Here is a 49929-nt window from a genome sequence, read left to right as displayed (position 1 = left end):
GGCGGCTGAGGCCGCGGCGGCTGAGGCCGCGCCGCGGGCTCGTGCCCCGGCGCGTTCTGGTGCGGGACCGACGCCCGTGCTACACGCCCCCGCCCCGGGCCCCGCGCGCCCGCCGGCGCGGACGCGGCCGTCCGCGATCCCGCGACCGCGAGGGGCCGGGCCCATGGGGGAACCGGATGTCCGCCGCCACCAATCGTCTGCCCGGCATGCCCGCGTTCGAGTCGCCGTTCTTCGGGCGCCCGGGCTTCGCGCCGCCGATCAGGCCCGAGAACCTCCCGGTCGCGCAGGCGCTGCGCGAGAACGGCTACGCGGTCGTCGACTTTCCCGACCCCGATTTCGCCGCCCGGGCCGCGGCGATCCGCGCGGACCTCGACCCGCGCTACGACTGGGCGGAGTGGCGCGCCTCCGGCTTCGCGCGCGGCGACGGCCTGCGCATCCAGGACGCCTGGACGTTCAACGACGACGTGAAGGCGATCGCCTGCAACCCGGCGCTCCTCGCCCTGCTCTCGGACCTGTTCGGGCGCCAGGCCCAGCCGTTCCAGACGCTGAACTTCCCGGTCGGCACGCAGCAGCACTTCCACTCCGATGCCGCGCACTTCAACTCGCGGCCGGAGCGCTTCATGTGCGGCGTCTGGGTCGCGCTCGAGGACATCGAGGCCGATGCGGGGCCGCTCGTCTACTACCCGGGCACGCATACCTGGCCGGTCTTCGACAACGAGCACCTCGGCACGACGGCGCTCGGCCGCCGCAACGTCGGGCTCTACGGCCAGCTCTGGAGCGACCTCGTGACGGCGCACGGCCTTTCGCCCGAGCGCTTCCTCGCCCGCAAGGGCCAGGCGCTGATCTGGGCCGCCAACATCCTGCACGGCGGCGACCGCCAGACCAACCCGGACAGGACCCGCTGGTCGCAGGTGACGCACTACTTCTTCGAGGACTGCGCCTACTACACGCCGTTCTACTCCGACCCGTTCTCCGGCAGCATCGCCTGGCGCGAGCCGGTCGACATCCGCACGCGCGCGCCGATGGTCAACCGCGTCGGCGGCCAGCCCGTCGACGCGGCCTTCATCGAGGAATCCTCGGAGCGCTCGGGGCGGCTGCTGGCGGGGGAGAGCGCCGCGATCGCCTCCCGGGTCGCCGCCCTGCGCCAGGAGGTCGCCTACCACAGCGGCCGCGTCGACCGGCTCAAATCCTCCCTGTCCTGGCGCATCACCGCCCCGATCCGGGGCGTGGGCCGCCTGCTGAAGACGAAGCGCGCCTGACGGCCGCGCGCCCGCCCGGCGGAGAGGCCATGACCGATGCGATCCCGGCCGGCGTCTGGGGCCACCCGCCGGCCGACCTCGTCGCGCTGCCGGACGGCGCGCGCCAGCTCTCGCCGCTGATCCCCGGCAGCGCCGCCCTGGAGGAGCTCGCCCCCGGACACCTCGGGAGCCTCACGATCCTGGCGCCGCCCGGCACGCTGGAGCGGCGGCACGCGCTCGCGCACGCCCTGCGGGCGCTCGCGCCCGGCGGGGCCCTGACGGCGCTGGCACCGAAGGACAAGGGCGGCGCGCGCCTGCGCCGCGAGCTCGCGGGCTTCGGCTGCGCCGTCGACGAGACGGCGCGGCGCCACCACCGCATCTGCCGGGTCCGGCGGCCGGCGGAGCCCGCCGGGCTCGAGGCCGCCATCGACGAGGGGGCGCCGCGCCTCCTCGCGGAGACCGGCCTGTGGTCGCAGCCCGGCCTCTTCGCCTGGAACCGGATCGATCCCGGCACTGCGCTCCTGCTCGGCGCGCTTCCGGCGCTCGCGGGGCGCGGGGCGGATCTCGGCTGCGGCCTCGGCGTCATCGCCCGGGCGGTCCTGGCCTCGCCCGGGGTCGAGGCCCTGGCGCTCGTCGACATCGACCGCCGGGCCGTGGCGGCGGCCCGGCGCAACGTCGCGGATGCCCGGGCGGCCTTCGCCTGGGCCGACGCGCGGGACGCCGACGCGGTGCCGGACCGGCTCGACTTCGTGGTGATGAACCCGCCCTTCCACGACGGCGGCGCCGAGGACCAGGCCCTCGGCCAGGCCTTCATTCGCCGGGCCGCCGGGGCGCTCAGGCCCGGCGGCACCCTGTGGCTCACCGCCAACGCGCACCTGCCCTACGAGGCGGTCCTCTCCGAGGCGTTCCGGCAGGTGACCCCGCGGGCGGCCTCCGGCGGGTTCAAGGTCTTCGAGGCGCGCCGATGAGCGGCGGGTCCGTGCGCCTCGACCGCCTGCTCGCCAACCTCGGCTACGGCTCGCGCCGGGAGATCCAGGCGCTCGCCCGGGCCGGCGCCATCGTGCTCGACGGGGCCCCGCTGCGGGCCGCCGACCAGCGCATCGCGGTCACCCCCGACCTCGCCGCGCGCCTGCGGGTCGACGGCGAGGCCCTCGACCCGCCCCCCGGCCTCGTCGTGATGCTGCACAAGCCCCTCGGGGTCACGTGCTCGCACAAGGAGGCGGGGCCCCTGGTCTACGGCCTGCTGCCGCCGCGCTGGCGCCGGCGCGACCCGGCGCTCTCGACCGTCGGCCGCCTCGACAAGGACACCTCCGGCCTCCTGCTCCTCACCGACGACGGGGCCCTGCTGCACCGGATCATCTCGCCGAAGGCCAGGGTGGCGAAGCGTTACCGGGTCACCCTCGACCGGCCGCTCCGGGGCGACGAGGGCGCGGCGCTCGCCTCCGGCACCCTGATGCTCGAGGGCGAGGACGCGCCCCTGCTCCCGGTCGCCCTCGAGGCCCACGGGCCCGACCGCGCCGCCGTGACGCTGACCGAGGGCCGCTACCACCAAGTCCGCCGAATGTTCGCGGCCCTCGGCAACCACGTGGTGGCGCTCCACCGCGACCGGGTCGGCGGCCTCGACCTGCCGGAGGACCTCGCACCCGGCGCCTACCGGGTGCTGGGCGAGGCCGAGGTGGCGCGGGTATTCGCCGGGGGCTGAGGGCGCGCCGGGTCAGCCGAGGGTCGTCAGGTCCTGGAACCAGTGCTGGGCCTGGGTGTAGCCCTTCACCCGCGCCGACAGCGCGTGCGGGTTGGTGTCGTGCACGACCCAGACCTGCACGGCGTCGTCCACCACGATCTCGTGGACGCGCGCCAGCATGCGGTCCTGCTCGGCGGGATCGAAGCTCGCCCGGATCGCGTCGCAGAGCCGGTCGACCTCCGGGTTGCGGTAGTGGCTCCAGTTCACGCCGGTCGGCGCCACCTGCTTCGAATCGTAGAAGCGCAGGATGGCGTAGAGCGGGTCGGAGGTGACGTACGCGATGTTGCTGCCGCTCACGCCCTTGAGCGAGGGGTCGGCGGCGCCCTGACGCCAGGCGGTGTAGGCCACTTCGAGCTCGACCGCCTGGAACTCCAGCGCGATGCCGATCTCGGCCCAGCTCTGCTGCACGAACTCGTTGATGGGCAGCGACAGCATCTGGCCGGAGCCGCCCGTCGGGATGATGAACTTCGTGCGCAGCGGGTTCTGGGGCGAGTACCCGGCCTCGCGCACGAGCTTGCGGGCCGCGTCGACGTCGGTGCCGACCTGGAAGCTCGGCTTGCCGAACCACGGGCTCGACGGCTGCACCTGGCCCGCCGCCGGGGTGGCGAGCCCGCCCATGAGGGCGACGACGCTCTCCCGGTCGATGGCGAGGTTCGCGGCCTTGCGCAGGCGCAGGTCGCGCCAGGGGCTGCCCTCCAGCAGGGACAGGTGGTAGTTCCAGACGTGGGGCGTGTCGTTGCCGGTGACCCGCATCCCCGCCCCCTTGAGGCGCGGCACGGCGTCGGGCGCCGGCAGCTCGATCAGGTCGACGGTGCCCGACAGCAGGGCGTTCGCCCGGGCGAGGTCCTCCGGGATGCACGCCAGGGTGAGCTTGGCGAGGCGCGGCATGCGCCTGGGATTCCAGTAGGCCTCGTTCGGCGCGAGCTCGAGGCGCACCCGCGGCACTAGGCTGCTCAGCCGGTAGGGACCGGTGCCGGAGGGCTGGAACGCGAACTTGGTCCAGTCGCGCCCGACCGCCTCGAACTGGGCCGGGGAGGAGACCAGGAACCACAGCATCTGGTAGGGAAACAGCGCGTCGACCGCCTTGGTGGTGACCTGCACGGTCATCGCGTCGAGCCGGCGGTAGGCGGCGACCGAGGGCAGGCGCGGGCGCACCTGCGAGGCCTGGCGCTGGTCGAACTGCGCGGCCTGCGGGTTGAGCACCTTGTCGAGGTTCCAGATCACCGCGTCGGCGTCGAAGGCCGAGCCGTCGTGGAACCTGACCCCCTCGCGCAGGCGGAACACCCAGTTCCTGCGATCGGCCGGGTCGCTCTCCCAGGAGGTGGCGAGCCCCGGCACCAGCTTGCCGGGCCGGTCGGCGACGTCGAGCTCCCAGGCGACGAGCGGATCGTACAGGGTCAGGCCGGTGAACTGGTAGCCGCCCGCGCCCCGGTCGGGCTGGCCCGTGGTCAGCGGCAGGTCGAACATCGAGATGCCGTAGGTCAGGCTGCCGGAGGGCGTCCCCTCCGCCAGGACCGTCCCGGTCGGCCCGAGCGCGGCCAGGGCGGAGGCGCCGGCGAGGAAGTGCCGGCGCGAGAGGGAGGCGTGACTCATGGATGGACCCCGGCTGGAGGCGGCCTCGACCGGCCGCCTCGCTGACGCGTGACGCCGCCGGAGCGGCGTCGCCGCCCCGACGTCTGCAAGATGCGTGCAAGGGCCACCGCCGGACCGCGCCGGCAAACGCATAAAGACATCTTTATGTCTTGATTGCCTCCTAGCCGGGGCGCTGCTATACGCCCGGCACGCACGGGCGACACGGGAGCCACCGCATGCCGAGCACGCAGGACTACATCGTCAAGGACATCGGCCTCGCCGATTTCGGGCGCAAGGAAATCGCCATCGCCGAGACCGAGATGCCCGGCCTGATGGCCGTGCGCGAGGAGTACGCCGCGCGCCAGCCCCTCAAGGGCGCGAAGATCGCCGGCTCGCTGCACATGACGATCCAGACCGCGGTGCTGATCGAGACGCTGAAGAGCCTCGGCGCCGACATCCGCTGGGTCTCGTGCAACATCTACTCGACCCAGGACCACGCCGCCGCCGCGGTCGCGGCCGCCGGGATCCCGGTCTTCGCCGTCAAGGGCGAGACCCTCGAGGAGTACTGGGACTACACCGCCAAGCTGTTCGAGTGGCACGACGGCGGCATGCCGAACATGATCCTCGACGACGGCGGCGACGCCACCATGTTCGTGCATCTCGGCCTGCGCGCCGAGCGCGGCGACACCGCCTTCCTCGACAAGCCGGGCTCGGAGGAGGAGGAGATCTTCTTCGCGCTGCTCAAGCGCACGCTGGCCGGCACGCCGAAGGGCTGGTTCGCGGGCCTCGCCGAGTCGATCAAGGGCGTGTCGGAGGAGACCACCACCGGCGTCCACCGCCTCTACCTGCTCGCCAAGGAGGGCAAGCTCCTCTTCCCGGCGATCAACGTCAACGACTCGGTGACGAAGTCGAAGTTCGACAACCTCTACGGCTGCCGCGAGTCCCTGGTCGACGGCATCCGCCGCGGCACCGACGTCATGATGGCCGGCAAGGTCGCGATGGTGGCGGGCTTCGGCGACGTCGGCAAGGGCTCGGCCGCGTCCCTGCGCAACGCCGGCTGCCGCGTGCTGGTCTCGGAGGTCGACCCGATCTGCGCGCTCCAGGCCGCCATGGAGGGCTACGAGGTCACCACCATGGAGGATGCCGCGCCCCGCGCCGACATCTTCGTGACGGCGACCGGCAACAAGGACGTCATCACCCTCGACCACATGCGGTCGATGAAGGACCGGGCCATCGTCTGCAACATCGGCCACTTCGACAACGAGATCCAGGTCGCCGGCCTCAAGAACCTGAAGTGGCAGAACATCAAGCCGCAGGTCGACGAGATCGAGTTCGCCGACGGCCACCGCATCATCCTGCTGTCGGAAGGGCGCCTGGTGAACCTCGGCAACGCGATGGGGCATCCCTCCTTCGTCATGTCGGCCTCGTTCACCAACCAGACGCTGGCCCAGATCGAGCTCTGGACCAACCCCGGCAAGTACGAGCACAAGGTCTACACCCTGCCCAAGGCCCTCGACGAGAAGGTCGCGGCGCTGCACCTCGAGAAGATCGGGGTCAAGCTGACGAAGCTGCGCGACGACCAGGCCGCCTATATCGGCGTGAGCCAGACGGGGCCGTTCAAGCCCGACCACTACCGCTACTGAGCGGCCCGGAGAGCCGGCCGGCGGCTTCGCCCGGCCGGCTCCCACCCCCCTCGCCGAAACGCCGTGGCGCCGGGCCCTTGCGGGCTCCTACATCTCGCAGCGGCCTCATCTCTACGGCGCGCTCGATCCTCTCCTCAGGACCACGACCCTCACGAGCCTCACCGACGTGATGCTGGGGCATTCCTTCTGGATGCAGCGCCGGGTCGTCTGAGAAATGTCGTCGGGTGCGATCGCGCGTGCCTGGCAACGGGCGGGCGCTGCGGATCACCGCGCTCGTGCGCGAGCCCGTCCGCGCAGCCCGGTCCGCTGCTCTCGATCCACCCTCCGGCCCCATTTGCCAAGCGGCAGTTCGCTCGTCACGGGCTCGTGCGCCGCGCTCGCTCCCACGCACCAGCATTCTCGAGGACCCGCCCCGGCGCCGCGATTAAATTTCTGAGCAGGAGTGCTGGTGCCGCAAGAGGGATTCGAACCCCCGACCCTCTCATTACGAATGAGATGCTCTACCAGCTGAGCTATTGCGGCGGCGACCGCCGCGCGAGTGGGGCTCGGCAGTCCGGCGCCGTCTTACCCGCAGGCTCGCGCCTTGGCAAGGCTCGTGCGCGGGCAAGGGCCGTGCGCTTAAGCCCGCGGGGCGAGGGACGAGGGACGAGGCGCGGTCCGGGGTGTCGCGCTCAGGCCTCCGCGGCGCGGAGCGACCGTGCGCAGGCGGACAGGATCGCGGCGGCCGCGGCCGGGTAGCCCGCCTCGACCACGGCCTCGACGTCCCGGGCGGCCTCCGCGAGCAGGGCCTGCCCGTCCGCGACGCCCTGCCGGTGCAGGGCCGCCGCGAGGGCGGTGGCCAGGGTGGCGAACGCCACGCCGACATCCTGCTCGGTCATCGGGAAATCCTTCCGGTGGTCGGTCACGGGAGCGGCAGCCTCGCGGACGGGTCGCGGCGGGAGCGCGCGGACGCCCGCTGCCGCCGGTGAGGGGCGAGCGGTCGGACAACCGCGCGCCTACGGCGCCCGGGCCGGGCCGTCAACACTTCGCTCCTGTCGGCCCCAGTCCCGGGCGGGGACCGGCGCGGGGGTCGGGCCCTCGGGCGGGCGCCGAGCCCGGCGTCGGGCGGCGCGACGTGAGCCGTTGCGGAACCGGGCCGGCCGGCGGGTCCGGAGCCCGGCCTGGGCGCGCGGCCCTCATCCGCTACCTATGGAGCGGGCACGACGAGAGCCCTCCGGCGCGGGGACCCCGGCACGCAACCCGGGGGCCTGCGCCGCGGCACGATCGGACCGGCTCGGCGGGCCGCCGCGGGGCCGGGGCTCGAGGACGCGAACGACAGCCCCGGGGAGGGACAACCATCATGCGCCGCCCGCTCATCACCATTGCCTGTATCGCCGCCGCGCTCGCCGTCACGCCGCCCGCCGTCGGCCAGACGGCCCGGCCGGAGCCCGGCCCGCTCACGATCGCGAAGCAGGGCAGCTTCTTCGTCGGCGGGCGCGACGTGACCTCGGACACGCTGTCGACGCTGCCGAACTACGCGCCGTCGGGCACCATCACGGTCGACCAGATGTACGTGCGCTACCAGGTCCCGGCCGGGCCGCTCGGAATCCCCGTCACCCTCGTCCACGGCTGCTGCCTCACCGGCAAGACCTGGGAGACCACGCCGGACGGCCGCATGGGCTGGGACGAGTACTTCGTGCGGCGCGGCCACCCGACCTACGTCATCGACCAGGTCTGGCGCGGGCGCTCGGCCGCGAACCCCTCGTCCATCAACGCCGTGCGCGCCGGCAAGGCGCCCGTGGAGCAGTTGCCGACGGTGTTCTCCGCCGGGCACGAGGGCGCCTGGGCGATCTTCCGCTTCGGCAAGACCTACCCGGAGGTGATGCCGGGCCTGCGCTTCCCCCTCGCCGCGCAGGCCGAGTTCTGGAAGCAGATGGTCCCCGACAGCCTGGCGAGCCTGCCGACGCCGAACCCGACCGTGCCCGCCCTCTCGGACCTCGCCGGACGGATCGGCGGGACGGTGCTCATGAGCCACTCGCAATCCGGCATCTACCCGTTCCAGGCCGCGACCTTGAGCCGACGCGGCATCGCCGGCATCGTGTCGATCGAGCCGGGCGCGTGCCCGGAGCCGACCGACGACATGGCGCCCTACCGGGACCTGCCGATCCTGGTGGTGTTCGGCGACTACGTCGACGCGTTCCCGCGCTGGGCGCCGCGGCTCAGGACCTGCCGCGCCTTCGTGGCGGCGGCGAACGCCGCCGGCGGCAGGGCCGAGCTCCTGCTCCTGCCCGACATCGGCATCAAGGGGAACTCCCACATGCTGATGCAGGACGACAACAGCCTCGAGATCGCCGACCTCCTCCTCGACTGGATCGACCGGCACGCCGGCGCGGCCCGCTGAGGCGCGGGGCGCGGGGCCGGCACCGTCAGAGGAAGCCGAGGGAGATCCACGGGATGAAGGTGATCGCCAGGAGGCCGACGAGCAGCCAGCCGAGGTAGATCCAGATCCGCCGCATCCCGGCCTCGGGCGGCACCTGGCCGATGATGCAGGCGGCGTAGTAGCAGAGCCCGAAGGGCGGCGCGAACAGGCCGAGCCCCATCGCGAGGATCACCACCATGCTGTAGTGGACCTCGTGGATGCCGAACTGCTTGGCGATCGGAAACAGCAGCGGCCCGAACAGCACGATGGCCGGGATGCCCTCGAGCAGGCTGCCGAGCACGATGAAGGCCACGACCGAGACCAGCAGGAAGCCGGTGGCGCCGCCCGGGACCCGGGCCATCAGGGCCGCGAGGTCGTGCGAGAAGCCGGACTGCGTCAGCGCCCACGCCATCGCGCTCGCCGCCCCGACGATGAACAGGATCGCGCCCGAGAGCGACGCGGTCTTGACCAGCATCGGGCGCGTGGCCCGCCAGCTCAGGCCCCCGCGGTAGACGAGCAGGCCGAGCACCAGGGCGTAGACGATGCCGATGGTCGAGACCTCGGTCGCCGTCGCGACGCCCTCGACCACCGCGGTGCGGATGATGAAGGGCAGGAGCAGGGCCGGGACCGCCACGACGAGGGTCCGGCCGACCACGGAGGCCGGCGCGCGGGCCACCGGGGCGGCGTCCTCCTCGGTGCCGGCCCGGTAGCGGGCCACCAGCGCGAGCACCAGGGCGAGGACGAGGGCCGGCAGGATGCCGGCGGTGAACAGGGCCGCGATGGAGACCCCGGTCACCGACGCGATGGCGATCAGCACGATGGAGGGCGGGATGGTCTCGCTCATCGCGCCGGAGGCGGCGAGCAGCGAGAGCAACTCGCCCTCCCGCATGCCGCGCCGGCGCATCTCGGGAAACAGCACCGGGGCGACCGCCGCCATGTCGGCGGTCTTCGAGCCCGAGATGCCGGAGACGAGCAGCATGGCGCCGAGGAGCACGTAGGACATCCCGGCCTTCACGTGGCCGAGGAGCGCGGCGAGGAACGCCACCATGGCGCGGGCCATGCCGGTGGCCTCGACGAGCTGCCCGAGGAGGACGAAGAGCGGCACCGCCAGCAGGATCAGCCCGCTCATGCCCTCGTCCATGCGGCCGACCACGATGGTGAGCGGCGTCGACGTGGTGGCGAGGAGGTAGGCGGCGGTGGCGAGGCCGAACGAGAAGGCGATCGGCACCCCGGCGATCACCCCGGCCCCGAGCAGGCCGACGAAGAAGATCACCAGCGCCCCGTTGCCTATGCCCGCGAGCCAGGGCGCCCCGAGGTGGAGGAGGCCCGCGAGGCCGCCGAGCAGCACGGCGACGCTCGCGACGTCGCGGGGGGCGTGCCGGGCGAGCCGCACGAGGCAGGACAGGACGGCGACCGCGCAGCCGAACGGCATCGCGGCGGCCCGCACCATGCCCGACCAGCCGAGCGCCGGCGTCTCCACGAAGGACTGGTCGTCGAGGTACTCGACGGCCGGGTGCAGCAGGAGGGCGAGGAACACCGCCACCGCCCCCACCGCCAGCGTCTCGAAGAAGGCCTGGGCGCGGGGCGACAGGGTGCCGACCACGAAGGTCAGCCGCATGTGCTCGCCGCGCTGCACCGCCACCACGCTGCCCAGAATGGCGAGCCAGAGGAACAGGATCGCGGCGAGCTCGTCCGACCAGATGATCGGGGCGTGGAAGGTGCGCGCGACGATGCCCACGAACAGGATCGCCACCTCGGCGACGACGAGGAGCGCCGCCGGCACCTCGATCAGGTGGCGCAGCCAGCGCTCGGCGAGGTCGAGCCCGTGCGCCAGCGGGACGGCGGCGGGCGCGACCGCCACCCCGGGGGCTCCGGGGGCGGCGCTCACGCCAGCCCCCCGACGACGGATTCGAGGGATTTCCAGGCCTCGGGACCGAACTTCTCGCGCCAGTCCCGGTAGTAGCCGCTCTGGGCCAGCGCCTTGCGGAAGGCCGCCTTGTCGGGCGCCTCGAAGGCGAGGCCCCTGGCGGCGAGGTCGGTCTTGAGGGAGGCGTTGAGCCGGACCACGTCCCCGCGCTGCTCCAGTGCGGCCCGGTCGAGCTCGCGCCGCACGATCTCCTGGAGGTCGGCCGGCAGGCGCCCGAAGGCCCGGCGGTTGGCCAGGATCCAGAAGGGGTCCCAGATGTGGTTGGTCTCCGAGACGTACTTCTGGACCTCGTAGAGCTTGCCGGACTCGATCGCCACGAGGCCGTTCTCCTGGCCGTCGACCAGCCGGGTCTGCAGCGCGGTGTAGAGCTCGTTGAAGTTGATCGAGGTCGGGTTGGCGCCGAGCGCGCTGAACAGGGAGGTGAAGATCGGCGAGACCGGCACCCGGATCCGGTATCCCTTGAGGTCCTCGGGCGTGCGGATCGGCTTGGCCGACGAGGTGATCTGCCGGAAACTGTTGTCGGCCGCCTTGGCGGCGACGAGGACGCCCGCCTTCTCGATCTGCGCGCGCACGTAGGCGCCGACCTCGCCGTCCACGCCCTGCCAGACCTGGTCGTAGGTCGAGAACGCGAAGCCCACGTTGGTGACGGCGGCGCCCGGCGCCACCGTCGAGATCACCGAGCCGGCGATGTTGAGGAACTCGATGCCGCCCGAGCGCACCTGCGTGATCAGGTCGGTGTCGGAGCCGAGCTGGCTCGCCGGGAAGAACTTGAGCTCGATGCGCCCGCCCGAGGCCTCGCGGATGCGCTGCGTCGCCTGCTCCAAGCGCGCGTTGATCGGCTGGGTCAGGGACTGGCCGGTGGCGAGCTTGTAGGTGAACTCCGCCGCGGCGGCCGGCCGCGTCCGGACGGCGACGAGGGGCAGGGCGGCGGCGCCCGCGATCAGGGCGCGGCGCGACAGGCCCGGCGCGACGGGGGCAGCGGCGGTCTCGTCCGGCATGGGGGTTCCTCCTGGCGTGGTGCCGGCGCCTGCGTGGGAGCCGGGCTCGTGATTGGTGTCGGTCGTTTCGGTGTCGGCGGCCCGGGCCATCGGCCGTCCGGGTCCGCCGGTGGCGGCCGGCTCCGCGGGCCCCTCGCGCATCTTCCTTGGTGCGGCCGCGACGGCCGGCCGCTCGGTGTTCCTCCGCGGCTCCACTTGAGGGGAACTCGCCCGCGCCCCGGGACGGGCCGGCGCGCCCAATCGAGGTTAGGAAGGCTGTTCATGAAGCGCAATTCAGTTTAACTGTCCCTCCGTGTAGCCAGGCTAAATGGTTCGCCATGCAGATCCCGCTGCGGTCGATCGGTGTCTTCCACGCGGTCGCCCGCATGGGCAGCGTCTCGCGGGCCGCCGACGAGCTCTGCGTGACGCCCTCGGCGGTGAGCCAGCAGATCCAGGCGCTCGAGGTCCACCTCGGCACCGCCCTGATCGTCAAGGCCGGCCGGAGCATCGCGCTGACCGAGGCGGGCGAGCGCTACTTCGAGATGATCGGCGGCGAGGTCGAGCGCATCGCCGAGGCGACCCTGCGCATCCGGGGCTTCCGGTCGGTGATGTCGCTCAACCTGAGGGCGACCCCGACCCTGTCGAGCAAGTGGCTGCTGCCGCGGCTCTCCGCCTTCCTCGACGCCCACCCGGACATCGAGGTGCGCCTCGACGGGACCAGCGGGCCGACGAATTTCGGCACCGAGAACGTCGACCTCGAGATCCGGCACGGCGACGGGCGCTGGCCCGGCCTCTACGTCGAGGGGCTGGCCGAGGAGCGCTTCCTGCCCGTCTGCGCCCCCGCCCTGGCTCCCCCGGAGAGCCTCGAGCCGGCGGAGCTCGGCGCCTTCCGGCTCATCCACTCGGTGCGCTCGCAGGTGCCCTGGGGCCGCTGGTTCGCGCAGGTCGGCGCCGAGCCGGCGGAGCGCTGGCGCCGGGTGCTGTTCGACCGCTCCCACATGGCGGTGGACGCCGCCGCCGGGGGCCTCGGCATCGCGCTCGAGAGCACCCTGATGATGACGGACGAACTGCGCGCCGGCCTCCTCGCCTGCCCGGTGCGCGCGCCGCCGGCCATCGGCCTCGTGACCCAGTGGATCGTCTGTCCCCACGACCACCTGCGCCACCGCAAGGTGCAGACCTTCCTCGCCTGGCTCCGGACCGAGCGCGACCGCTGGCAGGCCGGGGAGGGCGGCGCGACCCTTTAGCCGGGCTACATCGTCCGCTCGGAATTCTCGCTAGTCCTTCATGGAGGCCTCCCCGTAGCGTGACGGCCGTCGCGGCGCTCCATCGATCGCCGGCGGCCGCGGCGGGGTGGTGCCGCGGGCCGCCCGAGGCCCGGCGCCGGATCCGGCGCCGGACCGGGCGCCGCGTGCCGGACGCGGCCTCGCGGGCCTCAAGCCCACCACGCGGGCCGAGCCCCGCCAAACATGCGGGCCGAGGCCCGCCCAACACGCGGGCATGACCTGCCCGACGACAGGGAAGGAAGCCACATGAACCTCTCGAGCCTCCTCACGCAGCGCGCCGCCGCCGGGCGCCCGGTGCGCGTGGGCCTGATCGGAGCCGGCAAGTTCGGCTCGATGGTGCTGGCCCAGGCGCAGCGCATCGAGGGCCTGCACGTCGTCGGCGTCGCCGACCTCGACGTCGCCAAGGCCCGCGCATCGCTCGACCGGGTCGGCTGGCCGGCGGAGCGCTACGCCGCCGCGACGCTCGCGGACGCGCTCACGGGCGGCGGAACCTGCGTGCTGCCCGACGCGGCGGCCCTGTGCGCCTTCGAGGGGATCGAGTGCGTGATCGAGGCGACCGGCCACCCGATCGCCGGGATCCGGCACGCCCTCGCGGCGATCGACGGAGCCAAGCACGTCGTGATGGTCAACGTCGAGGCCGACGTGCTGTGCGGACCGCTGCTCGCCGAGCGGGCGCGCCGCAAGGGCGTGGTCTACAGCATGGCCTACGGCGACCAGCCGGCGCTGATCTGCGAGCTGGTGGACTGGGCCCGGGCCTGCGGCTTCGAGGTCACGGCCGCCGGCAAGGGCATGAACTTCGAGCCCCGCTACCGCTACTCGACGCCCGACACGGTCTGGGGCTTCTTCGGCTGGACCGAGGAGGAGGTGGCGAAGGGCGACTTCAACCCGAAAATGTACAACTCGTTCACCGACGGCACCAAGGCGGCCATCGAGATGGCGGCGGTCGCCAACGGCACCGGACTCGACTGCCCGGAGGACGGGCTCGCCTTCCCGCCGGCCGGCCTGCAGGACCTCGCCCGGGTGTTCCGTCCCGCCGCCGACGGCGGCCGGCTCGCCCGCAGCGGTCTCGTCGACATCGCGGCGAGCCAGGAGCCCGACGGCCGCGAGGTGTTCAACAACATCCGCTACGGCGTGTTCGTCACCATGAAGGCGCCCAACGAGTACACCCGCGCCTGCTTCCGCCAGTACGGCCTCCAGACCGATCCTTCCGGCTGGTACGGCTCGCTCTGGCGCCCCTTCCACCTGATCGGGCTCGAGACCAGCATCAGCGTGCTGTCGGCGGTCCTGCGCAACGAGCCGACGGGGTCCTCGAAGGAGTTCCGGGGCGACGCCGTGGCGACGGCCAAGCGCGACCTCCAGCCCGGCGAGATGCTGGACGGGGAGGGCGGCTACGCGGTGTGGGCGAACGCCATCCCGGCCGCGCGGAGCCTCGCCCTCGGCGCCCTGCCGATCGGGCTCGCCCACAACGTCCGCCTCACCCGCCCGGTCCGCAAGGACACGATCGTGCGCTTCGAGGACGTCGTGATCGAGCAGGACCTCGACGTGGTGGCGCTCCGGCGCCAGATGGAGGATGCGGCCCGGCCGACCGGCGCCCGGGCGGCCTGAGCCGGACGGGCCGCCCTGGCGGCGCAGGGCCGCCTCCGCACCCGCGCGGCACCCGGGCCTCGGGACGAGGCGCGGGTGCCGCGTCCCATCCCGCCGCACCGGACGCCCCCATGCCCCCAGCCTTCGTGGTCATCGCCGAGTTCAAGCTGAAGGAGGGCGCCCGCGCGGCCTTCCTGGAGCTCGCGCGCGACGACGCCGCGCACTCGGTCGCCGACGAGCCGGGCTGCCGGCAGTTCGACGTGACCGTGGCGGAGGACGATCCCGACCGGATCGTGCTCTACGAGGTCTACGACGACCGCGCCGCGTTCGAGGCGCACCTCGAGACGCCCCACCTCGCGCGCTTCCGCGCCGGCTTCCCGGCGCTGGCCGAGCCGCTCCCGGTGCGCTTCCTGAGCCGCCACCATCCCTGAGGCGCGGGCGCCGCTCCGGCGGCGCGGCCGGGCCCGCCCGGCCTCCCGGCGACCGGCTCAGTCCGCCACGTCGGTCTCGGGCCGGTCGCCGCCCCGGGCGGCCTCGTCGTGCCAGACGTACTTGTCGTCCTCGTAGCTGATCACCCCGTCCTCGCCGGGGGCGCGCTGCTCGGCCGCCGCACGCTCGGCCGCGGTGTGGGCCGCCTGCCGGTTCGGGAACGTCTCGGAGAAGACGTCGCCGACCTTGTAGGCCCAGCCGCCGTCGTGCTCCACGATCCGATACGTCACTCGCGCCATCTGAGAAACCCCCGAACCCGTGTTGAGGCGGAACGGCGGGCCCGCGCCTCCGTTCCCAGCCGGCCGCGCCGGCCCGGGTGCCGCCGGGCCGCGCGAGCGGGGCAGCTCCCCCGACATCCCCCCGACGAAAACATCTCGCTACCGGCGCGACGCCACTGTACTGTCGCGGCAGACTGATCCGTCGATCCGCACGATTTTATCAAACATACTTCGTTCGAATTCAAACAGAAAAGCAATCTGCCCTGGGGTGCCGGTCCTCTTCTGACGCGATGGGGGGAATTTGACATGGCAGAGTCGATGCTTCAGCAATATTACGATGTGTCGCACTGGATGTACGGGCGGCCGGACAGCGATCTCCCGCTGCCGATTCCGGACAACCTGAGCCTGTACAGCTACCAGGGCATCACGTTAGATTCCGGTCTGCTGTCGAGCGGGTTTCACGGCACGGCCTTCGTGACGAACGATGCCGACCCGCGGATCATCATCGGGTTCGAGGGGACGGACACGGCGGGCGCGCGGGAGCGGCCCCTGTTCCTGCTCGCGCAGATCGAGGCCGACCTGGCGCTCTACCGCGGCCTCGTCCCGCAGGCCCTGCGGGACGCCGGGACCTTCACCGCGCAGGTGCTGGCCGCGACCGATGCGCAGCACATCGCCCGGGACCACGTCACGGTCACCGGGCACTCCCTCGGCGCCGGGGAGGCCGCCTACGTGGCGGCCCGGGAGAATCTCGGCGGCACCACCTTCGCGGCGCCGGGCCTGCCCCCGGGCGCCGTCCCCGCCGCGGCATCGCCCGAGGACCTGACGAACTACGTCGAGTTCGGCGATCCCGTCGCCAATTACAGCGCGACCCCGGTGAACTACGAGGGGGCCTTCCTGTTCGAGGACGGCATCGCCCGCTACGGGGATCCGACCTACGTCGGGGTCGATTCCGAGAAGGACCTGCTCAGGGGCGCCCTGGGAGCGGCGGGCGCCCAGTTCGAGCCCGGCACGACCGTGGCGCAGCGGGCCGCCGGCCTCGCGGCGTTCGGCGCGCTGGCCGCCGAGTACCACCCGCTCACGACCTACGGGGGGGACCTCGACCTCGCGTCCTCGGTGCCGGAGGCGGACGCCTCGCGGATCATCGGCGGCGACGATTACCGGCTCCTCCTGGGCGACCTCGCCGACGGGAGCTTCCTCGTGAAGGACGCCTACTACGCGATCACGAACCCGGACGTCCGCGCCGCCGGAATCGACGCCGAGACCCATTACGACGCGTTCGGCTGGCGCGAGGGCCGCGACCCGAACGCCGTGTTCTCGACGACGGGCTACCTCGCGGCCAACCCGCACGTGGCGGCCTCAGGCATCAACCCGCTGACCCAGTTCGACCAGGGAGGCTGGCGGGAGGGACGCGACCCGGGTGCCGGCTTCGACGCCGAACTGTACCTCGCGCGCAATCCGGACGTGCAGGCCGCGGGCGTCGACCCGCTCGCGCACTACCTCGCGTTCGGGCAGGCCGAGGGCCGGGAGGCCTACGCGGCGGTCGGCCGGGCGGGCGACCTCACCGCCCATCCGGGCTTCGACGCCGAGTACTACCTGCTCGCGAACCCGGACGTCGCCCGGGCGGCGCGCGAGGCCGGCGCCGGCGCCTTCGAGCTCGCCTACCGGCACTACGCGACCCTCGGCTGGCGCGAGGGCCGCGACCCGAACGCCGCATTCGACACCCGCGGCTACCTCGCCGCCTACGCCGACGTGGCGGCGGCGGGAATCGACCCCCTCCTGCACTACGACCAGTTCGGCTGGCGGGAGAACCGCGACCCCTCGCGGCAGCTCGACACCTCCGCGTACCTCGCGGCGAACCCGGACGTGGCGGGCGCCGGGATCGATCCGATGCTGCACTACCTGCAGTTCGGCGCGCGCGAGGGGCGCGCCTCCCTGGATGACGGCGCCTTCGATCCGCCCGGCCGCGCCTGAGCGGCGCAGGTGAGGCGGCGCGAACCTGCGCGGCGCGAAACCGCGCGCGCGCGGCACCGTCCCGGATGCCCGCCTCGTCTGCAACGTATCCGCGGAGCCATGGCTTCCTCTGGTATCGGAATGGTACTTCAAGCCAACGTGCAGCCAGGTCAATTGCTCGCAACTGATCTGGCTGTGTTGACATCTGAAGATCGGCTGTGCTTCTAGCTTCGTGTCTCGAAGAGGAATGCCTGAATGGCCGACGAATACGCTGGTGCACCTGCCGATCTGACTGCGCTCACGGCCGACATCGTCTCGGCCTACGTGGCCAGGAACCACATCCAGCCCGCCGAGCTGCCGGCCCTGCTCCAGACCGTGCACGGCGCGCTCGGGGGACTCGGCCGACCCGCCGCGGCGCAGCCCGAGACGCTGACGCCGCCCGTCCCGATCCGCCGGACGGTGACGCCGGACGCGATCATCAGCCTCGAGGACGGCCGGCCCTACAAGACGCTGAAGCGCCACCTCGCCGGGCGCGGCCTCACCCCCGAGGAGTACCGGCGCAAGTGGGGCCTGCCCCACGACTACCCCATGACCGCCGCCAACTACGCGGCGCAGCGCTCCGAGCTCGCCAAGAGCATCGGCCTCGGCCGCAGCCGCGAGGCCGCGGCGGCCGCCAAGGCCACGGCCGCGGACGAGGTGGTCTCCGCGCCGGCCGAGGGGGCGAAGCCGGGCCGCCGCGGCCGCAAGGCCGCCTGAGCGCGGCTCTCAGGCCGCCGGGCCGCCGATCCGGGCGCCCGCGCGGGCAGCCGGCGCGCCCGTCGCGCGTTTCCCCGTCGGGAACCGGAGGGACACCGCCATGGCGCACGCGACGAGCAGGGGCGGCTCCCTGCTGCTCGGCATCCTGATCGGGATCCTGCCTCAGGCCGGGGCGGGCGCGGCCGAGGCGGAGCGCGTTCGGCCGCGCATCATGGAGGCGGCGGCCCCGAACCGGGTCGAGTTCCTGTGCCCGGGCGAGACCACGATGGTGGTCGAGTTCTCGGGCACGGACCAGTCCCGCGCCGCGCGCGTGGTGCCGGCCGGCGGCGAGGCCGTCACGCTGCCCGAGCAGCCGAGCGGCTCGGGCTTCCGCTACGGCGACGGCACCCGCGAGCTGCGCGGCAAGGGCCGCGAGGTGACCTGGACGGACCAGAGCGGCCGGCCGGTCGTCTGCACGGAGAAGGCCGACACCGCGCCGCCCGGGGCGCGCTGACGGTCGCCGCGGCCCCCGGGCAGGCTCCCCCGGCATCAGCGACCGGGCCTCACTCCGGCAGGCCGGCGGCGCGCATGCCCTGCACGAACAGGTCCCGGCCGGGCGAGGGGCGGTAGAGGCGCAGGGCCCAGCCGACGCGGTAGCTCGGCTCGAGCGCGAGCAGCGCCCTTGCCGCCGCCGCGGCCTCGTCCCGGCGCCCGAGCCCCGCGAGGCTCGCGGCGAGGATGCGGTAGCTGCTCGTCCAGCTCGGCTTGTCGCGCACCGCGCGGCGCGCCCAGGCGACCGCTTCCTCGTGCGCGCCCTGCATGCACAGGGCGAGGGCGAGGCCGGAATCGAACAGGAAGGTCTCGCGGTCGAGGGGGCTCTGGCGCTTGGCGGCGCGGAAGAGCTCGGCCGCGCGCGCCGGCTCGCCGACGTAGCACCGCACCCAGCCGCTGCGCTCGTAGGCCGCCGCCGAGTTCGGGTTGAGGGCGAGCGAGCGCCCGAGCAGGCGGAGCGCCTCGTCGTATTCCTGGCCCAGGAACGCGAGCGTGTTGCCGGCGAGCATCAGGATGGCGGGGCTGTCCTGGGCAGAGGCCATCGCCAGGGCGGCGCGGGCGCAGCGCAGGCCCTCCGCCCCGTCCCGGGCCGGGTCCGTGCTCCAGCCCTGGGCGATCAGGAAGGTGTGGCACTGCGCCATCAGGGCGCGCGGCAGCGGCTCGTCGGGGAGGGCCTGCGCGGCCGCCGCGAGCGAGCGCAGCAGCGGCCGGATGCTCTCCTGGCTGGTCGACGAGAAGCTCGCGTAGGCCGAGAGGAACGGCGCGTAGATGCCGATTCCGGCGCGGCCCGGCGCGGCCGCCGGGCGAGCGGGGGGCCGGCCCGGGGCGATCGTCGCGAGGGTGCGCGCCACGATCTCCGCCTGGAGCGCGGGGAGCGCCCCCTCGTCGCCCTCGAAGCGCTCGCTCCAGACCGCCCCGGTCCCGTCAGTGGCGCTGAGGCACGCGGTGAGGCGCACGCGCCCGCTGGTGCTCTCGACGCGGCCCTCCAGCACGGAGGCGACGCCCAGCACCCGGCCGACCTCCTCGAGCCCGACCGCCCCGCGCCGGACCGTGAAGGCCGAGTTGCGGCCGCTGACGAACAGGCCCGGCGTGCACGCCAGGGTCTCGGTGAGGTGCTCGGTCACGCCGTCCGCGACGCTGCGCGCGCCGGCGGCGTCGGCGACGTCGCGGAACGGCAGCACCGCGATCGACGGCCGGTCCGGCAGGGCAAGAGGCATGTCCGACAATCGCATGGCGGTCACCCGTGATCACCTGTGCTGGCCGCCCTATCGCCCAAAGGAGCGCCGCAGTCGAGCGGCCTCCCCCGACCTGTGGCGAGACTTGCCGCGAGGCCCGTCGAGCGCCGTGCGCGCACCACGCAACACGGCCGGGCGGTCGTCCCGGCGACGCAACACGCGGCGCAATCTTCCGGTTATGGCGCAGCTTTAGAAGCAAGCCATCGAATGAGCAATGCCCATCGCATTCGGGAGGTTGGCGTGCGCCAGTGCTTCGACGACATCGCGTTCCTGATCACCATCGCGCTGGTCGCCCTCTGCGGTCTCTGCGTCAGCCCCGCCAGGGCGGCCGCGGATCGCGCCGACCCGCGCCTGTCCGTCGCCCGCAAGGCGCCGCCTCCCTGCCCGGCGCGGACGTGGCCCTACATCACGACGACCTGCGTGGCCTGAGACGATCCCCCGGGTGAGCGGCCGTCCGGCTCTCGGCGCGCCGCCCCTGCGTGCGCGAGCCCCGGCTCCGCCCGAGCCCCCACCGCATCCCGTTCCCCGCGGCCGCGTCCGGCCGCCCTGCCGCGAGCGCCCCATGATCACGGTTTCGGTTCTCCTCGTCTCGGTCACGCTCCTGATCGCCGGCGCCTTCTCGGCGCTCGCGATCCTGTGCGACTGACCCGCACGCCGGCGGGCACCCGCCGGGTCGGCGCCCCTCAGCCGAGCCATCCGAGCAGCCGGAACCAGAGGTAGTCGAGCGGCACCAGCACCAGGAACGTGACGGCGGCCACGGCGAGGCAGAGCGTCGCCCCGTCCCGCCCCGGAACCTTGCCCATCCCCATGGCGACCACGATGGGCGCCGCCTGGTAGGGCAGCAGGGGCGTGGCGTAGCCGATCACCTGCACCATCAGCACGGTCACGAGGGGCAGCCCCGAGGCGTCCGCGAGAGCCCGCGCCAGGGGCGTGAGCAGCGCCGGCACGCCGTTCGCCGTCACCACGAAGTTGAACAGCACCGTGAGGCCGACGAGGGCGCCGAAATCCCGGGCCGGCCGGGCGGGGTCGAGGGGCAGCGTCGCCAGGATCGCCCGTCCGAGCACGTCCCCGAGCCCGGAGCGCGTGACGAGCGCGGCGAGCCCCAGGATCGCCGCGAGGTAGAGGCAGGTGCGGAAGTTGACGCCGGCGGCGAACTCCTCCCCGGTGAGGAAGCCGACGCGCGGCAGCAGGCAGAGGCAGGCCGCGACGAGGCCGACCCAGGCGGGCGGGACGCCGTGGAGCGTGTCGGTCGCCCAGAGGGCCAGCGTCCCGAGGAGCAGGACGCCGAGGCGCCGCTCCGCCGGACTCAGCGGCGCCGGCGCCGGCGCGGGCGGCGCGGGCCGCGGGCGGGCGGGGAAGAGCGCGCACAGGCAGGCGGCGAGCACCGCGCCCTTGAGCAGGCCGAGCACCGGCCCGTGCAGCAGGAGGTAGGGCAGGTAGGCGAAGTGCACCCCGAGGGCGCTCTCCGCCGCGCCCGCCATGACGAGGTTGGGCACGTTGGCCGGCAGGATGCTGGCGGAGAGCTGGAAGGTCCCGAAGCCCACGGCGAGCGCGAGCGCGCGCCGCCCGCCGCTGCCCTCGGACAGCCCGGCCTGGTCCGCCAGGGCGAGGACGATGGGCATCAGCAGGGTGATGCGGCCCATGTTCGACGGCATCACGAGAGCGAGCGCGTAGGTCAGCAGCACCACGCCGCCGACCAGGCGCGGCCAGGAGCCCGAGAGGTGCGCCGCCAGGAGCCGGCCGATGCGGTCGGCCAGGCCCACCCGGCGGATCGCCGTGCCGAGGACGAAGCCGCTCAGCACGAGCCAGAAGGCCGAGGACTGGAAGCCCGAGAAGACGGCCTCCGCCGGGGCGACGCGCAGCACCATGGCGGCGGCGAAGAACAGCAGGGCCGTGAGGTATTCCGGCAGGCGGGCCGTGGCCCAGAGCAGGATCGTCGCGGCGGTGAGCACGGCGGGCAGCCACAGCCCGCCCGCGGACGACACCTGCCCCATGCGTTCTCCCCCTTCGCTTCCGGCGAAGGATGCCGCGGCAGACGCGCGAGGAGAAGACGTGGTTGGGGCAGGCGGCCTTCGCGGCGCACGAAGGTCGCCCGGTCCCGCTCCCGGCCGGCCCCCGGGCGCCGGCGCGTCCCGCACCGCCCGGGTGCGGGCCGGCGAAGTCGCCGTCCTGTGCGGCGCGCCGGGCGCAAGGCTCGGGAGCATCGCGGCGGATCCGGTGCCAAATCCAGGGGGGCGGGGCGGCGCGATGACGGCGCGGGACGTCAAGGCGACGCACTCCGCCCGCCCGTCCTCGGCGCCGCGTCGACTTCGCCGCGCGGAGCGATCCGCCGTCGCGGCCGCCGCCGAGCCGCCGGAGGTCGCAGCGACAACAGAAAGCACGGCCGCACGCGAGCACATCGCGGGCCGCCGCCTCGCCAGCAGCCGCGCCGGTCTTTCCGACACCTCCGGTCGGCAAGCAATGCAACCTCGATGAGCCGGCGAGATCGCGAAGTGTGTTTGGACTCACGGCGTTCGATTTGCCGCTGATCCGCCCCTTATCGCAGGGAGCGGCCGCGAGGACATCTCGCGGCGGGCCACGTCGTCAGTCGAGGGACAATGCCGTTCGGCCCGCCTCCGGTATAAACCCTGACTCGCCACACTCCTTGATTTATTGTTAAGTTCGCGCGCGGGCCGGGATTGCAGCCGGCGATCGACGCCCAGCCGTGGAGTGATGCATGCTGATGAGACGCCTGGCCGCTGCCAGCCTCCTCCTGTTGCAGACGAGCGGATGCGCGCGCCTGTTCCACGAGCCGGCCCAGTACGCGCGCATCCCCCCGGGTGCGACGGCCGACGACGAGCCCGGCGGCCGGACCCCGCGGCCCGCGGCGCGCGGCCCGCGCGTCGCGGCGGTCGATCCCTTCGCGGCGCTGCGCCAGTCCGAGGCCGACCGCAAGCGCTGGTCGGTCGAGCGCCCCACCGACGTGACGAAGCTCCAGTGGCCCTCGGGCATGCGCGGCCTCGCCCGGAACGATGCGCCCCGCGACGCGTCCGGGCCGAACACGACCGCGAGCCTGCCGGAGGGGCGCGCCGGCGAGGCGGCCGCCCCCCCTGCGGCCGCCAGGAACCCGGCGAACAAGGTGGCGGCCGCCAAGGACCCGGCCGGCCGCGACGCGGGCAGGCCGCCCTACGACGGCGAGAGCGTCATGAACCGGCTCCTGGATTCGGGCGACAAGGTCGCGCGGCCCATCTGCCAGGGCTGCTGACGCCGCCAGGCCGCGCCGCGGGCCGGGTCCCGCCGCGGGCTAGGTCCCGCCGCGGGGCAGCGGCCGCACGGTACGGGCGGCGCCGCGCCGAGGTCAGAACGCCGAGCCCTTCACCGCCACCCCGGCGTAGCTCGATCGGGCCTGCACGCCCCAGTGCCCGTCCTTCAGCGTCACGATGTAGAGCGACTCGTAGGAGCCGAGCGGCCTGTCGCCCGCGCCGTAGCGCGTGAACCGGACGAGGAGGTGCAGCTTGTCGGACGATTGCTGGACGAGCCGGCGCCAGTCCCAGCGCGAGTGGGACCAGCCGCTCCTGCCGAGTTCCCCGACGTCGTTCGCGCGGGCGTAGTCCTCCGGGGTGTTCCAGACCTGGACCTCGTGCCCGGCCAGGCGCACGTGCGGGAAGTTCAGGGTCGCGGCCCAGGCCGCCGGATCCCGGGCGTTGAACGCGGTCATGAACGCGTCGAGGACGGCGCAGCCCTGCGCCAGCAGGGGCGCCGGGCTCGCCTGCGCGCACTCGTCGGCGGGCGTCGGTTCGGCTCGGGCGCCCGTCGCCGCGAGGACGAGGGCGGCTGCGAGCAGGCGGCGCGTGACGGACGGCATGGCGGGTCTCTCCTCTTCAGGGAAAGGCGAGAGCAGCATCCGATCACGCTGCAATCGGCCGCTGCTCCAGGTTTTTGATTCTGCCGCATTTTCTGCGGCGAACCGGTGTCCACTTCGCCGGAAAATGCTCTGGGTCTCGGGTGAAGGGCAACGCCGGTCGCCGGCCTCGGGAGCCGTGCCCTCCCTCCGCACCGGCATCGATCCCGCGGGTCCCTTCCGGCGCACCCGGCGCGCCCGCGCGGCTCTCGGGCGCGGTCAGATCTGGTAGGTGAGGCTCGCCTCGACCTCGGCGAGGGGCATCGCCCGCATCTGCGCCAGCGTCAGGGTGTCGAGGACGGCCGCGATGCTGTTGCGCACCTCCAGCATCGCCAGGCGCACGGCGCAGCGCGCCTCGTCCTCGCAATCGTCGCACGGCCGGTAGGCCGTGCGGCTGGCGCAGGGGATCGGCGCCAGCGGACCGTCCAGCACCCGCACGACGTGGCCGATCCGGATCGCCTCGGGCGGCCGCGCCAGGGCGTAGCCGCCGCCCGGCCCTTTCCGGCTGTGCACGAAGCCGGCGTTGCGCAGGTCGCCCAGGATCGCGTCGAGGAACTTCTTCGGGATCCGGTGGGCCTGGGCGATGTCGGCCACGCCCGTCCGGGCGCCGGGCGGCAGCCCGGCGAGGTGGACCATCGCCTTGAGGCCGTACTTCCCCTTGTTGGTCAGCATCGTCGTCCCGTGCGGTATTGCCGGCGTGGACCCGCCCGGCGGATCGCGCGGCCGGACGCGGGGGCTGGTCGAGGCCGCCCCCGGACGGCGTCCGGGACGGCGGGGAGCGCCTATTTCAGCCCGAAGCCGCGCCGGGCGAGGGCGGCGTGCAGGCGGTCGCGGCCGCTGAGGGAGCCGGGGCCGCGCACGCGCTCCAGCGCGGCCTGGATCCAGCCGACGCCAGGCATCCGCTGCTCCGCCTGAAAGCCGCGCAGCGCCGCGTCGTACTCCGCGATCGCCGCGCGGGCGAGGGCGGGATCGTAGCGCCCCCGGTGCAGCACCACGCCCTGGGCGAGCCGCGGCTTCACGGCGGCGGGCTGCTCCGGGTCGGGATGGCCGACGCAGTGCCCGAACACCGCCAGCACGTTCGGCGGCAGGCCGAGGATGTCGGCGACGGCCTCCGGGTCGTTGCGCAGGGCGCCGATGTAGACCGAGCCGAGACCGAGGGATTCGAGCGCCACCGTGGCGTTCTGGGCCGCCAGCGCCGCGTCGACGATGCCGACGATCAGCGTCTCCAGGTAGTCGAGGCCCTCGGTCGGCCGGTCCTCGGCCCGGCCCAGGCTCGCGAGGCGCGACAGGTCGGCGAGCCAGACGAGCACGAGGGGCGCCTCGACCACGTGGCGCTGCCCCCGCGCGACCTCGGACAGGCGCCGCTTGGCCTGCGGATCCTCGACGGCGACGACGCTCCAGGTCTGGAGGTTCGAGGAGCTCGGCGCCGATTGCGCGGCGGCCACGAGCGTCTCGAGCGTGCCCGGGGGCAGGGGATCGGGCCGGTAGGCGCGGACCGAGCGGTGCGCCAGCAACCCCGCCACGACGCCGTTCCAGGCCAGTTCGAGGTCCGCCGCATGCTCCCCGTAGCGGGCGCGCCACGCCTCGCGCCGCCCGGCCTCGATTCCGCTCATGCTCGTCCCCGCCTCCGGTGATTGGGCCCGCCGCACCTTAGCAGCGTCCGCGCCCGCGCAATAGTATATCAAACAGAGTGACTATATAGGTGCCGGGCGCGCCGGCCGCGAGGCCGGTCCGGCATCCGGGCGCGCCGGCGCGCAAGGCCCTAGGCGCCGTGGCCGTTTCGCGCGATACGGGCGCGGCTCGGGAGCCGCCGCCCGAGCCTTCCCCGCAGCCCCGTCCGTCCGAGGGACATGGTCGAGATCCTGTTCCAGCGCCTGCTCCAGGCCGCCGCCGTCATGCTGGCCATGTCGGTCCTGGTCTTCGCCGGCGTGTACGCGATCGGCAACCCCATCGACGTCCTGATCGGGCCGGACGCGACGCAGGCGGTGCGCGCCGAGGTGATCGCGCGCTACGGCCTGGATCTCCCGCTCTGGCGGCAGTACCTCGGCTTCCTCCGGCGCTTCCTCGAGGGGGATTTCGGCCGCTCCTTCGTCTACGACCTCCCGGTCCTCGACCTCATCCTGACCCGGCTGCCCGCCACCCTGGAGCTCACGCTCACGGCGGTCGCCGTCGCGGTCGCGGCGGGCGTGCCGCTCGGCATGTATGCCGGCTACCGGCCCCGGAGCGCCGCCGCGCGGGCCGTGATGGCGGCCTCGGTGGTCGGCGTCTCGGTGCCGACCTTCTGGATCGGCCTCATCCTGATCCTGGTCTTCGCGGTCTGGCTCGGCTGGCTGCCGGCGGGGGGCCGCGGCGCCACCGTCGCCGTCCTGGGGACCGAGTGGAGCCTGCTGACCCTGGACGGGCTCGCCCACCTCGTGCTGCCGGCGCTCAACCTCGCCCTGTTCAAGCTCGCGCTGATGATCCGGCTCGCCCGGGCCGGCACGCTCGAGATCATGTTGAGCGACACGGTGAAGTTCGCCCGCGCGGCCGGATTGTCGGAATGGGCGGTGCTGCGCCACCACGTCCTGCGCCTCATCGCCATCCCGCTCGTGACGGTGCTCGGGCTCGAATTCGCCTCGACGGTCGCCTTCGCGGTCGTCACCGAGACGATCTTCTCCTGGCCGGGCCTCGGCAAGCTCATCATCGATTCCATCACCTCCCTCGACCGGCCCGTGATGGTCGCCTACCTGATCCTGATCGCGCTCCTGTTCATCGTGATCAACCTGATGGTCGATCTCGCCTACGCGGCCCTCGACCCGCGCCTGCGCAGGCGGCGGTCCGCGTCGTGACGCAGGCGGGACCCGCGGATTCGCCGCTGCGCCGCTTCGTCGGCGAGTTCAGCGAGAACAAGGCCGCCCTCGCGGCCCTCGTGGTGGTCGCGGCCATCGTCCTGACGGCGGTGTTCGCGCCCCTCGTGGCGCCGCAGGACCCCTACGACCTCGCGTCGCTGTCCCTGCGCGACGCCCGCCGGCCGCCGGGCTACGTCGGGTCGGGCGGGTACACGCACCTCCTCGGCACCGACGCGCAGGGCCGCGACCTGCTCTCCGCGATGCTGTTCGGGCTGCGCATCTCCCTCGAGATGGGCCTCGTCGCGGGCGGGCTGGCGCTCTGCATCGGCACCGCGGCCGGCATCACGGCCGCCTATCTGGGCGGCCGGCTCGGGGGCGCCCTGATGCGCGTCGTCGACCTGCAGCTCTCCTTCCCGGCGATCCTCCTCGCCTTCGTCCTCTCGGCGCTTCTCGGCCAGGGCAAGCTCCAGCTCATCGCCGCCCTCGTCGTCGCGCAGTACGCCTACGTCGCGCGCACCGCCCACGGCGCCGCCGCGGCCGAGCGGCACAAGGACTACGTGGCGGCGGCCCTGTCGACGCCCCTGAGGGGGCGCACCGTCCTGTGGCGCCACATCCTGCCCAACGCCCTGCCGCCGGTGATCGTGGTGGCGAGCGTCCAGGTCGCGGGCGCCATCTCCCTCGAGGCGACCCTGTCCTTCCTCGGCGTGGGCCTGCCGCCGACCGAGCCCTCCCTCGGCATGCTGATCGCCAACGGGTTCCAGTACATGCTCTCGGGCCGCTACTGGATCTCCGTCTTTCCCGGCGTCGCCCTCGTGGTCCTCGTCACGGCGATCAACGTCGTCGGCGACCAGCTCCGCGACCAGCTCAACCCGAGGCTGCGCCGGTGACCGCCGACGTCGCCCTCGCGGTCGCGGACCTGCGCACGCACTTCTTCACGCGGGCCGGCGTGGTGAAGGCGGTCGACGGGGTCTCCTTCACCCTGCGCGGCGGCGAGGTGCTCGGCCTCGTCGGGGAATCGGGCTCCGGCAAGAGCATCACGGGGTTCTCGATCCTCGGCCTCGTCGACGATCCGGGGCGGATCGTCGGCGGCTCGATCCGCTACCGCGGCCGCGAGCTGGTGGGCCTGCGCGCCGCGGAGCTGCGGGCGGTGCGCGGGCGCGAGATCGCCATGGTGTTCCAGGACCCGATGATGACCCTCAACCCGATGCTCGCCATCGGCCGCCAGATGGACCTCGCCCTGGCGGCACACGGCGGCCGGCCCGCGGCGGCGCGGCGGGCGCGGTCGGTCGAGATCCTCGGGCGCCTCGGGATCCCCGAGCCGGCGCGGCGCCTCGCCGCCTACCCGCACGAGCTCTCGGGCGGCATGCGCCAGCGCGTCGCCATCGCGTGCGCGCTCCTCAACCGTCCCTCCGTCATCATCGCGGACGAGCCCACCACCGCCCTCGACGTCTCGATCCAGGCCCAGATCCTGCGCGAGATGACGGACCTCGTGCGCGACACCGGCGTGGCGATGATCTGGATCAGCCACGACCTCGCGGTCGTCTCGTCCGTCGCCCAGCGGGTCGCCGTCATGTATGCCGGGCGGATCGTCGAGGACGGCCCGGTGACGGCGGTCCTGCGCGGCCCGCGCCACCCCTACACGCGCGGGCTGCTCGACAGCCTCCCGGCCCAGGGACGGCCGGGCGAGCCGCTCGCGCAGATCCCCGGCACCACGCCCTCGCTCCTGACCCGCCCGGCGGGCTGCCCGTTCCACCCGCGCTGCGGGCGGGCGACCGAGCCGTGCCGGACGGCCGAGCCGGAGCGCCGCGCCGACGGCGAGCACGGCTTCCGCTGCCACAATCCGCTCCCGGAAGCGGCGCCATGAGCCGGCCCGCGCCCGCCGCGACCCGGCCGCTCGTCGAGCTCGCCGGCGTCTCGAAGCGCTTCGCGACGCCGGCGCCGCTCGCCGCGCGCCTGCTCGCGGCCATCGGCCGGGCCGGCGCCGACCACGCCCTCCACGCCGTCGAGGCGGTGAGCCTCACGGTCGCCCGGGGCGAGGCGCTCGGCCTCGTCGGCGAGTCGGGCTGCGGCAAGTCGACCCTCGGCCGCATCGCGGCCGGGATCGCGACCCCCAGCCGCGGCCGGGCGCTGGTCGACGGCAGCCCGGTGCGTGCCGGGGAGCGCAAGCTCACCACGCGCGTGCAGATGATCTTCCAGGACCCCTACGCCTCGCTCGATCCGCGCATGCGGGTGGGCGACGCCCTGGCGGAGGGGCCCGTCGCGCACGGGCTGACGCGGGCCCGTGAGGCCCGGGCCTACGTCGCGGCCTGGCTCGCGCGGGTCGGCCTCGACCCGGCCTTCGCGGACCGCTTCCCGCACCAGTTCTCGGGCGGCCAGCGCCAGCGGGTCGCGATCGCCCGGGCGCTCGCGATGCGGCCCGACATCCTGGTCTGCGACGAGCCCGTCGCCTCGCTCGACGTCTCGATCCAGGCGCAGATCGTCAACCTGTTCCTGGCGCTGCGCCGCGAGCTCGACCTCACGCTGCTGTTCATCAGCCACGACCTCGGCGTCGTGCGTCACCTCTGCGACCGCGTGGCCATCATGTATCTCGGACGGATCGTCGAGATCGGGCCCGTGGCGGAGATCTACGCCGCGCCGCGCCACCCCTACACGCGCGCGCTCCTCGCGAGCGTGCCCCGGCTGGTGATCAAGGACGGCCCGCGGGCGGGGTTCCAGCCGATCCGCGGCGAGCTTCCCTCGCCCTTCGAGCGCCCGCCGGGCTGCCCCTACGAGACCCGCTGCCCCCTCGCGGTGGCGCGCTGCCGCGCCGAGCGGCCGGCCCTGCGCCCGATCGGGCCCGTCCTCGCCGCGTGCCATCTCGCCGAGGGCGGGCCCGGCGGCGGGCCCGCCCCGTGACCCCGGGTCCGCGGGGCGGATCGGGCGGCGCTCAGCTGCCCGGCGCCGGTCAGCGGCCCGGCGCCGGCCTGATGTTCATCGCCAGCGTGTCCTCGTCGACCCGCGGCGTGACCACGACCCGCGCCTTCTGGGCGGCCCAGGCCGTGCCGATGATGACGAGCGGCAGGCGCGGACGGTCCCGCGCGGTGAGCGCCAGCGCCTCCTGGAGCAGGCCGCGCCGCTGGCCTTCGTCGAGCGCGACCGCCGCCCGGTCGATGATCCCGTCGAGCGCGGCGTTGCTGTAGCCGGTCACGTTGTAGTTGCCGGCCCCCTTGGCCGCATCGAAGCTGTGGTTGAGCGACGAGAGCGTGTAGTGGGCCTCCCCGGTCGAGGTCGCCCAGCCCCACATCGCCAGCGAGTACTCGCCGCGCTGGCGGGCGGGGAAGAACAGGGCCGTCGGCTGGGCGTTCGCCGTCACCGCGACCCCGATCCGGGCCAGCATCTGGGCGAGCGTCGTGCCGACCTCCTTGTCGCCCGGGAGGCGGTCGCTCGTGAAGCTCAGCGCGACCTTGAACCCGTCCGGGTAGCCGGCCTCGGCCAGCAGTTTCTTGGCCCGCGCCACGTCCGGCTTCGTGACCGGGATGTCCGTGTTGTAGCCGAAGATGTTCGGCGTCACGAGCTGGGAGGCGGGCTTCGCCTGGCCCTCGGTGGCGAACTCGGCCAGGGCCTCCCGGTCGATCGCGAGGTCGAAGGCCTCCCGGACGCGCGGGTCGAGGAAGGGGTTCTTCGCGAGGGGCGAGCCGTCCTTGGCGCTGACCTGCGGGGGCTTCTCGCGGAAGTCGAATTCGAGGTTGAAGACGTAGATCGTGCCCGTCGACACGATGGCGAGCTTCGGATCGCGCGACAGGGTGGCGATGTCGGAGGAGGGGGTGCGCGCGATCACGTCCACCTGGCCGGCCTTGAGCTGCGCCACCCGGGCGGCGTCGTTGCTCAGCTCCTTGCGGACCACCTTCTCCCAGGGCTCGCGGCCGCCCCAGAACCCGTCGAACCGCTCGAGCACCAGCTGGTCCTTCGGGACCCAGGACACGAACCGGTACGGTCCCGTGCCGATCGCGGCCTTGCCGGAATTGAAGCCCGGATTGGCCGTCTCCTGCGTCGAGTAGTCCCTGGCCGCCTTCTCGGACACGATGAAGACGCGCACGAAGTCGTTGGGCAGGGTCGGGGCCGGTCCATTCGTGGCGACCCGCACCGTGTAGGGGTCGACGACGGTGACATCCCTGACCCGCCGGACGTAGACCGAGGTCGGGTTGGGCCCGCTGATCTTGCGCGAGCGCTCGATCGAGAACTTGACGTCGTCGGCCGTGAAGTCCGACCCGTCGTGGAATTTGACGCCGCGCCGGAGCTTGAACTCCCAGGTCGTGGCATCGACGGGCGTCCAGCTCTCGGCCAGGCGCGGCTGAAGCGACAGGTCGTCGCCGGCCCAGACCAGGGTGTCGAAGACGTGCTTCAGCGTCTCGGCATGCGTGCCCGTTGAGGTGTAGTGCGGATCGATGGATTCGGGGCCGGCCCTGACGCCGATCGTGAGCGTCTGAGCGAGGGCGCCGCCGGTGCCGGCCAGCATCAGGGCGGCGGCGAGGGCGAGCGAGGGGAGAGGGCGCATGCGGCTCGGGGTTCCGTGGTTCACGCCGTAGTCTACAAACACTGTGTGCTATTTCAACGGCACGGCGTCCCGCACCCGGGCAGGGTGGGGGCCCGGCAACAGGATGGGCGACCATGAGCGATATCCAGGCGGTCACCGCGCGCACCACGAGGGAGGCGGGGCGCTACGTCCTCGAGGGCCCGGGGAAGGTGTTCCTCTCCGATTCGGCGCTGATCCGGCAGAAGCCGTCGGTGGCGCCGAACCCGATCGAGTTCCTCGTCTCGGCGCTGGCCTCCTGCGCCATCGCCAGCGTCGAGAGCGACGCGCGCGACCTCGACGTCGCGGTGCGGGGCGCGGGCGCCGAGGTCACGGCGACCCGCGACGAGGCGGACGAGAGCCGTTTCCGGAGCATCCTGGTCGCCATCACGGTCGAGGGGGTCGACCAGGGCACCGCCGAGCGGCTGACGGCGCACTTCATCGGCCACTGCCCCGTCTACAACACCATCCGGCGGGGCGGTCCGATCGAGGTCGCGGTCAGGGCGGTCCCCTGAAGGCGCCCCGTGCGGGCGCGGCGCTGCCGGGCACCGACGCCCCCGGCGAGACGCCGCGGCAGCCCGCCCGCCCCCCCGGGATCCCGCCGCCTGCTCGTCCACCGGGCGCCGGTCCGGAAGGCGCGGCGCGCAATCGTCCCTGTGATGCGCTCCCTCGCGCCGGACCGGTGTCCACTTCGGCGGGAAGCGTTCTAGGATCGGGGTCATCCCGGCGCTGAAGGACGGGACGGGGAGGACGTCATGGCGATCACACGCAGGGCATTCGTGCGTCGGGCCGGCGCCGCGGCGGCGGCCCTTCCGCTGCGTCCCCGGCGCGCCCGCGCCGAGGGCGCGCTGCCGCGCATGAGCATGGGCTCGCCCATGCCGCAGGCCCACCCGGCCACCACCTGCCTCGCCGCGGCGCTCGACGCCATCCGGGCCGAGAGCCAGGGCGAGATCGACATCGTGCTCTATCCCAACAGCCAGCTCGGGAGCGAGCCGAGCATGCAGTCGCAGCTGCGCTCCGGCGCCATCGCGTTCTCGGTCACCTCGGTGAGCTCGCTGCAATCCCTCGCCCCCCTGGCGGGCATCCCGGGCGTGGCCTTCGCGTTCTCCAGCTACGGCCCGCTCTGGAGCGCCCTCGACGGGGGCGACCTCAGCGGGCGCATCCGCGCGGCCCTCGGCAAGTTCGGCCTGCACGCCTTCCGGGTCGTCGACAACGGCTTTCGCGACGTGATCACCGGCGTGAGGCCGATCGCCAGCGTGGCCGACCTCCAGGGGCTGAAGATCCGGGTGCCGCCGAGCCCGCTGCTGACCTCGCTGTTCAAGGCGCTCGGCGCCTCGCCCACCACCATCAACCTCGCCGAGACCTACGCCGCCCTGCAGACGCGCATCGCCGACGGCATGGAGAACTCCCTGCCGCAGATCGAGGCGACGAAGGTCTACGAGGTGCAGAAGTACCTCTCGCGCACCGGCCACAGCTGGGACGGGTTGTGGATCCTGGCCAACGCCCGGGCCTGGGAGGCGCTGCCGGCGGACGCCCGCGCCCTGATCGGCCGCCACCTCGACGCCGCCGTCGACACCCAGCGCAGGACGTTCGCCCAGATGGACGCGGACGGGGAGGCGCTGCTGCGGGCCAAGGGCCTGATCATCAACACGCCGGACCGCGAGCCCTTCCGCGCCGCCCTCGTGCGCGCGGGCTACTACGCCGAGTGGAAGGGCAGGTTCGGCGCCGAGGCCTGGCAGGCGCTTGAGAGCTATACCGGGCCCCTCGGCGCCTGAGGCCCGCGGACGGGGCCGCCGCCCACTCCGCGGCCCCGCGCCCGCGCGCCGGGCCCTCGACTGCGGAGAAGCTTCGGGCCGAGCCTTGAGGGGCGCCGCGTGATCAGTAACGGATCCGGGGCGACCGGCCACGTCAAGCATCGCGGCAACATGGTTAACAATTTGTTGCCGTTCGCGTCTCGTTCTGGTTGTGGAAAACCGGCGAAGCAGCCAATCCTGGCCTTGGAACGAGGCCAATCATGCACATGCGAGCCGGGGAGCGGTTGCGCCTGACGATGTCGGGGGCAGGATGCCGCGCTATGGTCAGTCTCAACACGTACGCGGTGACCCAGCCGGCGATCGAGGGGCTGGATCCGTGCGAGGACGGGTTCACCTACGATGTCACGCCCTGGTTGCAGCCCGGCCGCAACATCCTGACCGTCGTGCTGATCGGGCCTCCGGGCGAGCAGCCCTTCCGCCTCGCCGTGGAGCAGGACGGACGCTCGCACCTGGTGCTCGACGAAGCCGATTTCCTGCCCCTCGCGGCGCCCTGGCGGCTCTGGACCACCACGATCGAGCTCGTCGCGCCGAGACATGCCCGGGCCGCGCCCGACGCCGACCTCCTGCGCCCGGTCGCCGGCGCCAACCTGGCCTGAGCGGGGTCCGGGCCGCCGCCGCGGCGCGTCCGCCGGGGGCGCGCGCACCGGCGCGCGCTCAAGGGTCCCCCGGCATGGCGGGCTTGGGCAGATCCTGCCGGCGCGACCACACGAGGTTCTCGGCCTCGTCGCTCAGCATGCCGACGCCGCTCGCGCCGTCGAGGATCTGGTCCGTGAGCGCCTGCGCGTGAGCGACGGCGTCCTCCGCCGTGTCGGCGGTGACCCACTCGCTGTGAACGTCCATGCCGCCGTCACCCGTCCGGCGGCGGAGGACCCGCAGCCGGAAACGCGGCATGGTCGAGCTCCTTGGCCGCGCTCAACCTAGGCAGCGCCGCCGAACAGGATCTATGCGTTCGGCAAGCGATCCCCGCTTTTCGCGGAAAGCGGTGCCTTATCCCCAGGATAAACGATGTCTCGCCGGCCAGCGCCGTCGTCGCTTGGCCGCGGGGCCCGGCGGCTCCGTCGCGCGGGGCCCGGCACGGCCGCGACGTCACGCGGCCTCGAAGCGGACCCCGACCTCGTCGGCTTGCCGGCGCATCACGCGGCAGGTGCGCGGGGGACCGCCCTGGGCGTGCAGCAGGAAGATCTCCGGCACCGACTTGCCGTCGACCGAGAGCTTGGCGCCGGATTCCGATATGTTGATGATGATGCAGGGCAGCCGCGTGGGCTCGGCGCCGCCCGGCCCGTCGCCCGCCCGCGGCGGGACCTCGATGGTCGCCGGGATCGAGGTGCGGATCCGCTCGTCGCTGCGCCGCTCCTCGACGCCCACCAGCCACTCGTCGAGGTTGCGCGCGATGCCGGCGACCCCGGTGGCGGTCGTCTGGACGTTGGTGCTGACCTCGCCGGTCGTGGCCCGCTGCTGCTCGCTCGCCGCGGCCGTCTGCGCCACGAAGCCCTGGACGGCGTCGACGGCCCCGCGGATCGAGACCAGCGCCGCGCCGACCTCCCGCGACACGGACTGCATCGCGGCGATCTCCCCGGAGATCCGCGTCGTCGCCGCCTGAGCCTGGCCGGCGAGGTTCTTCACCTCCGCGGCGACGACCGCGAAGCCGCGCCCGGCCGCGCCCGCCCGGGCCGCCTCGATCGTGGCGTTGAGCGCCAGCAGGTTGATCTTCTCGGCGATCGAGGTGATCGCGTCGACGACGCCGTTCATGGCCTGCGCCGCCTGGCCGAGCTTCTCGGTCGCGGCGCCCGCGCCCGCCACGCGCTCCTGGATCTCGCCGACGGCCTCCTGCGACTGCATCATCTGCCGGGCGATCGCCGCCGAGGTCGTGTGCATCTCCTCCGAGGCGCTCGCGACGGCCTGCACCCGGTTCAGCGTCTGCTCGGCCGCCGCGATGGCGCGGGCGCGCACCGCCATGCTCCGGGTGACGTCGGTGGCGAACTTGACGACCTTGAAGGGCCGGCCGCCGAGGTCGAGCACCGGGTTGTAGGTCGCCTGGATCCAGACCACGCGGCCGCCCTTGCCGATCCGCGGGTAGACGGCGGACGAGTACTTGCCGGCCCGCAGGTCCGTCCAGAAGGCCGCGTAGGCCGCGCTGGCGGCGTAGGCCTGCGTGACGAACATGCGGTGGTGCTGGCCCTTGATCTCGTCGAGCTCGTAGCCGAGCGCGTCGAGGAAGTTCGCGTTGGCGTCCTGGATCACGCCGTCCATGTCGAACTGGATCACGGCCTGGGAGCGGCCCGCCGCCTGCACCTGCCCGGCCATGTCGGCGGCGGCGAGCTTCGCGGCGGTGATGTCGGTGGCGTACTTCACGACCTTGATCGGCCGGCCGCTCGCGTCGAGGATCGGGTTGTAGCTGGCCTGGATCCAGACCTCGCGGCCGCCCTTGCCGAGGCGCTTGAACTCGCCGGACCGGTAGGCGCCGCCCGCGAGCGCCTCCCAGAAGGCGCGGTACTCCGGGGAGGCGGCGTGATCCTCGTCCACGAACATGCGGTGCGGCCGGCCCCGCACCTCGTGGATTTCGTAGCCGAGCGCCTCGAGGAAGTGGCTGTTGGCGTCCTCGACCGTGCCGTCGAGGTCGAAGTGGATCACGGCCTGCGAGCGGTGGATGGCGGCGATCTGGCCGGCCGCCTCGGTGCTGGCGCGTTTCTCGGCCGTGATGTCGAGGGCGAACTTGATGATCTGGATCGTGCGCCCGCGGGTGTCGAGCACGGGGTTGTAGGTCGCGCGGATCCAGACCTCGCGGCCGCCCTTGGCGAGGCGCTTGTACTCGGCGCTCTGGAATTCTCCCCGGCGCAGGCTGTCCCAGAACGCCTTGTAGGCGTCCCCCTCGGCCTCGGCGGGATCGACGAACAGCCGGTGATGCCGGCCGCGCACCTCCTCCAGGCGGTAGCCCATGAGCGCCAGGAAATTCGGGTTGGCTTCCGTCACCGTGCCGTCGAGCGCGAAGGCGATGGTGGCCTGCGAGCGCTCGATGGCGTTGAGCTTGGCAGCGGCGCGGGCGTGCTTGGCGGCTGCGAACATCGCGTGTCTCGTGATCGGCTCTGCGTTGTCCTTACGTAAGCACGCGAGCCCTGAACAATTGATGTCGGTCGGCGCATTTTCCGGCGGAACGCGCCGGGCCGGCCCCGTGAGCCGCCGGGATCGCCCGAGGGCGCAGGAGCGCGACGCGGCGGGCGCCGGCTTCAGAGGAACCTGACGCCGATCCGGTCGGAGCGGCGCCACACGATCGTGCAGGGACGCATCGTCCCGCCCGAGCCGATGAGGAGGTCGAACCGCGCGGGAACCGCGACACGCTCCGGCACCTCCAGGTTCGCCCCGACGGTCGTGACGTCGAGGACGCGGCATTCCAGCACGTCGCGCCCGACCTCGAGGATCAGGCGCCCGCGCAGGGACGTCGGCTGGCGCTTGATGTGTCTGCGTTCGGCCATCGAGGATCCCGGGAATCCGCCCGCCGCCAGGATGGGGGCCCAAACCATAAGATCGGGTTCCTGTGGTTGCTTAACCCGGTCTTGCAGCCGGACGGCGGGCGACGCCGGCCCCCCGGGCCGGCGGTCTTCGAGACCTCCTGGGCGACGCTCGTGACCGGCACGGCGAGCGGGGCCGCGACGCGACACGGCGGCGCTCGGTCCTCCCGAGAGGCCGGCCCGGGGTTCGGGCCCCGGGCCGGCGCCAGGCGCTGCGGCGGGCCTACTTGCCGCCGCCGGCGTTGCCGCCGCCCTGCGGGACCGCCCGCTCGGGCTGGCCGGCGTTCCCGCCCGTCGCCGAATCGGTCTGGATCGTCGAGGCGCCCGTCGGGCCCGGCGCGATCGTCACGTTGGGATTGCTGCCGGTATTGCCGGGCGAGGGGGCGACGGTTCCGGTGACGCCGGGGGCGGTGGGCGCGGTCGGGGCGACCGTCGTCTGCGCGTGGGCCGCACCCGAGAGTGCGAGGACGAGGGCCGTGGTGAAGCCTGCGAGGATGGGACGCATGAAGCTCTCCTTGAGGTCGCGGTTCCTGCGGTAACGCGGGCACCCCGGCTGAGTTCATGGCGGATCGCGAGGGTAGCGGGCAGGCGCCGCCGGCGCGCGGGCGCCTCGGCCCCGCGGCTCACGCGACGAGGGTCGGCTTGACGGTGGCGGAGCCGGCGATCAGGTCGCTGCCGTAGGCGAGGCCGAGGGCGGAACTGAGTGCCTGGAGCACCTTCTCCTCGGCATCGGTCGAGAACCCCTGCTGCTCGCGCTCCCAGATGTGCGTGAGCTGGTTGACGACGCAGAAGTAGACGTTCTGGGCCCGCAGGAAAGCTTCGTGCGGTGGGGCTGCGTCATCCATCTGTGCACCGCGGGGCGAGGAGCTCGCGAGGAGCCGGGATCGTGAAGTGTTCGTTGTCATACACACAATCGCAGCCCGGTACTGCAACTTAGCCGTTAAGTCGCGGAGCGCCGCGGCCCCGGCCCGCCCGCGGCCGGCAACGTCACGACGACAGCGCGTGCGCGGCGTAGCCTTCGAGCCAAGCGGGCGTCAAGATCAGTCCGCCCGCCGTGACAATCCACGGCCTCAAACCCGGCGTCGAGATCACGCTCCTGGCGGCGGACAGTGCCGCCCGGAGAGTTGTGAACGCCATCGGCTCGACGGCCTTGATCCGGCCGGGTCCGGAGCACCAAACAGTCAGATCCGCCGGCTCGTCAAGATCGAGGTCTTGCATGGCGTTCTCCTCCCGCGAGAGCCTGGCGCTATTGTCGCCATTGTGCTTTCGCGCCGGGACTAGAGCGAACCGGCGGGCGGTGGTCCTTCACTTTTGTTTATCCGGGTACGGCGACCGCCGGCGGGACATCGTGCGAGAGGCGCAGGTTACGGCGACGGCGCGGCGCGGCGGATCCGGCGTCGCCGGCATCGGTTGTGCGCCGCAGCTGCCGGACGGGCATCGGGCCCGCCGCTCGGAACTCTCCGCTCCGGGAGCGCGCGTCCCGCGTCCGAGGCTGGAAGGGGCGGGCCGGGCGACCCGGAGGTGCCCGGCGCCGGGGGGGCCGGGCCCGGCGGATGACGGCGTCTCGGCTCGGGCCCCGCTCAGTCGAAGACGTACCGCGCCGTCGCCAGGACGGTCCAGGCCAGAACGGCGGTCCAGGCGGTGCCGAGTGCATCGGCCACGTGGGCCGCGTCCCGTGCGACCGCCCGTCTCGCCGCGCGGGCGCGGGCGGAAAGTCCAGCGGAAAGTCCAGCGGAAAGTCCGATCGAAGGCAGGTTGAACATCGGGCGGTCCACTCTCGGCCAGTGCATGAACAAAATACTAACACCGCGACGGGATCGATCGAAACCCACGTCGCGCGGCAATCCCTGCTTAACCTTGACGAAACGTAAACGGCCGCGATCCGGGCCACCGCGGAGCGTCGAGCGCATGGTCGTGGACAAAGACGGGCGCAAGGCTCGTCCCCTCGGGCGGCGTCGGGGGGTGAGCGGAGCGCGGGAGCAGGGCGCGCGCCACGTGGACCTCGCGGCACATCGGTCCGGGCCGCGTCCGAGGTCCGGCACAGAAAAAAGGCCGCCCTTGCGAGCGGCCCGAAGTCTAGGGAGGAAACGCCCAAGGAGGGCGAGCACCGCCGCGACGCCATCGCGCCGGTGCATGGCCCGAATGTCCCATGCTGCAACGCACAAGGCAATCGTACAAAATGGTTGTGCGACTACGGGCAGCAGTCGCGGAACGAATCTGTCAGAGGCCCCGGCGCGTCGGTTCTGATGTGGCCGCAGCCCGCATCCGCGCGGCCCGCCGGGACGAGGCGGGGCGATGCGGGGATTCGGGAGCGCCCGGCGGCGCCCCGCGCTACGTCCGCACGCGTCGCCGCAGGAGGGCGTCGGCGCTCCAGGGCCCGGGCCCCGCCGCCACCAGGTAGAGGAACACGAAGCAGTACAGGATCGCGGCGTCGCCGCCGTTCAGCGTCGGATAGAGGTTCCGCGGGGCGTGGAACATCCAGTAGGCCACCGCCATCTCGCCGGAGAGGATCAGGGCCACCGGCCGGGTGAAGAGGCCGACGAGGAGGAGCAGGCCGCCCACGAGTTCGAGCACGCCGCCGATCCAGAGCTGGGACAGCACCGCCGGGAGCCCGTTCTGGGGCGGGGCCGGGAAGCCGAGGAGCTTCTGCGTGCCGTGCAGGAGGAAGATCAGGGCCGCCACGACGCGCAGCACGCTCAACAGGCGCGGGGCCCACTCGGTTTGAAGGGTCGTGAGAGCGTCGGTTCTGACCATCGGAAACGTTCCTGCCTGTGCCGCGACGGCCGGGCGGGGCCGCGGGCTCCGCGAGCGCGCGGCCCCGCCCGGACCCGTCTCCGCCGGCTCCGGCCGGCGGGACGGTTGATCGCGCGTCGAGCTGAGCAGTAAGCCGGAAAGGCCGGTGCGTGCAACGGATTGTGTCCGGGTGTTGCCGGCCGCTTGCGTCCGGGCCCGACCCCGGGACCCTGGCCTGGCGCCGAAACACGGGACGCAATCTGGCGGCAATCCGCTTGGCGTACACGCTCCGCGACGAGGCGGCCGGATGACGGGGGCGAGTATCGTGTCAGAGACCTGCGCGGCTCACGCGCTCGGCACAGCCCCGCTCGTGCAGGACCGACGCTCGCACCCCCGGCCGCCTCACCGCATGACAGCCATCACCGCCCCGACGGCGCCTGCGCCCCAGACCTCGGACGCCGAGCGGCTCGCGGCCCTGGCGCGCTACGACATCCTCGACACGCCGCCCGAGCCCGGCTTCGACGACATCGTGATGCTCGCCGCCCAGATGTGCGACACGCCGGTCGCCCTCGTCAGCCTGCTCGCCGCGGACCGGCAGTGGTTCAAGGCACGGGTCGGGCTCGACGCCTGCGAGACGCCTCTCAACCACTCGGTCTGCGTGCATGCCCTGGGCCAGCGCGACCTTCTCGTCATACCGGACCTCGCGCGCGACGAGCGCACGCGGTCGAGCCCGCTCGTGACCGGCGCGCCGTTCCTGCGCTTCTACGCCGGCGCCCGCCTCGAGACGCCCGACGGCGTCGCCCTGGGGACCCTGTGCGTCGTCGACAAGCAGCCCCGCCCCGAGGGCCTGACTCCGGTGCAGGCCGACGGGCTCCGCGCGCTGGCCCGGCAGGTGATGACCCAGCTCGCGCTCCGGCAGGCGCTGATCCAGCGCGACCGCGCCCTGGCCGCCCAGTCGCGCGCCCAGCAGCGGATGCAGGCGGACGCCGCGCGCTGCGCGGCGCTGATCCGGGCGCAGCAGACCGCCGCCGCCAGCGCCGGCGGGATGGAGGCCAACCTCCGGGCCGTGCTCCAGGATACGCTCGCGGCGGTCCCGCGCGCGGACGGCGCCGCCTTCGTGGCGGGCGAGGGCGAGGGGATCGTCTACAGCGCCGCCATCGGCTCGGTGGCGGAGCAGCTCGGCACGCGCCGGGCCCACGAGCAGACGCTGGCGGGGCTCTGCATGCGGGCGGCGCAGCCGCTGTTCTCGAGCGACCTCGTCGGAGACACCCGCGTGGATTTCGGCACCGCCGTGCCCGTGCGGGGCCGATCGGTCATCGCCGTGCCCGTCCTGCGCCGCGGCGAGGTGGTCGGCGCCCTCGAACTGTGCTCGCGGCTCCCCGGCATCTTCACGGACGACGACATCCTCACGGTCAGGCTCTTCGCCGGCGCGATCAGCGGGGCGTCCTTCATCGCGTGAGCCGTCCGGCCGCGCCGAGTCCTGTCGGGTGAGAGGGCCGGGACGGCGCGCGCGAGTCCGACGGCCGGGATGGGTGCGCCGCCGGGACGGCGCGTGCGGGAGGATCGAGAGTGGCGACGACAGAGACAGCCCCGGCCGCCCGGGTCCCGACGATCCCCGCATTCCGGCGCGGGCCCGTCGCGGGGTGCCCGACGTGACCGCCGCCCCGCCGCACATCGCCGTGGTGGACGACGAGCACGACGCCCGCACCATGGTGGGCGAGTACCTCGCGGCCCACGGCTTCGACGTGGCCCTGTGCGACGGCGGCCGCAGCCTGCGCGCCCACCTCGAGACCCACGCCCCCGATCTCATCGTCCTCGACCTCAACATGCCGGAGGAGGACGGGCTCTCGATCGTGCGCGACCTCAAATCGCGCAGCACGATCCCGATCATCATGCTGACCGCCACCGCGAGCCCGATCGACCGGGTGGTGGGCCTGGAGCTCGGCGCCGACGACTACCTGCCCAAGCCCTGCGAGCTGCGCGAGCTCGTGGCCCGGGTCCGCTCGGTGCTGCGGCGGGCGCACGGCGGCGCGCCCGCGAGCCCGCCCGGGGCGCCGGCGCCAGCCAGGATCCGGTTCGGGACCAAGTGGCTGGAGCTCGACGCGCTGCGCCTGAGCGACGATGCCGGGCAGGAGCAGACGCTGACGCGCTCGGAGTACGACCTGCTCAAGGCCTTCGCCGACCACCCGAAGCGCGCGCTCACCCGCGAGCGCCTCCTCGACCTCGCGGATGCCCGCGACCCGAACGCCTTCGACCGCGCCATCGACGTACGCATCACCCGGATCCGCCGCAAGATCGAGCCGGACCCGGCCAACCCGCGCTTCATCCGCACCGTGCGGGGGCTGGGCTACGTCTTCCGGCCGGACGGGGATTGAGGCCCCGGGCTACTCCGGCACGCCGGCCGCGCGCAGGCCGGACACGAAGATCTCCTTGCCGGGCGAGGGCCGGTAGAGCTGGAGCGCGCGGGCGATGCGGTAGCCCGGCTCGCGCGCGAGCAGCGCGCGCACCGCGTCCCGGGCCTGCGCGTGGCGGCCGAGATGCGCGAGGCTCGCGGCGAGCACGCGGTAGCTGCTGGTCCAGGACGGCTTGTCGGTGATGGCGCGGTCGAGCCAGTGCACCGCCTCCTCGTGCTCGCCCTGCATGCACAGGGCGAGGCCGAGCCCCGAATCGAACAGGAACGTGTCCCGGTCGAGCGGGCTCTGGCGCCGGGCGCTCCGGAAATGCGCGATCGCGAGCTCCGGCTCGCCGACGTAGCAGCGCACCCAGCCGCTGCGCTCGTACGCCATCGTCGAGTTCGGGTTGAGCCGCAGCGAGCGGTCGAGGTGGCCGACCGCGACCTCGTAGTCCTGGCCCAGGAAGGCGAGGGTGTGGCCGGCCATCATGAGCGTGGCCGGGCTCTCGCGGGCCGACGGTCGCGACAGGGCCTGCCGCGCGAAACGCACGCCCGCCTCGGCATCCGCCCTGCCGTCGCCGCTCCAGCCCTGCGCCACCAGGAAGGTGTAGCACTGGGCCTTCAGCGCCAGGGGCAGCGGCTGCTCGGGGATGGACTGGATGACGGCATCCAGGGAGTGCAGCAGCGGATGGATGCTCGCCCGGCTGAGCGAGGAGAACGTCGCGTAGGTCGACAGGAACTGGGCGTAGATCCCGACATCCGCCGGGAAGCGCGTGCGGGCGATGCCCGAGCGGTCCAGGCGCATCCCGGGGGCGATCGTCGCGACGGTGCGCTCGACGATCGCGGTCTGGAGCGCGAAGATCTCCTCGGCCGATCCCGCGAGCTCCTGCGACCACAAGAGGCCCGTGCCGTCGGTGGCGCTCAGGCGCGCGCTCAGCGCCACGCGGTTGTCGGCCCGCGCGATCGTGCCCTCCAGCACGTGGGCGACGCCGAGCGCGCGGCCGACCTCGGCCGGGGAGACCTGCTGGCGCCGGAAGGTGAAGGCCGAGTTGCGGCCGCTGACGAACAGGCCCGGCGTGCAGGCCAGCGTGTAGGTGAGGTGCTCCGTCACGCCGTCGGCGAAGATCTGGGCCTCGTAGTCGCCGGAGGCGTCGGCGAGCGGCAGCACGGCGACGGAGGGGCGGTCCGGAAGCGGGAGCGGGGTGTCGGCGAATGGCGTCACGGCCCTCTGCTCTCCGCGCTCGCGTCTCTCTCTGGCTGATACGGGGGGGATCTATGCCGCTTTGCGGCACGATGTCGAGCGTCGATGCGCGCTCCGGGCGCCGCCGGGCCCCCTCCCGGCTTCGGCGCCGGGCGGGCAAATCACGCCACCCGGAACATGTCGCGCGCCTCCTGCAACGGCGCGACGAGGGGCAGCGTCAGCACGAAGTGGCAGCCGGCCCCGGGGGCGGAGGTGAGGGCGATGCGGCCGCCGAGCTGGTGCGTCACGATGTTGAACACGAGGTGCAGGCCGAGGCCCGTCCCGCCGTTGCCGCGCCGCGTCGTGAAGAACGGCTCGAAGGCGCGGCGGGCGACCTCCTCGGTCATGCCGGCGCCGTCGTCGCCGAAGGCGAGGGCGACGCGGTCGGCGCCGACCCGCTCGGCGGCCAGCGAGATGGTGCCGCATTCCTGGTCGCAGAACCCGTGCCGGACCGCGTTGATGAAGAGGTTCGTCAGCACCTGCCCGAGCGGTCCCGGGTAGCTGTCCATCGCGATGCCGGCGGGCAGGTCGAGCCGGAGCGTGATGCGCGCGCTGCGCAGCTCCGGCCGGAGGCTCGCCACGATCTGCTCGCAGGTATGGGCGAGATCGAAGCTCCGGCGGCTGTCGTGGCTGCGGTCGACCGCGACCTGCTTGAAGGATTCGACGAGGTCGCCGGCGCGCAGCAGGTTGGCGACGAGCTGGGACCCGGCCTCCCGCACGCCCTCGATGAAGTCCAGGAGCTGCGAGCGGCGGATCTGGCCGGCGTTGAGGTCGGACGCGATGGCGGCGCAGCGCTGGGTCAGGGCCGAGGCGACCGTGAGGCTGATGCCGACCGGGTTGTTGACCTCGTGCGCGACCCCGGCGACGAGGCCGCCCAGGGCCGCGAGCTTCTCGGCCTCGATCAGGTTGGCCTGGGTGTCGCGCAGCTCGGCGAGCGCCTGCTCCGCCTGCTCCTTGGCGCGGCGGAGCTCCTCCTCGGCGCACAGGCGCGCCAGGGCGTTCTCCCGAAAAACCTCGACCGCGACCGCCATGTCGCCGATCTCGTCGGGGGCCTCCGCGCCCGGGACCTCGCGGTGGTAATCGCCCGCCGCGATCGCCAGCATGGCGGCCCGCAGGGCCCGCAGCGGCGCGCTGATGCTCTTCGAGACGCCCGTGCCCGCCACCGCCACCAGGGCCAGGAAGGCGAGGGCGATCATGCCGAGCGTGAAGGCGGCGCTCTCCAGCGTCTGGTCGAAGCGCCGCTGCGCCGCGCGCTCGAGCGCCCGGACGTGATGCGCCATCGTCTCGATCAGGCCCGACATCGCGTCCGCGTTGCCGTCGATGTCGTCCTTGAGGACCCGGGCTTCGGTGCCGAACTCCGCCGAGAGCGTCGCGAGGCCGCGGTCGAAGGCCTGAAGGCGGCCGTCCAGCTCGGCGAGGGCGCGGCGCTCCTCCCCGGCGGCCGCGCGCTCGAGCAGCGGAGGGATGGTGCTGCGGATCGCGGCGGCGTGCCGGCGCACCTCGGCGGCCGCGTCGGGCGAGCCCGACAGGTAGAAGGCGTGGGCGGCCAGCATCATCGCGTGGAAGGCCTCCCGCGACCGGGCAAGCGGCTCGCGCGCCCGCGCGGGCTGCGAGGCGTCGAGGCCCTCGATCTCTGAATAGAGGTCCGCCATCGCCCGCGCCGGCGCGTCGACGGCGCCGTCGTAGATCTGCTGGATCCGGGCGCGGGACTTCCGGACGCTGTCGAAGCCGGCGATGAAGCGCTCCGTCACCGCCCTCAGGTCCTCCGCCGGCGCCGCGATGAGCGGGTCGAGCCGCGCCTGCACCCGCAGTCGGCTGATCAGCGTGTCCCTGAGGTCGTCGATCCGCGCCAGCACGCCGGGATCGGCCTTGCTGATGTAGCGGTGGATCAGGTTCTGGAGGCGCTCGGTGTCGCGGTCGAGGAGGCCGAGGAAATCCTCCGACTGGCGCACCCTGCGCAGGTCGGTCCATGCCTGCGACAGCACCCCGGCGCTGCTCCACATGAGCAGGATCAGCACCACCGCCAGAACGGAGTTGATCGCCGCGATCGCCTGGATGCGGCGGCGGATCGGCCAGGCCCGGATGAACCGCTGCAAGCCCGCCCTCCCTGGTCGCGACCGTCCCTCCGGCCCCGGCGGTGACCCCGGGCGCTGGCGACCGCGCGGGCGACGCGTCGCCCCGCGAGGGTGCCATCCTGCCCCACGGTCCTTCAAGCGTTCACCGCACGCCCAACCTGACGCGGGCGCCCGGACTTGCAAGGCTTACCTCGCAAGGCTCACGATCCGCTCCGCGGGCGCCGGCCCGGCTTCCCGTCGTTCGCCCCGACGGCGGCCCTGCAGGCGGGGCTCAGGCCCTGCTCCTGGCCGCACAGGCACGCGGCGATGCGGGCGGCATCCGGGATGGCGGAACTGCAGAGGCGCATCACGTCGGGCGTGCACGCGGATTGCTGGGCATCGGTGCCCTGCGCGCAGCCCTGCGAGGCGGCCGCGACCGCGAGCAGGGCGATGCAGGAGCCGGTGATGAGCTTGAGCACGACGGGAGGTTCCTTGTCTCCGGATCGCATCCGGGAGGGTGACGGGCGGAGGCGCCTGGAGCCGGCCGGCGGCACGGCTGCGGCCTCAGCGGGTGAGCTGCGTACCGATTGCCGCGAAATCGACCCGCGGCGTGCCGAGCGCGAACTTCGCGACGCGCTGACCCGAGTGGCTGACGAGCCTCAGGGTCACGGCGCCGGCCTTGCCGTCGCGCGCCCGCGGCGGCGCGATGATTTCGGGCGCGTCGGCGAGCGCCAGGAACGCCCCGCCGATCATGCTCGGCCGGCTGAAGCCGTCCGCCGTCATGACGCTCCAGGTCATGGTCTCGGCCACGGCCACCTCCCGCGTGCGCCGGACGGGAGAGAGCATGGCCGCGTAGCTCTGCCGGAAGCCGCCGCGATCCGCCACGAACGTGCAGTCGGCGACCGGAATCCGGCCGAACACCAGGCTCAGGTCCGGCCTCGTGGTGCAGGTCAGGGTGCCGGCCTGCTGGCGCGGCGTGCGCGTCAGGGTCTCGTGGGCGTAGGCCGCTCCTGCGGCGAGGACGGCGGCGGTGAGGGCGGCGGCGACGGCGTGCATGGAACGAAACCCTGAACGTGCTCGGCGGGAGGGCGCGGCAGGCCGGCGGGCCGCGCCTCGAAGCGTGGCGTTAACCATGCCGGGCCCGCGTTTCAGGCGTATGCCGTAGAGTGTTGCGTCGCCGCCGCGACTCTCGCTGCCGCGGTCCTCGCCGGCGCGTCTTCGCCGTCGCGGCCGTGGCCGCCTCGGCGCCGCGCCCTATTCTTTCCGCACTCACCCCGGGAGGATGTCGTGCGAGCGGTCAGGATCGGCGCCACGGGCGGACTGGATGGGCTGGAACGCGTCGCGCTGCCGGAGCCCGGCGCGCCCGGCGCGGGCGAGATCCGGGTGCGGATCCACGCGAGCTCCCTCAACTACCACGATTACGGCGTCGCGCGCTCGGGCGACCCCAAGTTCCGCGGCCGCATACCCCTGTCGGACGGGGCCGGCGTGGTCGAGGCCGTCGGGGAGGGGGTCGCCGAGTTCGCGGCCGGGGACGCCGTCGTCTCGTGCTTCTTCCCGCACTGGCTCGACGGCCCGGCGACGACCGGCGACTTCGCGACCGTCCCGGGCGACGGCGTGGACGGCTACGCCCGCGAGATCGTGGTCCGGCCCGCGACCTGGTTCACGCGGGCTCCGCGCGGCTACAGCCACGCGCAGGCCGCGACGCTGACCACCGCCGGCCTCACGGCCTGGCGCGCCCTCGTGGCCGACGGCGGCCTCAAGGCCGGGGACAGCGTGCTGGTTCTCGGCACCGGCGGCGTCTCGGTCTTCGCCCTCCAGATCGCCAAGGCCATGGGGGCGAGCGTGGTCGCGACCTCCTCGTCGGAGGCCAAGCTCGAGCGGGCCCGCGCGCTCGGAGCCGACCACGGCATCAACTACAGGGCCGAGCCGAACTGGGGCGAGGCGGTGCGGCGCTGGACGGAGGGACGGGGCGTCGACCACGTGATCGAGGTCGGCGGTCCGGGGACGCTGCCGCAATCCATCGCCGCCGTGCGGAACGGCGGCCACATCTCCCTGATCGGCGTGCTCACGGGCCGGGGCGGCGAGGTGCCGACCGCGGCCATGATGGTGAAGCAGGCGCGGTTGCAGGGCCTCGTCGTCGGCAGCCGCCGCCACCAGCAGGATTTCGTGCGCGGCCTCGAGGCCACCGGGCTGGAGCCGGTCATCGACCGCAGCTTCGGCCTCGAGGACCTCGCGGACGCCTTCCGGTACGAGGAATCCGGCGCGCATTTTGGCAAGATCTGCATCGCGCTCTGAGCCCGGCGACCGCGCCCCTGCGGCGCGGCTACCGGGCCGGGGCAGGGCGCGGGTCGGACCTCTGACGTTCGGGAGACCAGGCGTGGCGCGGCACAGCGAGCCCTATTGTCCCGGCCCGGACGCCGGGTGGGAGCCGGTCGATCCCCGCGCGGCCGGCTTCGACGCGGGCCGGCTCGCCGGGGCGATCGCGTTCGCCGAGGCCCACGAATCCCCCTGGCCGCGCAGCCTCCATCACCCGGACGGCCGCTACGTCGGGCTCGTCGAGTGGAACGAGAGCGGGCCCTGGAGCGAGATCGTCGGGCCCGTGCGCGAGCGCGGCGGCCCGGCCGGGGTGATCCTGGCCCGGGGCCGGCGCGTCGCCGCCTGGGGCGACACCGCGCGGGCCGACATGACCTTCTCGGTCGCCAAGAGCGTCCTCGCGGTCCTGGCCGGGCTCGCCTTCGACGACGGGCTCATCCCGGACGTCGACGAGGCGGTGCGCGCGCGCGTGCCGGGCCCGCTCCTCGAGGGGGCCCACAACGCGGGCGTCACCTGGCGCCACCTGCTCCATCAATCGAGCGAGTGGCAGGGCACCCTGTTCGGCAAGTCCGACCAGGTCGACCATTTCAGGCAGGTCGGCCCCGGCGCCGACAACAGCCGCAAGGGCGAGCGGCGCCGCCTGAACGCACCCGGCACCCACTACGAGTACAACGACGTGCGGGTGAACCTGCTCGCGTACTGCCTGACGATGCGGTTCGGCCGCGCGCTGCCCGAGGTGCTGCGCGAGCGCATCATGGACCCGATCGCGGCGTCGCCGGACTGGGAGTGGCACGGCTACCGGAACGCCTGGACCGAGATCGGAGGCCGGCCGGTGCAGTCGGTTCCCGGCGGCGGCCACTGGGGCGGAGGCCTGTTCATCGGCGCGCTGGATCTCGCCCGCTTCGGGCTCCTCATCGCGCGTGGAGGCGCCTGGGGCGGGCGGCGCCTCCTCTCCGAGGCCTGGATCCGGGCGATGCTGACGCCCTCGCGCACCCAGCCGGGCTACGGCTACCTCTGGTGGCTGAACCGGGGCGAGGCGGCGAGGCCCGAGCTTCCCGCCGCGGCCTTCTCCGCCCTCGGCGCCGGCGCCAACATGATCTGGGTCGATCCCGACCACGAACTCGTGGTGGTCGTCCGCTGGATCGACAAGGCGGCCCTCGATCCCTTCCTGGCGCGCGTCGTCGCGGCGCGCCGGCCGTAAGTTCGGGGCCGGCCGCCCATGCCCGCCGCGACCCTCGTGGAGCCCGCCGCGGACGGAGCCTCGCGCGCCGCGGCGAGCCCCCGCGCGGGGGCGGCGGGCCTCGATGCCCTCAGGTGTCCTGGAGAGCCCGCGCGCGGACCGGCAGTGTCCAGCCGGGCCGGACGAAGTGGCAGGTATACCCGCCGGGATGGCGCTCGAGGTAGTCCTGATGCTCCGGTTCGGCCTCCCAGAACGGGCCCGCCGGCGCGACCTCGGTGACGACCCGGCCGGGCCACAGGCCCGAGGCCTCGACGTCCGCGATGGTGTCCTGCGCGGTGCGGCGCTGCGCGTCGCCCGTGTAGTAGATCGCCGAGCGGTAGCTCGGGCCCCGGTCGTTGCCCTGGCGGTTCGGGGTCGTCGGGTCATGGATCTGGAAGAAGAACTCCAGGATCCGGCGATAGCTGGTTCTCGCCGGGTCGAAGACGATCTCGATGGCCTCGGCGTGCGTGCCGTGGTTGCGGTAGGTCGCGTTCGGCACCTCCCCGCCGGTGTAGCCGACGCGGGTCGACACCACCCCGTCCTGGCGCCGGATCAGGTCCTGCATGCCCCAGAAGCAGCCGCCCGCCAGAACCGCTCTCTCCTCAGCCATCGTCCGTCCTCCTGTCTGTGCGGGCCTGGTTCCGCCCGTCCCGGCCACAATATAGGAAGCGGCCCCGCGCGCCGGGCCTGCGGTGCGGGGTCACGCGCCCGACGGCGGGACACCGGCCCCGCCGCGGCGGAGCGCGCCCCTTGCCCCCGAGCCCGGCGATGCGGCCCGTGGGACCGGCAAGGCGATCGGCCGGCCGGGAGCGACGGGAGCGTACCATGACCTACGAGGACATCCTGTACGAGGAGCGAGACGACGGCGTCGCCCGGATCACCATCAACCGTCCCGACCGCTACAACGCCTTCCGGGGCGCGACTGTCGAGGAGCTGATCCAGGCGTTCCAGCGCGCCGGCTGGAACCGGGCGGTCGGCGTGATCGTGCTGGCGGGGGCGGGCGACAAGGCGTTCTGCACCGGGGGCGACCACGCCGCCCACGACGGCCAGTACGACGGGCGCGGCACGATCGGGCTGCCGATCGAGGAGTTGCAGAGCCTCATCCGCGACGTGCCCAAGCCGGTGATCGCCCGCGTCCAGGGCTTCGCCATCGGCGGCGGCAACGTGCTGGCGACGCTCTGCGACCTCACCATCGCGTCCGAGAGGGCCCAGTTCGGGCAGGTCGGCCCGAAGGTCGGCTCGGTCGATCCGGGCTTCGGCACCGCCTATCTGGCCCGGGTCGTCGGCGAGAAGCGGGCCCGGGAGATCTGGTATCTCTGCCGCCGCTACACCGCCGCGGAGGCGCTCCAGCTCGGCCTCGTCAACGCGGTCGTCCCGCACGACGAGCTCGACGCCGAAATCGACCGCTGGTGCGCCGAGCTGATGGAGCGCAGCCCGACGGCGCTCGCCATCGCCAAGCGCTCCTTCAACGCCGACACCGAGAGCATCCGGGGCATCGCCAGCATGGGGATGCAGGCGCTCAGCCTCTACTACGACACCGCCGAATCCCGCGAGGGCGGAGCCGCGTTCCGCGAGAAGCGCAAGCCCGACTTCCGCAATCCCGCGAACCGGACCGGCGGTCCTGTGGACCGCGAAGGGCCTGTGGACCGCGAGGACCCGGAGGATCGCCGAGGCTGAGGCTGGTCGCGCCGCGGCGGCGGGCCGCCGGACGCCGATCCGAGGCGGCGGACTTGCCGGACGGGCCTTGCGCGGTCAGGAAGGTGGTTGGCCGGCGAGCGCCGGGGCACCGGAGGCTTCCCTCGGTTCCATAATGTTGCTTATGCGAATCGCCGGTGTAGGCGCAAAGTTAAAGTGTCTCA

Annotated in this window: 49 protein-coding genes and 1 tRNA gene; 25 read left to right on the top strand and 25 right to left on the bottom strand. The window is 73.4% G+C overall.

Features of this window, described 5'->3' with window-relative positions:
• The first annotated feature begins 206 nt into the window (after positions 1-206).
• The 3 genes from DT057_RS15340 to DT057_RS15330 are packed head-to-tail and all read left to right on the top strand — an operon-like array spanning position 207 to position 2940.
• On the top strand, positions 207-1259 hold the full coding sequence (locus DT057_RS15340; protein WP_128562970.1) for a phytanoyl-CoA dioxygenase family protein: 1053 nt from the start codon (positions 207-209) through the stop codon (positions 1257-1259).
• A gap of 29 nt (positions 1260-1288) precedes the next feature.
• Positions 1289-2206 (top strand): class I SAM-dependent methyltransferase, encoded by a 918-nt coding sequence (locus tag DT057_RS15335; protein WP_128562969.1) that lies wholly within the window; start codon positions 1289-1291, stop codon positions 2204-2206.
• Positions 2203-2940, top strand: a complete 738-nt coding sequence (locus DT057_RS15330; protein WP_128562968.1) for a pseudouridine synthase — start codon at positions 2203-2205, stop codon at positions 2938-2940. Before DT057_RS15335 ends, DT057_RS15330 begins: the two co-directional genes overlap by 4 nt.
• 12 nt (positions 2941-2952) lie before the next feature.
• Here the strand turns inward: DT057_RS15330 and DT057_RS15325 are convergent, their stop codons facing one another.
• A complete protein-coding gene (locus tag DT057_RS15325) occupies positions 2953-4572 on the bottom strand; it encodes an ABC transporter substrate-binding protein (RefSeq protein ID WP_128562967.1) in 1620 nt (539 codons plus the stop codon).
• A gap of 215 nt (positions 4573-4787) precedes the next feature.
• Between DT057_RS15325 and ahcY the strand changes: the two genes are divergently transcribed.
• The gene (gene ahcY / locus DT057_RS15320; protein ID WP_128562966.1) at positions 4788-6194 is read left to right on the top strand and encodes an adenosylhomocysteinase; all 1407 of its coding nucleotides are present in this window, start codon (positions 4788-4790) and stop codon (positions 6192-6194) included.
• A 446-nt stretch (positions 6195-6640) separates the two neighbouring features.
• On the opposite strand, the gene DT057_RS15315 is transcribed toward ahcY, so the two are convergent.
• Positions 6641-6716, bottom strand: a tRNA-Thr gene (locus DT057_RS15315).
• Between the two features lie 149 nt (positions 6717-6865).
• Positions 6866-7072 (bottom strand): hypothetical protein, encoded by a 207-nt coding sequence (locus DT057_RS15310; RefSeq protein WP_128562965.1) that lies wholly within the window; start codon positions 7070-7072, stop codon positions 6866-6868.
• 461 nt (positions 7073-7533) lie between these two features.
• Here DT057_RS15310 and DT057_RS15305 point away from each other — a divergent pair, with 461 nt between their 5' ends.
• Positions 7534-8574: an alpha/beta hydrolase family protein gene (locus DT057_RS15305; protein WP_238312878.1), complete on the top strand. Its 1041-nt coding sequence runs from the start codon at positions 7534-7536 to the stop codon at positions 8572-8574.
• A gap of 25 nt (positions 8575-8599) precedes the next feature.
• Here the strand turns inward: DT057_RS15305 and DT057_RS15300 are convergent, their stop codons facing one another.
• Both DT057_RS15300 and DT057_RS15295 read right to left on the bottom strand, forming a co-directional pair.
• The gene (locus tag DT057_RS15300) at positions 8600-10480 is read right to left on the bottom strand and encodes a TRAP transporter large permease (protein ID WP_128562964.1); all 1881 of its coding nucleotides are present in this window, start codon (positions 10478-10480) and stop codon (positions 8600-8602) included.
• Positions 10477-11517 carry a TRAP transporter substrate-binding protein gene (locus DT057_RS15295; protein WP_128562963.1) on the bottom strand — a complete coding sequence of 347 codons (1041 nt, stop codon included), beginning with the start codon at positions 11515-11517 and terminating at the stop codon, positions 10477-10479. The genes DT057_RS15300 and DT057_RS15295 overlap by 4 nt, the downstream gene beginning before the upstream one ends.
• A 317-nt stretch (positions 11518-11834) precedes the next feature.
• On the opposite strand from DT057_RS15295, the gene DT057_RS15290 reads away from it, so the two are divergent.
• The 3 genes from DT057_RS15290 to DT057_RS15280 all read left to right on the top strand — a co-directional run bounded on the left by DT057_RS15290 (position 11835) and on the right by DT057_RS15280 (position 14794).
• Positions 11835-12740, top strand: a complete 906-nt coding sequence (locus DT057_RS15290) for a LysR substrate-binding domain-containing protein (RefSeq protein WP_128562962.1) — start codon at positions 11835-11837, stop codon at positions 12738-12740.
• Between the two features lie 285 nt (positions 12741-13025).
• Positions 13026-14384 carry an NAD(P)H-dependent oxidoreductase gene (locus tag DT057_RS15285; RefSeq protein WP_128562961.1) on the top strand — a complete coding sequence of 453 codons (1359 nt, stop codon included), beginning with the start codon at positions 13026-13028 and terminating at the stop codon, positions 14382-14384.
• A gap of 110 nt (positions 14385-14494) precedes the next feature.
• A complete protein-coding gene (locus DT057_RS15280) occupies positions 14495-14794 on the top strand; it encodes a putative quinol monooxygenase (RefSeq protein ID WP_128562960.1) in 300 nt (99 codons plus the stop codon).
• Between the two features lie 57 nt (positions 14795-14851).
• Here the strand turns inward: DT057_RS15280 and DT057_RS15275 are convergent, their stop codons facing one another.
• The gene (locus tag DT057_RS15275; protein WP_128562959.1) at positions 14852-15091 is read right to left on the bottom strand and encodes a DUF2188 domain-containing protein; all 240 of its coding nucleotides are present in this window, start codon (positions 15089-15091) and stop codon (positions 14852-14854) included.
• 285 nt (positions 15092-15376) lie between these two features.
• Between DT057_RS15275 and DT057_RS15270 the strand changes: the two genes are divergently transcribed.
• From DT057_RS15270 to DT057_RS15260, 3 genes are all read left to right on the top strand, one after another.
• A complete protein-coding gene (locus DT057_RS15270; protein WP_128562958.1) occupies positions 15377-17041 on the top strand; it encodes a Tle-like phospholipase domain-containing protein in 1665 nt (554 codons plus the stop codon).
• 234 nt (positions 17042-17275) lie between these two features.
• Entirely contained in the window at positions 17276-17776 is a 501-nt protein-coding gene (locus DT057_RS15265) for a Ros/MucR family transcriptional regulator (protein WP_128562957.1), read from the top strand.
• Positions 17777-17876: 100 nt separating this feature from the next.
• Entirely contained in the window at positions 17877-18269 is a 393-nt protein-coding gene (locus DT057_RS15260) for an MliC family protein (RefSeq protein ID WP_203236289.1), read from the top strand.
• A 49-nt stretch (positions 18270-18318) separates the two neighbouring features.
• Here DT057_RS15260 and DT057_RS15255 read toward each other — a convergent pair whose 3' ends face one another.
• Entirely contained in the window at positions 18319-19524 is a 1206-nt protein-coding gene (locus DT057_RS15255) for a tetratricopeptide repeat protein (protein WP_238312880.1), read from the bottom strand.
• A 258-nt stretch (positions 19525-19782) separates the two neighbouring features.
• Here DT057_RS15255 and DT057_RS15250 point away from each other — a divergent pair, with 258 nt between their 5' ends.
• Positions 19783-19971, top strand: a complete 189-nt coding sequence (locus DT057_RS15250) for a hypothetical protein (RefSeq protein ID WP_128562956.1) — start codon at positions 19783-19785, stop codon at positions 19969-19971.
• A 254-nt stretch (positions 19972-20225) separates the two neighbouring features.
• On the opposite strand, the gene DT057_RS15245 is transcribed toward DT057_RS15250, so the two are convergent.
• Positions 20226-21536, bottom strand: coding sequence for an SLC13 family permease (locus tag DT057_RS15245; protein WP_128562955.1), 1311 nt, complete (start codon positions 21534-21536; stop codon positions 20226-20228).
• 722 nt (positions 21537-22258) lie between these two features.
• Here DT057_RS15245 and DT057_RS15240 point away from each other — a divergent pair.
• Positions 22259-22786: a hypothetical protein gene (locus DT057_RS15240; RefSeq protein WP_128562954.1), complete on the top strand. Its 528-nt coding sequence runs from the start codon at positions 22259-22261 to the stop codon at positions 22784-22786.
• Positions 22787-22879: 93 nt separating this feature from the next.
• Here the strand turns inward: DT057_RS15240 and DT057_RS15235 are convergent, their stop codons facing one another.
• From DT057_RS15235 to DT057_RS15225, 3 genes are all read right to left on the bottom strand, one after another.
• Positions 22880-23386: a hypothetical protein gene (locus tag DT057_RS15235; RefSeq protein WP_203236288.1), complete on the bottom strand. Its 507-nt coding sequence runs from the start codon at positions 23384-23386 to the stop codon at positions 22880-22882.
• Positions 23387-23641: 255 nt separating this feature from the next.
• Complete coding sequence (locus DT057_RS15230) at positions 23642-24094, bottom strand: RrF2 family transcriptional regulator (RefSeq protein ID WP_128562953.1); 453 nt, start codon at positions 24092-24094, stop codon at positions 23642-23644.
• 110 nt (positions 24095-24204) lie between these two features.
• On the bottom strand, positions 24205-25035 hold the full coding sequence (locus DT057_RS15225; protein ID WP_128562952.1) for an NADPH-dependent oxidoreductase: 831 nt from the start codon (positions 25033-25035) through the stop codon (positions 24205-24207).
• Between the two features lie 237 nt (positions 25036-25272).
• On the opposite strand from DT057_RS15225, the gene DT057_RS36160 reads away from it, so the two are divergent.
• The 4 genes from DT057_RS36160 to DT057_RS15210 are packed head-to-tail and all read left to right on the top strand — an operon-like array spanning position 25273 to position 29145.
• Entirely contained in the window at positions 25273-26250 is a 978-nt protein-coding gene (locus DT057_RS36160; protein WP_203236287.1) for an ABC transporter permease, read from the top strand.
• On the top strand, positions 26247-27137 hold the full coding sequence (locus tag DT057_RS15220; protein WP_203236286.1) for an ABC transporter permease: 891 nt from the start codon (positions 26247-26249) through the stop codon (positions 27135-27137). The genes DT057_RS36160 and DT057_RS15220 overlap by 4 nt, the downstream gene beginning before the upstream one ends.
• Complete coding sequence (locus DT057_RS15215) at positions 27134-28114, top strand: ABC transporter ATP-binding protein (RefSeq protein WP_128562950.1); 981 nt, start codon at positions 27134-27136, stop codon at positions 28112-28114. Before DT057_RS15220 ends, DT057_RS15215 begins: the two co-directional genes overlap by 4 nt.
• Complete coding sequence (locus DT057_RS15210) at positions 28111-29145, top strand: ABC transporter ATP-binding protein (protein WP_128562949.1); 1035 nt, start codon at positions 28111-28113, stop codon at positions 29143-29145. The genes DT057_RS15215 and DT057_RS15210 overlap by 4 nt, the downstream gene beginning before the upstream one ends.
• Before the next feature lie 49 nt (positions 29146-29194).
• Here DT057_RS15210 and DT057_RS15205 read toward each other — a convergent pair whose 3' ends face one another.
• Positions 29195-30784 carry an ABC transporter substrate-binding protein gene (locus DT057_RS15205; RefSeq protein ID WP_128562948.1) on the bottom strand — a complete coding sequence of 530 codons (1590 nt, stop codon included), beginning with the start codon at positions 30782-30784 and terminating at the stop codon, positions 29195-29197.
• Between the two features lie 113 nt (positions 30785-30897).
• On the opposite strand from DT057_RS15205, the gene DT057_RS15200 reads away from it, so the two are divergent.
• The 3 genes from DT057_RS15200 (at position 30898) to DT057_RS15190 (ending at position 33209) form a co-directional block, all read left to right on the top strand.
• Positions 30898-31314: an OsmC family protein gene (locus DT057_RS15200; protein WP_128562947.1), complete on the top strand. Its 417-nt coding sequence runs from the start codon at positions 30898-30900 to the stop codon at positions 31312-31314.
• A gap of 240 nt (positions 31315-31554) precedes the next feature.
• Complete coding sequence (locus tag DT057_RS15195; RefSeq protein WP_238312882.1) at positions 31555-32574, top strand: TRAP transporter substrate-binding protein; 1020 nt, start codon at positions 31555-31557, stop codon at positions 32572-32574.
• Between the two features lie 299 nt (positions 32575-32873).
• The gene (locus DT057_RS15190; protein WP_128562946.1) at positions 32874-33209 is read left to right on the top strand and encodes a hypothetical protein; all 336 of its coding nucleotides are present in this window, start codon (positions 32874-32876) and stop codon (positions 33207-33209) included.
• A 58-nt stretch (positions 33210-33267) separates the two neighbouring features.
• Here DT057_RS15190 and DT057_RS15185 read toward each other — a convergent pair whose 3' ends face one another.
• From DT057_RS15185 to DT057_RS15150, 8 genes are all read right to left on the bottom strand, one after another.
• Positions 33268-33453, bottom strand: coding sequence for a hypothetical protein (locus DT057_RS15185; RefSeq protein ID WP_128562945.1), 186 nt, complete (start codon positions 33451-33453; stop codon positions 33268-33270).
• A 246-nt stretch (positions 33454-33699) separates the two neighbouring features.
• Positions 33700-35676: a methyl-accepting chemotaxis protein gene (locus tag DT057_RS15180; protein ID WP_128562944.1), complete on the bottom strand. Its 1977-nt coding sequence runs from the start codon at positions 35674-35676 to the stop codon at positions 33700-33702.
• Between the two features lie 161 nt (positions 35677-35837).
• A complete protein-coding gene (locus DT057_RS15175; RefSeq protein ID WP_162501418.1) occupies positions 35838-36083 on the bottom strand; it encodes a PilZ domain-containing protein in 246 nt (81 codons plus the stop codon).
• 259 nt (positions 36084-36342) lie between these two features.
• Positions 36343-36624 (bottom strand): hypothetical protein, encoded by a 282-nt coding sequence (locus DT057_RS15170; protein ID WP_128562942.1) that lies wholly within the window; start codon positions 36622-36624, stop codon positions 36343-36345.
• A 118-nt stretch (positions 36625-36742) separates the two neighbouring features.
• The gene (locus DT057_RS15165) at positions 36743-36964 is read right to left on the bottom strand and encodes a hypothetical protein (protein ID WP_128562941.1); all 222 of its coding nucleotides are present in this window, start codon (positions 36962-36964) and stop codon (positions 36743-36745) included.
• Positions 36965-37106: 142 nt separating this feature from the next.
• Positions 37107-37337, bottom strand: coding sequence for a hypothetical protein (locus DT057_RS15160; protein WP_128562940.1), 231 nt, complete (start codon positions 37335-37337; stop codon positions 37107-37109).
• A 362-nt stretch (positions 37338-37699) separates the two neighbouring features.
• Entirely contained in the window at positions 37700-38029 is a 330-nt protein-coding gene (locus tag DT057_RS15155) for a hypothetical protein (protein ID WP_128562939.1), read from the bottom strand.
• 421 nt (positions 38030-38450) lie between these two features.
• Positions 38451-38873: a DoxX family protein gene (locus tag DT057_RS15150; RefSeq protein ID WP_128562938.1), complete on the bottom strand. Its 423-nt coding sequence runs from the start codon at positions 38871-38873 to the stop codon at positions 38451-38453.
• Between the two features lie 388 nt (positions 38874-39261).
• On the opposite strand from DT057_RS15150, the gene DT057_RS15145 reads away from it, so the two are divergent.
• Both DT057_RS15145 and DT057_RS15140 read left to right on the top strand, forming a co-directional pair.
• A complete protein-coding gene (locus DT057_RS15145) occupies positions 39262-40311 on the top strand; it encodes a GAF domain-containing protein (protein WP_128562937.1) in 1050 nt (349 codons plus the stop codon).
• Positions 40312-40504: 193 nt separating this feature from the next.
• On the top strand, positions 40505-41227 hold the full coding sequence (locus tag DT057_RS15140; RefSeq protein WP_128562936.1) for a response regulator: 723 nt from the start codon (positions 40505-40507) through the stop codon (positions 41225-41227).
• A gap of 9 nt (positions 41228-41236) precedes the next feature.
• Here DT057_RS15140 and DT057_RS15135 read toward each other — a convergent pair whose 3' ends face one another.
• The 4 genes from DT057_RS15135 to DT057_RS15120 form a co-directional block, all read right to left on the bottom strand.
• The gene (locus DT057_RS15135; protein ID WP_128562935.1) at positions 41237-42466 is read right to left on the bottom strand and encodes a tetratricopeptide repeat protein; all 1230 of its coding nucleotides are present in this window, start codon (positions 42464-42466) and stop codon (positions 41237-41239) included.
• A gap of 140 nt (positions 42467-42606) precedes the next feature.
• The gene (locus tag DT057_RS15130; RefSeq protein WP_128562934.1) at positions 42607-44580 is read right to left on the bottom strand and encodes a sensor histidine kinase; all 1974 of its coding nucleotides are present in this window, start codon (positions 44578-44580) and stop codon (positions 42607-42609) included.
• A gap of 179 nt (positions 44581-44759) precedes the next feature.
• A complete protein-coding gene (locus DT057_RS15125; protein WP_128562933.1) occupies positions 44760-45017 on the bottom strand; it encodes a hypothetical protein in 258 nt (85 codons plus the stop codon).
• 85 nt (positions 45018-45102) lie between these two features.
• Positions 45103-45594 (bottom strand): DUF992 domain-containing protein, encoded by a 492-nt coding sequence (locus DT057_RS15120; RefSeq protein ID WP_128562932.1) that lies wholly within the window; start codon positions 45592-45594, stop codon positions 45103-45105.
• Positions 45595-45825: 231 nt separating this feature from the next.
• On the opposite strand from DT057_RS15120, the gene DT057_RS15115 reads away from it, so the two are divergent.
• Both DT057_RS15115 and DT057_RS15110 read left to right on the top strand, forming a co-directional pair.
• On the top strand, positions 45826-46833 hold the full coding sequence (locus DT057_RS15115) for a zinc-dependent alcohol dehydrogenase family protein (RefSeq protein WP_128562931.1): 1008 nt from the start codon (positions 45826-45828) through the stop codon (positions 46831-46833).
• Positions 46834-46915: 82 nt separating this feature from the next.
• Positions 46916-48052: a serine hydrolase domain-containing protein gene (locus DT057_RS15110; RefSeq protein WP_128562930.1), complete on the top strand. Its 1137-nt coding sequence runs from the start codon at positions 46916-46918 to the stop codon at positions 48050-48052.
• Between the two features lie 109 nt (positions 48053-48161).
• Here the strand turns inward: DT057_RS15110 and msrA are convergent, their stop codons facing one another.
• A complete protein-coding gene (gene msrA / locus DT057_RS15105) occupies positions 48162-48680 on the bottom strand; it encodes a peptide-methionine (S)-S-oxide reductase MsrA (protein WP_128562929.1) in 519 nt (172 codons plus the stop codon).
• 215 nt (positions 48681-48895) lie between these two features.
• On the opposite strand from msrA, the gene badI reads away from it, so the two are divergent.
• Entirely contained in the window at positions 48896-49747 is an 852-nt protein-coding gene (gene badI / locus DT057_RS15100; protein ID WP_128562928.1) for a 2-ketocyclohexanecarboxyl-CoA hydrolase, read from the top strand.
• The last annotated feature ends 182 nt before the right edge of the window (positions 49748-49929 follow it).

Source organism: Methylobacterium crusticola, from assembly GCF_003574465.1.
In the GTDB taxonomy this organism is placed as follows: domain Bacteria; phylum Pseudomonadota; class Alphaproteobacteria; order Rhizobiales; family Beijerinckiaceae; genus Methylobacterium; species Methylobacterium crusticola.
The sequence above is the reverse complement of the archived record's forward strand: the minus strand, read 5'-3'. Positions and strand labels throughout refer to the sequence as shown.

Coding starts and splice junctions, on each gene's coding strand:
- DT057_RS15340 (WP_128562970.1), top strand. CDS start 207: ATGCCCGCGTTCGAGTCGCCGTTCTTCGGGCGCCCGGGCTTCGCGCCG.
- DT057_RS15335 (WP_128562969.1), top strand. CDS start 1,289: ATGACCGATGCGATCCCGGCCGGCGTCTGGGGCCACCCGCCGGCCGAC.
- DT057_RS15330 (WP_128562968.1), top strand. CDS start 2,203: ATGAGCGGCGGGTCCGTGCGCCTCGACCGCCTGCTCGCCAACCTCGGC.
- DT057_RS15325 (WP_128562967.1), bottom strand. CDS start 4,572: ATGAGTCACGCCTCCCTCTCGCGCCGGCACTTCCTCGCCGGCGCCTCC.
- ahcY (WP_128562966.1), top strand. CDS start 4,788: ATGCCGAGCACGCAGGACTACATCGTCAAGGACATCGGCCTCGCCGAT.
- DT057_RS15310 (WP_128562965.1), bottom strand. CDS start 7,072: ATGACCGAGCAGGATGTCGGCGTGGCGTTCGCCACCCTGGCCACCGCC.
- DT057_RS15305 (WP_238312878.1), top strand. CDS start 7,534: ATGCGCCGCCCGCTCATCACCATTGCCTGTATCGCCGCCGCGCTCGCC.
- DT057_RS15295 (WP_128562963.1), bottom strand. CDS start 11,517: ATGCCGGACGAGACCGCCGCTGCCCCCGTCGCGCCGGGCCTGTCGCGC.
- DT057_RS15290 (WP_128562962.1), top strand. CDS start 11,835: ATGCAGATCCCGCTGCGGTCGATCGGTGTCTTCCACGCGGTCGCCCGC.
- DT057_RS15285 (WP_128562961.1), top strand. CDS start 13,026: ATGAACCTCTCGAGCCTCCTCACGCAGCGCGCCGCCGCCGGGCGCCCG.
- DT057_RS15280 (WP_128562960.1), top strand. CDS start 14,495: ATGCCCCCAGCCTTCGTGGTCATCGCCGAGTTCAAGCTGAAGGAGGGC.
- DT057_RS15275 (WP_128562959.1), bottom strand. CDS start 15,091: ATGGCGCGAGTGACGTATCGGATCGTGGAGCACGACGGCGGCTGGGCC.
- DT057_RS15270 (WP_128562958.1), top strand. CDS start 15,377: ATGGCAGAGTCGATGCTTCAGCAATATTACGATGTGTCGCACTGGATG.
- DT057_RS15265 (WP_128562957.1), top strand. CDS start 17,276: ATGGCCGACGAATACGCTGGTGCACCTGCCGATCTGACTGCGCTCACG.
- DT057_RS15260 (WP_203236289.1), top strand. CDS start 17,877: ATGGCGCACGCGACGAGCAGGGGCGGCTCCCTGCTGCTCGGCATCCTG.
- DT057_RS15255 (WP_238312880.1), bottom strand. CDS start 19,524: ATGCCTCTTGCCCTGCCGGACCGGCCGTCGATCGCGGTGCTGCCGTTC.
- DT057_RS15245 (WP_128562955.1), bottom strand. CDS start 21,536: ATGGGGCAGGTGTCGTCCGCGGGCGGGCTGTGGCTGCCCGCCGTGCTC.
- DT057_RS15240 (WP_128562954.1), top strand. CDS start 22,259: ATGCTGATGAGACGCCTGGCCGCTGCCAGCCTCCTCCTGTTGCAGACG.
- DT057_RS15235 (WP_203236288.1), bottom strand. CDS start 23,386: ATGCCGTCCGTCACGCGCCGCCTGCTCGCAGCCGCCCTCGTCCTCGCG.
- DT057_RS15230 (WP_128562953.1), bottom strand. CDS start 24,094: ATGCTGACCAACAAGGGGAAGTACGGCCTCAAGGCGATGGTCCACCTC.
- DT057_RS15225 (WP_128562952.1), bottom strand. CDS start 25,035: ATGAGCGGAATCGAGGCCGGGCGGCGCGAGGCGTGGCGCGCCCGCTAC.
- DT057_RS36160 (WP_203236287.1), top strand. CDS start 25,273: ATGGTCGAGATCCTGTTCCAGCGCCTGCTCCAGGCCGCCGCCGTCATG.
- DT057_RS15210 (WP_128562949.1), top strand. CDS start 28,111: ATGAGCCGGCCCGCGCCCGCCGCGACCCGGCCGCTCGTCGAGCTCGCC.
- DT057_RS15205 (WP_128562948.1), bottom strand. CDS start 30,784: ATGCGCCCTCTCCCCTCGCTCGCCCTCGCCGCCGCCCTGATGCTGGCC.
- DT057_RS15200 (WP_128562947.1), top strand. CDS start 30,898: ATGAGCGATATCCAGGCGGTCACCGCGCGCACCACGAGGGAGGCGGGG.
- DT057_RS15195 (WP_238312882.1), top strand. CDS start 31,555: ATGGCGATCACACGCAGGGCATTCGTGCGTCGGGCCGGCGCCGCGGCG.
- DT057_RS15190 (WP_128562946.1), top strand. CDS start 32,874: ATGGTCAGTCTCAACACGTACGCGGTGACCCAGCCGGCGATCGAGGGG.
- DT057_RS15185 (WP_128562945.1), bottom strand. CDS start 33,453: ATGGACGTTCACAGCGAGTGGGTCACCGCCGACACGGCGGAGGACGCC.
- DT057_RS15180 (WP_128562944.1), bottom strand. CDS start 35,676: ATGTTCGCAGCCGCCAAGCACGCCCGCGCCGCTGCCAAGCTCAACGCC.
- DT057_RS15175 (WP_162501418.1), bottom strand. CDS start 36,083: ATGGCCGAACGCAGACACATCAAGCGCCAGCCGACGTCCCTGCGCGGG.
- DT057_RS15170 (WP_128562942.1), bottom strand. CDS start 36,624: ATGCGTCCCATCCTCGCAGGCTTCACCACGGCCCTCGTCCTCGCACTC.
- DT057_RS15165 (WP_128562941.1), bottom strand. CDS start 36,964: ATGGATGACGCAGCCCCACCGCACGAAGCTTTCCTGCGGGCCCAGAAC.
- DT057_RS15160 (WP_128562940.1), bottom strand. CDS start 37,337: ATGCAAGACCTCGATCTTGACGAGCCGGCGGATCTGACTGTTTGGTGC.
- DT057_RS15155 (WP_128562939.1), bottom strand. CDS start 38,029: ATGCGCTCGACGCTCCGCGGTGGCCCGGATCGCGGCCGTTTACGTTTC.
- DT057_RS15150 (WP_128562938.1), bottom strand. CDS start 38,873: ATGGTCAGAACCGACGCTCTCACGACCCTTCAAACCGAGTGGGCCCCG.
- DT057_RS15145 (WP_128562937.1), top strand. CDS start 39,262: ATGACAGCCATCACCGCCCCGACGGCGCCTGCGCCCCAGACCTCGGAC.
- DT057_RS15120 (WP_128562932.1), bottom strand. CDS start 45,594: ATGCACGCCGTCGCCGCCGCCCTCACCGCCGCCGTCCTCGCCGCAGGA.
- msrA (WP_128562929.1), bottom strand. CDS start 48,680: ATGGCTGAGGAGAGAGCGGTTCTGGCGGGCGGCTGCTTCTGGGGCATG.
- badI (WP_128562928.1), top strand. CDS start 48,896: ATGACCTACGAGGACATCCTGTACGAGGAGCGAGACGACGGCGTCGCC.